General features: G+C 55.3%; 48 protein-coding genes (1 of these 48 running past the window's edge). 13 read left to right on the top strand and 35 right to left on the bottom strand.

Annotation, left to right across the window (positions count from 1 at the left end):
* A protein-coding gene (locus KW828_RS17425) for an EAL domain-containing protein (RefSeq protein ID WP_218337569.1) crosses the window boundary here: on the bottom strand, window positions 1-1341 show its 5' portion. Its footprint begins 222 nt before the window's first position; 1341 of the gene's 1563 nt are visible here — the first part of the coding sequence; it begins with the start codon at window positions 1339-1341; its stop codon lies beyond the left edge, outside the window.
* A 561-nt stretch (window positions 1342-1902) separates the two neighbouring features.
* Between KW828_RS17425 and KW828_RS17420 the strand changes: the two genes are divergently transcribed.
* Complete coding sequence (locus KW828_RS17420) at window positions 1903-2184, top strand: YjcB family protein (RefSeq protein ID WP_088220463.1); 282 nt, start codon at window positions 1903-1905, stop codon at window positions 2182-2184.
* 63 nt (window positions 2185-2247) lie between these two features.
* Here KW828_RS17420 and ssb1 read toward each other — a convergent pair whose 3' ends face one another.
* On the bottom strand, window positions 2248-2772 hold the full coding sequence (gene ssb1 / locus KW828_RS17415; RefSeq protein WP_218337568.1) for a single-stranded DNA-binding protein SSB1: 525 nt from the start codon (window positions 2770-2772) through the stop codon (window positions 2248-2250).
* 275 nt (window positions 2773-3047) lie between these two features.
* On the opposite strand from ssb1, the gene uvrA reads away from it, so the two are divergent.
* On the top strand, window positions 3048-5873 hold the full coding sequence (gene uvrA, locus KW828_RS17410) for an excinuclease ABC subunit UvrA (RefSeq protein ID WP_218337567.1): 2826 nt from the start codon (window positions 3048-3050) through the stop codon (window positions 5871-5873).
* On the opposite strand, the gene KW828_RS17405 is transcribed toward uvrA, so the two are convergent.
* From KW828_RS17405 to dnaB, 7 genes are all read right to left on the bottom strand, one after another.
* Window positions 5874-6227: an MmcQ/YjbR family DNA-binding protein gene (locus KW828_RS17405; protein WP_088220460.1), complete on the bottom strand. Its 354-nt coding sequence runs from the start codon at window positions 6225-6227 to the stop codon at window positions 5874-5876.
* A gap of 145 nt (window positions 6228-6372) precedes the next feature.
* Window positions 6373-7086, bottom strand: a complete 714-nt coding sequence (gene aphA / locus KW828_RS17400; protein WP_218337566.1) for an acid phosphatase AphA — start codon at window positions 7084-7086, stop codon at window positions 6373-6375.
* Between the two features lie 195 nt (window positions 7087-7281).
* The gene (gene tyrB, locus KW828_RS17395) at window positions 7282-8475 is read right to left on the bottom strand and encodes an aromatic amino acid transaminase (RefSeq protein WP_218337565.1); all 1194 of its coding nucleotides are present in this window, start codon (window positions 8473-8475) and stop codon (window positions 7282-7284) included.
* 82 nt (window positions 8476-8557) lie between these two features.
* Entirely contained in the window at window positions 8558-9580 is a 1023-nt protein-coding gene (locus tag KW828_RS17390; protein ID WP_218337564.1) for an AAA family ATPase, read from the bottom strand.
* Window positions 9577-10134, bottom strand: a complete 558-nt coding sequence (pnuC, locus tag KW828_RS17385; protein ID WP_218337563.1) for a nicotinamide riboside transporter PnuC — start codon at window positions 10132-10134, stop codon at window positions 9577-9579. Before pnuC ends, KW828_RS17390 begins: the two co-directional genes overlap by 4 nt.
* A 19-nt stretch (window positions 10135-10153) precedes the next feature.
* Window positions 10154-11233, bottom strand: coding sequence for an alanine racemase (gene alr, locus KW828_RS17380; protein WP_218337562.1), 1080 nt, complete (start codon window positions 11231-11233; stop codon window positions 10154-10156).
* Window positions 11234-11292: 59 nt separating this feature from the next.
* Window positions 11293-12699 (bottom strand): replicative DNA helicase, encoded by a 1407-nt coding sequence (gene dnaB, locus KW828_RS17375; protein ID WP_218337561.1) that lies wholly within the window; start codon window positions 12697-12699, stop codon window positions 11293-11295.
* A 260-nt stretch (window positions 12700-12959) separates the two neighbouring features.
* On the opposite strand from dnaB, the gene KW828_RS17370 reads away from it, so the two are divergent.
* Both KW828_RS17370 and KW828_RS17365 read left to right on the top strand, forming a co-directional pair.
* Entirely contained in the window at window positions 12960-13493 is a 534-nt protein-coding gene (locus KW828_RS17370) for a hypothetical protein (RefSeq protein ID WP_218337560.1), read from the top strand.
* Between the two features lie 83 nt (window positions 13494-13576).
* Window positions 13577-14560 (top strand): quinone oxidoreductase, encoded by a 984-nt coding sequence (locus tag KW828_RS17365; RefSeq protein ID WP_218337559.1) that lies wholly within the window; start codon window positions 13577-13579, stop codon window positions 14558-14560.
* Between the two features lie 174 nt (window positions 14561-14734).
* Here the strand turns inward: KW828_RS17365 and pspG are convergent, their stop codons facing one another.
* The 3 genes from pspG to KW828_RS17350 form a co-directional block, all read right to left on the bottom strand.
* A complete protein-coding gene (pspG, locus tag KW828_RS17360; protein WP_218337558.1) occupies window positions 14735-14977 on the bottom strand; it encodes an envelope stress response protein PspG in 243 nt (80 codons plus the stop codon).
* Window positions 14978-15119: 142 nt separating this feature from the next.
* Window positions 15120-16118, bottom strand: coding sequence for a tRNA dihydrouridine(20/20a) synthase DusA (gene dusA, locus KW828_RS17355; RefSeq protein ID WP_129361584.1), 999 nt, complete (start codon window positions 16116-16118; stop codon window positions 15120-15122).
* A gap of 107 nt (window positions 16119-16225) precedes the next feature.
* Window positions 16226-17518, bottom strand: coding sequence for a conjugal transfer protein TraF (locus KW828_RS17350; RefSeq protein ID WP_256350247.1), 1293 nt, complete (start codon window positions 17516-17518; stop codon window positions 16226-16228).
* Between the two features lie 334 nt (window positions 17519-17852).
* On the opposite strand from KW828_RS17350, the gene zur reads away from it, so the two are divergent.
* The gene (gene zur / locus KW828_RS17345; protein ID WP_088220449.1) at window positions 17853-18368 is read left to right on the top strand and encodes a zinc uptake transcriptional repressor Zur; all 516 of its coding nucleotides are present in this window, start codon (window positions 17853-17855) and stop codon (window positions 18366-18368) included.
* A gap of 98 nt (window positions 18369-18466) precedes the next feature.
* Here zur and KW828_RS17340 read toward each other — a convergent pair whose 3' ends face one another.
* The 4 genes from KW828_RS17340 to KW828_RS17325 form a co-directional block, all read right to left on the bottom strand.
* Window positions 18467-18676: a CsbD family protein gene (locus KW828_RS17340; RefSeq protein ID WP_072570189.1), complete on the bottom strand. Its 210-nt coding sequence runs from the start codon at window positions 18674-18676 to the stop codon at window positions 18467-18469.
* Between the two features lie 157 nt (window positions 18677-18833).
* Entirely contained in the window at window positions 18834-20153 is a 1320-nt protein-coding gene (gene dinF / locus KW828_RS17335) for an MATE family efflux transporter DinF (RefSeq protein WP_218337556.1), read from the bottom strand.
* A gap of 70 nt (window positions 20154-20223) precedes the next feature.
* On the bottom strand, window positions 20224-20832 hold the full coding sequence (gene lexA, locus KW828_RS17330; protein WP_088220447.1) for a transcriptional repressor LexA: 609 nt from the start codon (window positions 20830-20832) through the stop codon (window positions 20224-20226).
* A 108-nt stretch (window positions 20833-20940) separates the two neighbouring features.
* A complete protein-coding gene (locus KW828_RS17325) occupies window positions 20941-21309 on the bottom strand; it encodes a diacylglycerol kinase (RefSeq protein ID WP_088220446.1) in 369 nt (122 codons plus the stop codon).
* Between the two features lie 130 nt (window positions 21310-21439).
* Here KW828_RS17325 and plsB point away from each other — a divergent pair, with 130 nt between their 5' ends.
* Entirely contained in the window at window positions 21440-23869 is a 2430-nt protein-coding gene (gene plsB, locus KW828_RS17320) for a glycerol-3-phosphate 1-O-acyltransferase PlsB (protein ID WP_218337555.1), read from the top strand.
* A 92-nt stretch (window positions 23870-23961) separates the two neighbouring features.
* On the opposite strand, the gene ubiA is transcribed toward plsB, so the two are convergent.
* From ubiA to malK, 5 genes are all read right to left on the bottom strand, one after another.
* Window positions 23962-24831, bottom strand: a complete 870-nt coding sequence (gene ubiA / locus KW828_RS17315) for a 4-hydroxybenzoate octaprenyltransferase (protein WP_218337554.1) — start codon at window positions 24829-24831, stop codon at window positions 23962-23964.
* A gap of 12 nt (window positions 24832-24843) precedes the next feature.
* Window positions 24844-25341 carry a chorismate lyase gene (gene ubiC, locus KW828_RS17310; protein WP_218337553.1) on the bottom strand — a complete coding sequence of 166 codons (498 nt, stop codon included), beginning with the start codon at window positions 25339-25341 and terminating at the stop codon, window positions 24844-24846.
* A gap of 168 nt (window positions 25342-25509) precedes the next feature.
* Entirely contained in the window at window positions 25510-26463 is a 954-nt protein-coding gene (gene malM / locus KW828_RS17305; protein ID WP_218337552.1) for a maltose operon protein MalM, read from the bottom strand.
* Between the two features lie 114 nt (window positions 26464-26577).
* A complete protein-coding gene (locus KW828_RS17300) occupies window positions 26578-27912 on the bottom strand; it encodes a maltoporin (protein WP_218337551.1) in 1335 nt (444 codons plus the stop codon).
* A 24-nt stretch (window positions 27913-27936) separates the two neighbouring features.
* Window positions 27937-29046, bottom strand: coding sequence for a maltose/maltodextrin ABC transporter ATP-binding protein MalK (malK, locus tag KW828_RS17295; protein WP_218337550.1), 1110 nt, complete (start codon window positions 29044-29046; stop codon window positions 27937-27939).
* A gap of 375 nt (window positions 29047-29421) precedes the next feature.
* On the opposite strand from malK, the gene malE reads away from it, so the two are divergent.
* The 3 genes from malE (at window position 29422) to malG (ending at window position 33213) form a co-directional block, all read left to right on the top strand.
* The gene (malE, locus tag KW828_RS17290; RefSeq protein ID WP_218337549.1) at window positions 29422-30612 is read left to right on the top strand and encodes a maltose/maltodextrin ABC transporter substrate-binding protein MalE; all 1191 of its coding nucleotides are present in this window, start codon (window positions 29422-29424) and stop codon (window positions 30610-30612) included.
* Window positions 30613-30763: 151 nt separating this feature from the next.
* Window positions 30764-32308: a maltose ABC transporter permease MalF gene (gene malF / locus KW828_RS17285; protein WP_218337548.1), complete on the top strand. Its 1545-nt coding sequence runs from the start codon at window positions 30764-30766 to the stop codon at window positions 32306-32308.
* A 14-nt stretch (window positions 32309-32322) separates the two neighbouring features.
* Window positions 32323-33213 carry a maltose ABC transporter permease MalG gene (gene malG / locus KW828_RS17280; RefSeq protein ID WP_088220437.1) on the top strand — a complete coding sequence of 297 codons (891 nt, stop codon included), beginning with the start codon at window positions 32323-32325 and terminating at the stop codon, window positions 33211-33213.
* 86 nt (window positions 33214-33299) lie between these two features.
* Here the strand turns inward: malG and psiE are convergent, their stop codons facing one another.
* The 6 genes from psiE to pgi form a co-directional block, all read right to left on the bottom strand.
* The gene (gene psiE / locus KW828_RS17275) at window positions 33300-33710 is read right to left on the bottom strand and encodes a phosphate-starvation-inducible protein PsiE (protein WP_072570175.1); all 411 of its coding nucleotides are present in this window, start codon (window positions 33708-33710) and stop codon (window positions 33300-33302) included.
* Between the two features lie 277 nt (window positions 33711-33987).
* Entirely contained in the window at window positions 33988-36087 is a 2100-nt protein-coding gene (locus tag KW828_RS17270) for a YjbH domain-containing protein (RefSeq protein WP_218337547.1), read from the bottom strand.
* Complete coding sequence (locus KW828_RS17265; protein ID WP_218337546.1) at window positions 36087-36821, bottom strand: capsule biosynthesis GfcC D2 domain-containing protein; 735 nt, start codon at window positions 36819-36821, stop codon at window positions 36087-36089. The genes KW828_RS17270 and KW828_RS17265 overlap by 1 nt, the downstream gene beginning before the upstream one ends.
* On the bottom strand, window positions 36818-37459 hold the full coding sequence (locus KW828_RS17260) for a YjbF family lipoprotein (RefSeq protein ID WP_218337545.1): 642 nt from the start codon (window positions 37457-37459) through the stop codon (window positions 36818-36820). Before KW828_RS17260 ends, KW828_RS17265 begins: the two co-directional genes overlap by 4 nt.
* 61 nt (window positions 37460-37520) lie before the next feature.
* Window positions 37521-37763 (bottom strand): exopolysaccharide production protein YjbE, encoded by a 243-nt coding sequence (gene yjbE / locus KW828_RS17255; protein ID WP_072570168.1) that lies wholly within the window; start codon window positions 37761-37763, stop codon window positions 37521-37523.
* Window positions 37764-38150: 387 nt separating this feature from the next.
* The gene (gene pgi, locus KW828_RS17250) at window positions 38151-39800 is read right to left on the bottom strand and encodes a glucose-6-phosphate isomerase (RefSeq protein WP_218337544.1); all 1650 of its coding nucleotides are present in this window, start codon (window positions 39798-39800) and stop codon (window positions 38151-38153) included.
* 294 nt (window positions 39801-40094) lie between these two features.
* Here pgi and lysC point away from each other — a divergent pair, with 294 nt between their 5' ends.
* Together lysC and KW828_RS17240 are read left to right on the top strand one after the other, a co-directional pair.
* Entirely contained in the window at window positions 40095-41456 is a 1362-nt protein-coding gene (gene lysC / locus KW828_RS17245) for a lysine-sensitive aspartokinase 3 (protein WP_218337543.1), read from the top strand.
* Window positions 41457-41585: 129 nt separating this feature from the next.
* The gene (locus KW828_RS17240; RefSeq protein WP_129361573.1) at window positions 41586-41858 is read left to right on the top strand and encodes a DUF3811 domain-containing protein; all 273 of its coding nucleotides are present in this window, start codon (window positions 41586-41588) and stop codon (window positions 41856-41858) included.
* 3 nt (window positions 41859-41861) lie between these two features.
* On the opposite strand, the gene rluF is transcribed toward KW828_RS17240, so the two are convergent.
* The 4 genes from rluF to metH form a co-directional block, all read right to left on the bottom strand.
* Window positions 41862-42731 (bottom strand): 23S rRNA pseudouridine(2604) synthase RluF, encoded by an 870-nt coding sequence (gene rluF, locus KW828_RS17235; RefSeq protein WP_218337542.1) that lies wholly within the window; start codon window positions 42729-42731, stop codon window positions 41862-41864.
* Window positions 42732-42844: 113 nt separating this feature from the next.
* Window positions 42845-44476: a Na/Pi cotransporter family protein gene (locus tag KW828_RS17230; RefSeq protein WP_218337541.1), complete on the bottom strand. Its 1632-nt coding sequence runs from the start codon at window positions 44474-44476 to the stop codon at window positions 42845-42847.
* A gap of 617 nt (window positions 44477-45093) precedes the next feature.
* Window positions 45094-45339, bottom strand: a complete 246-nt coding sequence (locus KW828_RS17225; protein ID WP_218337540.1) for a hypothetical protein — start codon at window positions 45337-45339, stop codon at window positions 45094-45096.
* Window positions 45340-45593: 254 nt separating this feature from the next.
* Window positions 45594-49277: a methionine synthase gene (gene metH / locus KW828_RS17220; protein ID WP_218337539.1), complete on the bottom strand. Its 3684-nt coding sequence runs from the start codon at window positions 49275-49277 to the stop codon at window positions 45594-45596.
* Between the two features lie 194 nt (window positions 49278-49471).
* On the opposite strand from metH, the gene iclR reads away from it, so the two are divergent.
* Window positions 49472-50299, top strand: coding sequence for a glyoxylate bypass operon transcriptional repressor IclR (gene iclR, locus KW828_RS17215; RefSeq protein WP_218337538.1), 828 nt, complete (start codon window positions 49472-49474; stop codon window positions 50297-50299).
* 52 nt (window positions 50300-50351) lie between these two features.
* Here iclR and aceK read toward each other — a convergent pair whose 3' ends face one another.
* The 4 genes from aceK to metA all read right to left on the bottom strand — a co-directional run bounded on the left by aceK (window position 50352) and on the right by metA (window position 56304).
* Window positions 50352-52085 carry a bifunctional isocitrate dehydrogenase kinase/phosphatase gene (aceK, locus tag KW828_RS17210; protein WP_218337537.1) on the bottom strand — a complete coding sequence of 578 codons (1734 nt, stop codon included), beginning with the start codon at window positions 52083-52085 and terminating at the stop codon, window positions 50352-50354.
* A gap of 111 nt (window positions 52086-52196) precedes the next feature.
* Window positions 52197-53501: an isocitrate lyase gene (gene aceA, locus KW828_RS17205; RefSeq protein ID WP_218337536.1), complete on the bottom strand. Its 1305-nt coding sequence runs from the start codon at window positions 53499-53501 to the stop codon at window positions 52197-52199.
* Window positions 53502-53531: 30 nt separating this feature from the next.
* A complete protein-coding gene (gene aceB, locus KW828_RS17200) occupies window positions 53532-55133 on the bottom strand; it encodes a malate synthase A (protein ID WP_218337535.1) in 1602 nt (533 codons plus the stop codon).
* Between the two features lie 241 nt (window positions 55134-55374).
* Window positions 55375-56304, bottom strand: coding sequence for a homoserine O-succinyltransferase (metA, locus tag KW828_RS17195; protein ID WP_218337534.1), 930 nt, complete (start codon window positions 56302-56304; stop codon window positions 55375-55377).
* Between the two features lie 205 nt (window positions 56305-56509).
* On the opposite strand from metA, the gene KW828_RS17190 reads away from it, so the two are divergent.
* Entirely contained in the window at window positions 56510-57364 is an 855-nt protein-coding gene (locus KW828_RS17190; RefSeq protein WP_218337533.1) for a hypothetical protein, read from the top strand.
* The last annotated feature ends 307 nt before the right edge of the window (window positions 57365-57671 follow it).

Below are 57671 nucleotides of genomic sequence, written 5' to 3'. Positions count from 1 at the left end.
GGATTTATCGATTTTCAGAATATCGACATTAAGGGAATAGAGGTTGTGCAGATTGGAATAGCCCGTACCGAAATCATCAATTGCCACTTCATAACCCGCATGGCGGAAAGCCTGAATAACCGGCGTGGTTTTTGGCACGTCAATAAAGCCACGCTCGGTCACTTCAATCTTAATTTGCTCGGCACGCACCGCGTAATGCGCGGCTTTATCAGAAATCAACGCAATCAGGCGTGATGAATGGAAATCCGACGCAGAGAGGTTAATCGAAATATACAGGTGCGGATGAGCAGCGAGGAAATGTCCCAGATCGGTAAAGACTTCTTCTACGACATAATCGGTCACCCGCTCAATCAAGCCTTCTTTTTCAGCCAGCGGGATAAACTCCACGGGGCTCATTACCGGGCCATTGCAGCCCGGCCAGCGCAGCAGCGCTTCGGCGCCTACACACTTCCCGGTTTTAATATCGATAATCGGCTGATAGTGAAGTCGGAGCTGCCGTTTTAGCAGCGCCCGGTGGAGTAAACGCCGCGGGGAGTTAAATTCATGCCGGGTTCGTGACCAGCCCAGTAAAAGGAGAATGCTGCCGATCAGCGCTAAGGGGATTAGCAGCATGGCCTGTTGATACAGGAAACCGTAATAACGAACACTGGATGTCGAAACGATCATCGACACAGGGCGTATATCGGAATGGACGATGGTATAAAAGCGGTTGTCACTGCGGAAATTTAATTGATTATTTTGTAATTGCTTAGCCAGTATGTTGACATCGGCATTCGGGCTGGCAGAAAAGAAGGTTTTGCTGACGTTGTCATACACCGCAAAGGCTAATGCATGATCGTCTGATGCCACCTCACTATAAAAGAGTGGATTCACCACTACCGCATAATTACCGCGGCGCATATACACCATTTTATAGCCTGAATAAAAAGGCGTATCGCGATAATAATAAATAGCGACATCAGGGTTACGTTTATAATCAGCAGCGGGGATGATATAAGGCTGGGGCAGCGTAATACTCGAGGAGCATAAAAAATGATCGCCCTGCGTGTAGATTAAATCCGCCAGATAAAGCCGTCCGCGAATAATATTAAGCATATTTTGGCGATGATGTGGCGAGCAGATCTGCCCGCTAAATTTCTGGGCTTCATCATAAGCAATATCCGCCTGGCGGATCACCAGTTCCGTTTTATCCAGTGCAAGTTGCGCAAATGCCTGAAGTTCCGCCCCTGTTTCTTTAACTGCGCGAATGTGTGCAAACCATAGCGCCAGCATCACAGGCAGTATAACTGCCATGATGATCCCGACGATCCTCAGCACCTTGCGAAGTGCGCTATGATTCATTTCCGCCTAATATCCCTGCAAAGTGTGTGCCTGTAATAATGACAGGATGCTTTGATAAACAGGTGATTACGTTGCATGAATCATAAGACATTAGCAACTGACTTTTTTCATTAGAATCCTAATATCTGCTTATGACGATAATATTCGTCCGTAAGGCAAACTAAAAGTGTTCACCCTCTTTATATTAAGGAAAATAAATATCCGGCAGGTAGACAACGTTTAAGATAACTCAACAGAGGATCGTTGATTAAGGCAAATTACAGGGTGATAAAGATGGTTAACCACGGATGTTTATTTTTTAAACGGCAAAAATGAACACCGTGCAAAGAATAAGCATAATAAAAAAATAGTGTTGTTATCCTTTTGTTTCTGACATGCAGTTTTTTTCCTGACAGACAAATACTGCGTAAAGGCATTTGTCATCCTGCCGGAGCCTGCGTACCCGGTATGGATAGCGCGAAATTGACACAGATCACTGGCGAATAAAACAGCAAATGTGATATAGTTCACAAAAATTGTGAAACTGAAATCACGTTTCATTGGTTATCTGAGGATAGATTGATGGCTACCATTACCACAGGCGTGGTATTGCTACGCTGGCAGTTATTGAGCGCGGTGCTGATGTTTCTTGCCAGCACGTTGAACATTCGCTTTCGCAAATCTGACTATATTGGCCTTGCGGTGATCAGCAGCGGGTTGGGTGTGATCGCCGCCTGCTGGTTTGCCACTGGGTTGCTTGGCATTACGCTGGTTGATGTGGCAACCATCTGGAACAATATTAAAGAGGTGATGATTGAAGCATCCAGTCATACACCGCCAGAATGGCCGGTCGTGATCACCTGATCGCATCGCACCAAAAACAAAAGCCCCGTCAATGCGGGGCTTTTTGCGTACTGCTCAACGGGATCAGAACGGGATGTCGTCGTCAAAATCCATCGGCGGTTCGTTAGACTGCGCCGGTGCTGAAGACGGCTGCTGCGGGCGAGACTGCGCGCCGCCGCTGAACTGGTTGCCGCCCTGCGGCTGCTGAGGCTGACCCCAACCGCCCTGTTGACCGCCGCCCTGCTGGCCGCCACCCTGACGTCCACCGAGCATCTGCATCACGCCGCCAATCTGCGGAACGTTGATTTCAGTGGTGTAGCGCTCCTGGCCACTCTGATCGGTCCACTTACGGGTACGCAGGGAACCTTCAATGTACACCTGAGAACCTTTACGCAGGTATTCACCGGCAATTTCTGCCAGTTTGCCGAACAGCACAACGCGGTGCCATTCAGTCTGCTCTTTGGTCTCACCGGTGGTTTTATCACGCCAGGATTCGGAGGTCGCCAGCGTAATGTTGGCGACTGCGCCACCACTCGGCATGTAGCGTACTTCCGGGTCCTGGCCCAGATTACCGACGAGAATCACCTTGTTTACGCCTCTGCTGGCCATGGTCGTGTCTCCTGAATACGTTTCTTAATAGTGTAAACGCGCGATTGTAGCATTACAAACCGCGCGATTGATACCTTGCGAGGCGGATTCCAGTAAACCGTACCGTCGCGACATTGTTGCAGTACCACCTTGAAGGCGCATCATAACACTGTATATCCATTCAGGTTAAATTGTGTCATAATTAATCGTTTCAGTTCAGACCGCCTGGCGTGTTCTATGCTTACAAAATTGGATGCATAACGCTGTGGCAGCCGAATCTCTACCGGGAAAGGTGAATGGATAAGATAGAAGTACGGGGCGCGCGTACCCATAATCTCAAGAACATCAACATCGTCATCCCACGCGACAAGCTCATTGTCGTGACCGGGCTTTCGGGTTCAGGCAAATCCTCGCTGGCGTTCGACACCCTGTATGCCGAAGGGCAGCGTCGTTACGTCGAATCGCTTTCCGCCTATGCGCGGCAGTTCCTGTCGCTCATGGAAAAGCCAGATGTCGATCATATTGAAGGGCTGTCGCCGGCTATCTCTATTGAGCAGAAGTCGACCTCGCACAACCCCCGTTCCACGGTCGGGACCATTACCGAAATTCACGACTATCTGCGTCTGCTGTTTGCCCGCGTGGGCGAAGCGCGCTGCCCGGATCATAACGTTCCGCTGGCCGCGCAAACCGTCAGTCAGATGGTCGATAACGTGCTCTCGCAGCCGGAAGGCAAGCGGCTGATGCTGCTGGCGCCGATTGTTAAAGATCGTAAAGGCGAACACACCAAAACGCTGGAAAACCTGGCAAGCCAGGGCTACATCCGCGCGCGTATTGACGGCGAAGTCTGCGATCTCTCCGATCCGCCTGCGCTTGAACTGCAAAAGAAACACACCATCGAAGTGGTTATCGACCGCTTTAAAGTGCGTGAAGACCTGACGCAGCGCCTGGCGGAATCCTTTGAAACCGCGCTGGATCTCTCCGGCGGGACGGCGATTGTCGCCGATATGGACGACGCCAAGGCGGGCGAACTGTTGTTCTCCGCGAACTTCGCCTGCCCGATTTGCGGCTACAGCATGAATGAGCTGGAACCGCGTATGTTCTCGTTCAACAACCCGGCGGGGGCATGTCCAACCTGTGACGGGCTGGGCGTACAGCAATATTTCGATCCGGATCGTGTGATCCAGAATCCGGAGTTGTCGCTGGCGGGCGGCGCGATCCGCGGTTGGGATCGCCGTAACTTCTATTATTTCCAGATGCTGCGATCGCTTGCCGAACACTACAAATTCGACGTGGAAGCCCCGTGGGCCAGCCTGAGCGCCAACGTACACAAAGTGGTGCTGTTTGGTTCCGGCAAAGAGAACATCGAATTCAAGTACATGAACGATCGCGGCGATACTTCCGTACGTCGCCATCCGTTCGAAGGCGTGCTGCACAATATGGAGCGCCGTTATAAAGAGACGGAATCCAGCGCGGTACGTGAAGAGCTGGCGAAGTTCATCAGCAATCGCTCGTGCACCACCTGTGACGGAACGCGTCTGCGTCGTGAAGCGCGCCATGTATTTGTGGAAGACACGCCGCTGCCGACCATCTCCGACATGAGCATCGGCCATGCGATGGACTTTTTCACCAATCTTAAACTTTCCGGCCAGCGTGCAAAAATCGCTGAAAAAGTGCTGAAAGAGATTGGCGATCGTCTGAAATTCCTCGTGAACGTCGGGCTGAATTACCTGACGCTGTCCCGTTCGGCAGAAACCCTGTCCGGCGGCGAAGCGCAGCGTATCCGTCTGGCGAGCCAGATCGGTGCGGGCCTGGTCGGCGTCATGTACGTGCTGGATGAACCGTCCATCGGTCTGCATCAGCGCGATAACGAACGCCTGCTCGGGACGCTGATCCATCTGCGTAATCTCGGCAACACGGTGATTGTGGTTGAGCATGATGAAGATGCGATCCGCGCCGCAGACCACGTTATTGACATCGGTCCTGGCGCGGGTGTTCATGGCGGTCAGGTTGTGGCAGAAGGTACGCTGAAAGACATTATGGCGGTGCCGGAATCACTCACCGGCCAGTTCATGAGCGGTAAACGTAAGATTGAGATCCCGAAAGCGCGTGTGCCTGCGGATCCGGAAAAAGTGCTTAAGCTGACCGGTGCGCGCGGCAATAACCTGAAGGATGTCACCCTGACGCTGCCGGTGGGGCTGTTTACCTGTATTACCGGCGTGTCCGGTTCAGGTAAATCGACACTGATCAACGATACCCTGTTCCCGATCGCCCAGCGCCAGCTGAACGGCGCAACCATCGCCGAGCCCGCGCCTTACCGCGAGGTTCAGGGTCTGGAGCACTTCGATAAAGTTATCGACATTGACCAGAGCCCGATTGGTCGTACGCCGCGCTCTAACCCGGCGACCTACACCGGCGTGTTTACGCCCGTGCGCGAGCTTTTTGCCGGTGTGCCGGAGTCCCGTTCACGCGGTTATACGCCGGGGCGTTTCAGCTTTAACGTGCGCGGCGGACGCTGCGAAGCCTGTCAGGGCGATGGCGTGATCAAAGTCGAAATGCACTTTTTGCCGGACATTTATGTGCCGTGCGACCAGTGCAAAGGCAAACGCTATAACCGTGAAACGCTGGAGATTAAGTACAAAGGCAAAACCATCCACGAAGTGCTGGATATGACTATCGAAGAAGCCCGTGAGTTCTTTGATGCCGTACCGTCACTGGCGCGTAAGCTGCAAACGTTGATGGATGTTGGTCTGACGTACATTCGTCTCGGCCAGTCTGCCACCACGCTGTCCGGTGGTGAGGCCCAGCGCGTTAAGCTGGCGCGTGAGCTGTCAAAACGCGGCACCGGCCAGACGCTGTATATCCTTGATGAGCCGACGACCGGCCTGCATTTTGCGGATATTCAGCAACTGCTGGAAGTGCTGCACCAGTTACGCGATCAGGGTAATACCATCGTGGTGATTGAGCATAATCTGGACGTGATCAAAACCGCTGACTGGATCGTCGATCTGGGGCCGGAAGGCGGCAGCGGCGGCGGGGAAATCCTCGTCTCTGGCACGCCGGAAACCGTAGCCGAGTGCGAAGCCTCGCACACGGCGCGCTTCCTCAAACCGATGCTGACGTAATCAGACGGAAAGTTGCTGCCTGACCGCGTCGGGCAGCGCACTGACCACCAGCTGATACGAGGCATCGACCAGATAGTAAATCTGCGAATCCGGCAGCGATCCATCCAGAAATACCGTGCTCCAGTGCGCTTTATTCAGACGCGCGCTGGGGCGCACATCACTATGTTCATTACGCAGTAATTCCGCCAGCTCCGGGCTGGTTTTCAGCGTTACCGCCGGGCGGTGATCCGTTTCGTGCACCATCGCAAACAGCACATCCGCCACTTTAATCTGCGTGGCTTTCCAGTCGCTGTGCTCGCTCTGCTCCGCTCCCGCCTTGCCCATGCAATAGGGCAGTAGTTCCGCATTGGTCATTTTGGTTCCTCTGATTGGTGGCACCTCAAGTGCTGCTCCTTGTCGAAAATAAATCTTTCTAAGTGTGCAGCATGAGTGCGTTTTCAGCCAGGTTTCAGCGGCGGGAGATGAAAAAAACGGCAATTCTGCCATTGCCGTTAAGGGTTCAATATTCGGAATTGGCGATCACTTCTTCGCCGTACATGCCCGCCTGTGGCAGCGGTTTGTATGACGAGTTAGAGGCACGCAGCACGCGAATGCCACGGGCACCGACTTCGCGCGCCGCGCGAATATCGTTATCGGAATCGCCGTAGAACACCTTGATCTGCTTACTCTGCAACCACTGCGTTTTGGTATTTTGCCCGGCCTTGTCGCCGGCAAAAATCACCGGGTTCATGCTGCTGGCAGGGATCAGGAAGTCATCCTGCAGGGTTTTCGAAACGGTTTCCGTTTTGGTTTCGCTGCGTCCGGTAACAAAGAAGATGCTGTCGCCGCGCTTCACGTGCATGGTGATCAGCGCGCGGGCCACCTCTTTCGGGATGCTGAACTCATCCCAGCCGTTGTTCATCTTTTCCCAGAATGCCGGATTCTTCAGATAGTCTTCGCTGTCCGGCGACCAGGTTTTCTTACCACGCCAGAAGCCAGGGCTGGAAAACAGCACGGTATCGTCAATGTCAAAACCCACGGCCATCGGCGGTCGTCCCAGCAGGCTGTTTTCAATTTGCGCCACAGAAACCCAGTGCACCGGAGCCTGTTCTGCCAGCTGTGCCATATTTGTGCCGGGATTGAGCGGCGATGGCGAGGAGGCGTGGGCTTTCACGGCGCCGTTAAGGGTGAAAAGCAAACTGAAGGCACTGAGGATAAGTGTGATTTTGCGCATAGTTTTCCCTGCAATTGGCGGCCCGCAATCATTGCAACCTGCGCGGGCGGTCAAAAAAATTTACCCGACCTTAACGTTCCGTACCGGTGAAAGGAAGAATATTCTTAAAAAAGAGGCGGGAAACAGAAGGAGGATCGCATTATCGTCGCTCTCCCGACGGTTACGCGCCGGGAGAGAGAGTCAGTAAGCGAGTACTTACATTACAGCGGCAAAAGCCTGTGCCACGCGCTGAACATTACCGGCATTCAGCCCGGCCACGCACATGCGTCCGCTGGCGATCAGGTATACGCCGAACTCATCACGCAGGCGATCGACCTGGGCGCTGCTCAGCCCGGTATAGCTGAACATGCCGCGCTGCTTAAGCAGATAATCAAAGTTTTGCCCCGGTACCGCGTCTTTCAGGACGTTGACCAGTTCCTGACGCATTGCCAGGATGCGCAGGCGCATCGCTTCTACTTCTGCCAGCCAGCTGGCTTTCAGGGCATCGTCGCCGAGGACGGTCGCCACCAGCTGCGCGCCAAAGCTCGGCGGGCTGGAGTAGTTGCGGCGCACGGTGGCTTTCAGCTGGCCCAGCACACGACTCGCGGCGTCGGCATCTTCACAAACCACCGACAGCCCACCGACGCGCTCACCGTACAGTGAGAAAATTTTCGAGAAGGAGTTGCTGACCAGCGCTGGCAGCCCTGCGCTGGCAATGGCGCGGATAGCGTAGGCGTCGTCTTCCATGCCCGCGCCAAAGCCCTGATAGGCGATGTCGAGGAACGGGATCAGGTTACGCGCTTTCAGCACCTCAACGACCGCATCCCACTGGGCATGCGTCAGATCTGCGCCGGTCGGGTTGTGGCAGCACGGATGCAGCAGCACAATGCTTTGCGCCGGCAGCGTGTTGAGCTTTTCAAGTAATGCGTCGGCGCGCACGCTGTTAGTATCCGCATCAAACCACGGATAGGTATCGACGTTAAAACCCGCGCCTTCAAAAATGGCGACGTGGTTTTCCCAGGTGGGATCGCTGACCCAGACGCCGGAATTCGGGAAGTAGCGCTTGAGGAAGTCGGCACCGATTTTTAACGCCCCGGAGCCGCCCAGCGTCTGAATAGTGGCAACGCGTTGCGCGGTTAATACCGGGTGATCGGCACCAAACAGCAGCGGTGCGATGGTATGACGGTAGCCGTTTAAGCCTTCCATCGGCAGATAAAGCGAGGCACCCTGCGGCTGGGCATTCAGGCGCGCCCGCGCTTCAGTGATCGCCTGTAACTGGGGAATAGCACCGTCTTCGTTGTAATACAGCCCGATGCTGAGGTTAACTTTGTCGCTACGGGGATCTTCTTTGAAACGTTCCATCAGCGAAAGGATGGGGTCGCCAGCATAGGCGTCAACTTTCTGAAACACGCGGTGGTTCTCCAGGTTTACGGTGCGGATAACCACAATAAACCGGAAGCGCAGGAAGATCGAGAGAGATGTGAACACCTCGTTAAATGGTGAGGTCCGCAGACGCGGCAAGCGCCTCTTTCACCTGCTGAATACGTTCGTCTACCGTTCCGCGGACGCGGATAAACGGCAGGCCCCGGCGGGTGAGTTCATCTTCATACCAGGCCTGCTGACGCAGACGGAATGTCTCATCCTGGCGGGTGCCATCCTGCACAAAGGGGAAATCAGCTTCGCACAGGACAATCAGCGAGTAAGGTCGTTCTGCCAGGCGGAACAACGCCTCAGGCGCGCGTCCAAACAGGTACAAAGTATAAAACAGCGTCGTCAGCGGCGAGGTATCGCACACCAGATAACGATGCGCGGCGGTACTGTCTTCGCGCCGCACCTGCTCAAGGGCAATGTGCAGCAAATCGTCGTACTCCAGGTTGCCCTGTTTTTCCTCCCAGCGCTCGCGGCCATATTCGGCGACAAAACCCGTCCCCAGCGCCTTAGCCAGCGCAACGGTCAGGGTACTTTTTCCCGTTGATTCACCACCCAGCAGACAGATACGCTGTACAAAGTCACGGTAAACCGGGGGCGCCAGCAGCGCACGGTGACGATGAACATCGGCGCGGATCAAGGTGCCGGACGGCGCATCAGCGCCCGACTGCCGGTATGAGCGCACATGCGCCACTGGTTGCTGGAAACGTTCGCTAAGTACGGCGGCAAACCCGTCACCGTAAGCTTCCGCAGTGAAAACCGCTTGCGGATGACACTGAAAAACCTGCTCGCACACCGAGGCAACAAAATGCCGGTGCAGATCCGCGTCATCATCGTTATGCGGCATAGGGGGTAAGCCCAGCGTACAGGCCGTCTCCGCCGTGAGCACGACAGAATGGCAACCGGGAAATCGCTGTTGTAGCCAGCGTAATCGCTTTTGCGGTTCGCATCCCGGTAATTCCGGCACGGAATAGCTGAGGATCAGCAGGGTTTCACACTGTTCGTCGGCCCCACGGATCAAGGTTTCATGCCCGCAGTGAAGCGGCGCAAACTTTCCTACGATGAGTCCCGTCGCAAAGCGTTTCACTGATTGGCCAACTCCCTGCGCCACTTCCACAGGCCGTGCCAGGCATTACACCAGAAAATAAGATACAGGCCCGCTGTTAAGGTCAGATCGCGGTAGGCATAAAGCGGAACCGCAATGGTATTCACCACCAGCCAGACGTACCAGTTTTCAAGGCGACGCCCCATCAGCATAAACTGCGCCAGTACGCTAAACGTGAGGATCAGCGAGTCCAGCCACGGAGACCAGGCGTTGGTGAAGGTGTGCAGTAACAGGCCATATCCGCCAGCGATTAGTACCGCGCCACCCAGTAGCATCAGTAAATGTGTGGCAGACGTTTTCCTGATAGGTAAGACATCGCCGCGCAGACCTTTCTGCCAGTGCCACCAGCCCGTGATGCTGGTAGCGACAAAAAAGACCTGTAGGGTTACGTCAGCATAGAGTTGTACCGACCAGAATACCCAGCCGTAAAGCAGACTACCGATGATGCCAGTCCACCACGTATGTACGTTATTACGTGCAGCCAGCCAGACGGAAAGTGCATAAGTGAAACAGGCAAGTCCTTCACAAAGCGACATATTTTCTCCATAAAAATTATTAGTCCATGTACTTCATCGCCACCCGCGAAGTCAGCCGTGTAATAAGTTCGTAAGCGCTCACTTTAGTGAATTCTGCGATACGTTCGACGGGCAGGCCGTCTCCCCACAGGATGACGCTATCACCCGCGTTGTCCTGTGCGCCCGGGCCGAGATCGACGCAAATCATGTCCATCGCCACGCGCCCGACTACCGGCACTTCCCGCCCGTTGACCAGCACCGGCGTACCGGACGGCGCGCCGCGCGGATAGCCATCGCCATACCCCATCGCCACCACGCCCAGGCGCGTATCGCGCTCACTCACCCAGGTGCCGCCATAGCCTACCGGCTCGCCTGCTTTATGCTCGCGCACGGCAATCAGATTTGACGTCAGGGACATCACCGGCAGAAAGCCGAAATCCGGCCCCCAGGGTTTGTGATCCAGCGGAGAAACGCCGTAAAGAATGATGCCGGGGCGTACCCAGTCAAAATGCGCCTGCGGCCAGAGCAGAATTCCGCCGGAAGCGGCAATGGATCGCTGACCGGGTTTGCCTTCGCAGAAGGTGTTGAAAATATCGAGCTGCTGCTCGGTGGCACCGCATTCCGGTTCATCGGCGCGGGCAAAATGGCTGACGATGTTCACCGGCTGACGGACGTTTTTGCAGGCGCAGAGGCGCTGATAAAACGCGTTCGCGTCTTCTGGTCGCACGCCGAGGCGGTGCATGCCGGTGTCGAGCTTCATCCACACGGTGACCGGCTCGCTAAGCTGCGCGTTTTCCAGCGCCGTCAGCTGTTCGTTGTTGTGAACGGCGGTATGCAACTGCTCGGCGGCAATCGTCGGCAGGTCGTCGGCGGCGAAAAAACCTTCCAGCAGCAAAATCGGTTGGGTGATGCCCCCCGCGCGCAGGCGCAGGGCTTCTTCAAGACGGGCGACGCCAAAGGCATCGGCATCGGGGAGCGCTCGCGCGGTCTCAAGAAGACCGTGTCCGTAGGCGTTCGCTTTCACGACTGCCACCAGGCGACTGGCGGGAGCCAGTTCGCGCAGGCGTTGCAGGTTGTGACGCAGAGCGCGGCGGTTAATGACTACAGTTGCCGCTTGCATTGATATTCCTTCATTAATGAGTACTGATTCTGGGGTTGTTACGCATCCAGCCAGATTTGCTATTCGTCGTCGTATTGCGGGCCCGCGTAGTTATCAAAGCGCGACCACTGACCGTTAAAGGTCAGACGTACCGTACCGATCGGGCCGTTACGCTGTTTACCGAGGATGATTTCCGCGATGCCTTTCAGATCGCTGTTTTCGTGATAAACCTCGTCACGGTAGATAAACATGATCAGGTCGGCATCCTGCTCGATAGAGCCAGATTCACGCAGGTCGGAGTTTACCGGGCGTTTATCGGCGCGCTGCTCCAGCGAGCGGTTAAGCTGCGAGAGCGCCACCACCGGCACCTGCAACTCTTTTGCCAGCGCTTTTAGCGAGCGGGAGATCTCGGCGATCTCCAGCGTACGGTTTTCGGAGAGCGACGGCACGCGCATTAATTGCAGGTAGTCGATCATGATCAGGCTCAGCCCGCCGTGTTCGCGGAAAATACGGCGCGCACGGGAGCGGACTTCCGTCGGCGTCAGGCCGGAGGAGTCGTCGATATACATGTTGCGCTTTTCAAGCAGAATGCCCATGGTGCCGGAGATACGCGCCCAGTCTTCGTCATCGAGCTGGCCGGTACGAATGCGGGTCTGGTCAACGCGGGAGAGCGACGCCAGCATACGCATCATGATCTGTTCGGCGGGCATTTCCAGACTGAAAATTAACACCGGTTTATCCTGCAACATCGCCGCATTTTCGCAGAGGTTCATCGCAAAGGTGGTTTTACCCATCGATGGACGCGCGGCGATGATGATCAAATCCGAACGCTGTAAGCCAGCGGTCTTTTTATTCAGGTCCTGATAACCGGTGTCCACGCCCGTCACGCCATCGTGGGGCTGCTGGAACAGCTGTTCAATACGTGCGACCGTGGTTTCGAGGATCTGATCGATACTCTTGGGACCTTCGTCTTTATTGGCGCGATTTTCGGCGATCTGGAATACGCGGGACTCGGCCAGGTCAAGCAGATCTTCACTGCTGCGCCCCTGCGGATCGAAACCGGCAGTGGCGATCTCATTCGCCACCGAAATCATTTCACGTACGACCGCACGTTCTCGCACGATGTCAGCATACGCGCTGATGTTCGCCGCACTTGGCGTATTTTTTGACAGCTCGGCCAGATAAGCAAAGCCGCCGACGCTGTCGAGTTGCCCCTGTTGTTCCAGCGATTCCGCGAGCGTGATCAGGTCGATGGGTTTACTCATCTCCTGCAGGCGGTGCATCTCAGTGAAGATGTGGCGGTGCGGGCGGGTGTAGAAATCTTCCGCCACCACCCGCTCGGCCACATCGTCCCAGCGCTCGTTATCCAGCATTAAACCGCCCAACACCGACTGTTCCGCTTCAATCGAGTGCGGGGGGACTTTCATCCCTTCGACCTTGAAGTCGCGAGGTTCAGACTGTTTGTTGAAGGGTTTATTTCCTGCCATAGCGCGTGGAGTTACCAAAAAGAGAAAGAGATGTGAAGTATAACGACAAACCCCCCGCCGCTAAAGCATCTTGACGTGCATACAGGCAGATAATCGGACAGCCTCTGTCGTGAGTAGCGACCAGATGTTTTAGTGGGAAATCGTACTGTTTAATTAAAAGATACGTTCTGTTTTAAAAGTGAAATTCCCTTTAATATGAATAGGTTTCACGACTCTCTGACTCAATTATATAAACTTAATTATAAAAGAAGGACTCAAGGATGAATTTTATTACCTTAGGAAATATATTGCGCTTGTTTGCATTACTGGTTGCCATTGCATTTTGGATGACATTTTTTTCAGACAGGGAGCCGACGCCCGCTTTTGAACAGACATGGTTTAACGGTGATGTGCGCATGACCGTGCCGCAAGACTTTGAACCGGCAGAGGATCAAACTGTCCTTCAGCAGGGCGTCATGGAATCGCACACGTTTCATAGTGAGCATAATAAAGAGATCCTTATCGCTGTGGTTATACCGCATCCCGGTGACGTGCAGTTTGAAGGGTTACAAAAAGACATTGCCGGCTACGTCTTTAAGCTCGCCGGTATCAATAACATTAAAACGCTGAATAAAAACCGTAACCACAAAATAGGCACGCTAAACTGTAGCTATGAAGAATATTATTTTGAGAGCGCCGAAAATTATTTCACTATCGCTATTTGCCCGGCGGGTAAATATATGCTGATTGCGAGCAGTAAGCGTAAAAATAAAGCAGAGCATTCATTAACCAGCCTGCTCAGCAGCGCGAAGTAACAGGCTGTCTACCGATCTTTTCTACACATCCTCCTGCTTGCTGTTAGGATTAAAGGATCCCAACAGTTCAGGCAGGAGGAAGCATGGCAACAAGAATTGAATTTCACAAGCATGGTGGCCCTGAGGTACTGAAAGCGGTGGAATTTACGCCCATCGATCCGGCGGAAAACGAAGTTCAGGTTGAGAACAAAGCCATCGGTATCAACTATATCGATACTTATATTCGCAGCGGGCTTTATCCGCCGCCCTCTCTGCCGAGTGGGCTGGGTACGGAAGCCGCAGGCGTGGTCAGCAAAGTGGGTAAAGGCGTTACCCACATTAAAGTCGGTGACCGCGTGGTGTATGCGCAATCTGCACTTGGGGCTTACAGTTCTGTGCATAATGTGCCTGCCGACAAAGCCGCGATCCTGCCCAATGCTATCTCCTTCGAACAGGCCGCAGCCTCCTTTCTGAAAGGTCTGACGGTGTTCTACCTGCTGCGTAAAACCTACGAAATTAAACCTGACGAACCCTTTTTATTCCATGCCGCCGCGGGCGGCGTAGGCCTGATTGCCTGTCAGTGGTCAAAAGCGCTGGGCGGTAAGCTGATTGGCACCGTGGGCAGCGCGCAAAAAGCGCAGCGGGCATTGCAGGCGGGAGCCTGGAAGGTGATCAACTATCGGGAAGAGAGCATTGTTGAGCGGGTAAAAGAGATCACCGGCGGCAAGAAAGTGCGCGTGGTGTATGACTCGGTGGGGAAAGATACCTGGGAGTCGTCGCTGGACTGCCTGCAACGTCACGGGCTGATGGTGAGCTTTGGTAACGCGTCCGGGCCGGTGACCGGCGTGAATCTGGGCATTCTGAATCAGAAAGGCTCGCTGTTTGCCACCCGCCCTTCCCTGCAAGGCTACATCACTAACCGCGAAGAGCTGGAAGAAGCCAGTAATGAGCTGTTTTCGCTGATTGCCAGCGGCGTGATCAAAGTAGACGTGGCAGAGGATCAGAAGTTTGCACTGGCAGATGCGCAACGGGCGCATGAGGCGCTGGAGAGTCGTACCACCCAGGGCTCAAGCTTACTGATCCCCTGAAAGAATTAGGGCCTCCATCAGGAGGCCCATTCTTTTTTTAGTTCGGCTGTTTGTAGGGGACAGCGCGATGAATTCGATAACCGCGCAATAGTGCCAGAAGTGATAACTAATTCCTATGCGGTTTCCGCGAACTCTCTCTGAAAAGTACAAGGTTGTGATCGACCGCGCATTACCTTAGTAACGCCAGCGCTTATTGCGCTGATACTGCGGCACTTTTGGCGTTTTGACCGCCCTGATCACCCACACAATCGCCACCGCCAGCAGCAGCCAGGGCAGCAGTTTAATCATCAGCGCAAACAGCCCACCGACGAACATTAACGCCGTGGCGACCACCAGCGCGGCGATAATGCCGAGCAGCGAAATACCCGTCACCATCAGCATGACAAAAAATCCAATCACAAACAGTAGTTCCAGCATGGCTCTCTCCCGAAAGACGTTTCTTTCATTCTTATCAGGGGTATTACAAGAATCATGCCAATATTAAGTTACTGATATAAAACAAAAACGCCCCGCTTATCAAAGCGAGGCGTGGTGAATCTGACCATTTTTTGGCGAAGTTTTAACGCTTATCCGCGACCAGCGCCAGCGCCTGTTCCACAACACGAATATCTGCGCCGGCTTTATGTGCATTTTCACTCAGGTGGCGACGCCACTGACGCGCACCGGGCACGCCCTGGAACAGTCCGAGCATATGACGGGTGATATGGCCAAGATACGCGCCCTTGCTCAGTTCACGTTCAATGTACGGATACATGGCGCGCACCACATCGACCGGATCGGCATCCGCGCGATCGCGGCCAAAGATCTCACGGTCAACGGCAGTCAGGATGCCCGGATTCTGATACGCCTCGCGGCCCACCATCACGCCATCCATATGTTCCAGATGTGCTTTCGCCTCTGCCAGCGATTTGATGCCGCCGTTAATCGACATCGTCAGCTGCGGAAAATCACGCTTGAGCTGATAGACGCGCGGGTAATCCAGCGGCGGGATCTCACGGTTCTCTTTCGGGCTTAAGCCCGACAGCCAGGCTTTACGGGCGTGGATAATAAAGGTGTCGCACTCGCCTTTGCCGGAGACGGTGCTGATGAAATCGCACAAGAATTCATAGCTGTCCTGGTCGTCAATGCCGATACGGGTTTTTACCGTCACCGGGATCGACACCACATCGCGCATTGCTTTTACGCAGTCGGCTACCAGTTGAGCGTTGCCCATCAGACAGGCACCGAACATGCCATTTTGTACGCGGTCGGACGGACAGCCGACGTTAAGGTTGATTTCATCGTAGCCGCGCGCTTCCGCCAGCTTCGCGCACTGCGCCAGCTGCTGCGGATCGCTGCCGCCGAGTTGCAGCGCGACCGGATGTTCTTCCTCGCTGTAGGCCAGATAATCACCCTTGCCGTGAATAATGGCACCGGTGGTGACCATTTCGGTATAGAGCAGCATATCGCGGGACAGCAGACGCAAAAAGTAGCGGCAATGCCTGTCCGTCCAGTCGAGCATCGGCGCGATGGAGAAGCGGGAGGAAGCGAATTCAGTGGACGGGTTTACGGGTGCCATAGCGTACATTTTTGCATCAACATGAAAAAGGGGCGCTACTATAACACACTCATTTCGGGGGTACACACACGCAGACCGGAGGCGTTGCGCCCCCGGTCCGGTTTAACTTAGAAGGTCATGCTCAGCTGTGCGCCCGCACCCCAGGTTTCGTTTTCGCCGACGATACCGGTCAGGTCAAGACGCGCACGTTCGAACGCCGTGAAGCCCACACCTCCGGTGAAGACGTTGCTGTCGTTGTCTTTCACGTCTGCACGGTAACCGGCACGCACCGCCATCCAGCTCAGCGGACGAACTTCAGCACCTACGCCGACGTACTGGGAGTTTTCTTCGCTCTTAAAGCCTTTGGTTTCGGTCAGATCGCCATCCGCGGTTACCGTCACCAGATCGTTATGCCATGCCACGCCAGCGGTCACGACCGGGCTGATCTGGTAGGTGTCTTTGTAGTTTCTCACCTCGCCGGTACGACCATTGCGCACGTTAATGTCTTTGGTATCGATGTCCCGGGAGATCAGGTTCTGCCCGCTTACGCCCAGGGTCCAGTTTTCACCGAAGTCTGCCGCGACACCGGCATCGACGTTGAAACCATTGTCATCAGTACGGTAGCGGCTGCTTTTGAAATCATCGCTGTCGTAATCGTAGATCGAGGTGGTGTAGTTATAGACCCAGGTTTTCTGGAATTTCGGCGTTACGCCGACAGAAACCGGGACGTCGCCCACCTGGAACTGACGGGCAACGGCGATACCGTAATCCGACACAATCGCCGCGCGCCCGGACGCGGTAGAGTTCAGATTCTCTTTGATTTCGTCAGCGCCATTCGGCGAGAGCGCGGCATTCAGCGCTTCACCGACCGCTATGCCCGTGTTGTTCTGAATACGGCGCAGGTAAGTAATATCCTGCTGGTCGATGTTTGAACTGACGCGGGCATGTGCAAAGGCTTTGGTCACAAATGCCACCGACAGCACGTCGTTAGGAATACTGACGGCAATGCCAGCGGCAGCGTTTGCCCGCGCGGTTTTACCATCAAGAAACTCCAGTTCATCGGCCAGATCTTTCGCCGCGCTCTGGAATTGTCCAATGGTACCCCGCGGATTCGTAATAATGTCCACCGGGGTGAGGTTATCAACGATGTCGCTATAGCGGTCGACTTTGTCATTAATATCGTCAATCTCGTCCTGAAGATTGTCTTTATCCGTAATTTGCGCACCCACAGCAGGCAAGATCACGGTAATGTTGTCATCTGGCTTTGCTTTGCCCAGCAAGGCCGGGTTAATGAGTGCGCCGCTGCCATAATTTCCGGCAGCGACACCCGTACCACCCATCGCGTCGCCACGCGCTTCTGCCCAGGTATTGGCCGCTGACGCCTGATTTGCCACAAACAAGGAGACAGCGAGAGTAACCATTGAATATTTGAATGTTTTTTTCACAGTTTGCTCTTCTTTGAATAATTGAACATCTCTACCCCGACAGTTATCGCCCGAACGGGGATGAACTATTGCTGTGAACAACGATGTTAAATACGCCTAATTCAAATTTAAGTAGAATCTGATGAACTTATTATTTTTGGTCCCGTTCCGTTGACGGGCCTATTAACTTATAGAAGACGAAATTAATTTCGTGAAGGTTTTGACGCAGAAGAAGGTAAAACAGCCTCGGGATGAAAGCGCGGGGATCTCGGCGTTTAAGGCAGAACATGGTAAAGTGTACGTTTCCGCACCCGGCCACCAGAGGATGCCAATGGATAAGACCACTTCGCAGGAGATGTTAGCGCAGGCTGAAAAGCTCTGTGTGCAACGCAATGTGCGCCTGACTCCACAGCGCCTTGAAGTATTGCGGCTTTTGAGCCTGCAGGAAGGGGCGATCAGCGCGTATGATTTGCTGGATTTATTGCGCGTTTCAGAGCCGCAGGCGAAACCGCCGACGGTCTATCGTGCGCTGGATTTCCTGCTGGAGCAGGGATTTGTGCATAAGGTGGAGTCCACCAACAGCTATGTGTTATGCCATCTCTTTGATAACCCGTCCCATACCTCGGCCATGTTTATCTGCGATCGTTGCGGGGCAGTGAAAGAAGAGGCTGCGGAAGGCGTAGAGGATATTATGCATGGTCTGGCGGCACGGATGGGTTTTGCGCTGCGCCATAATGTCATTGAAGCGCACGGCCTGTGTGCGGCCTGTTCAGAAGTAGAAGCCTGCCGTCATCAGGGTGCCTGTCAGCACGATCACAGCATTCAGGTGAAGAAAAAACCGCGTTAGGATCTGGACTATCTGGAAGGGTGCTTTCTGTGAGGATGGTACATCCTTGTACCGTTCGGGCAGGGTAGCTGTAATGCTAACGCCTCAGAAGTTCCTGATTACCAGCGGTAATCGTGACGGGTTTCCCAGTCACCCACTTCTTTCTCAGCCTGGTCTTTCTGGTAGCCGTAACGCTCCTGAATTTTACCAACCAGCTGGTCGCGTTTACCTTCGATGACAGTCATATCATCGTCAGTTAATTTACCCCACTGTTCTTTCGCTTTACCTTTAAACTGTTTCCAGTTACCGCCGACTTCGTCTTTATTCATAATGATTTCCTCATCGTTCGGTTTGAATACGAAAAATATTCATCATCCATCAATGCGTTCATATCTGCTGAACGTGATAATTATTGTAGTTAAGGATGTGCTGAAGCGGAGATTATTCGGAATATTTAACCATCGGCACGCTAAAATGCCTGTGTAATCAGGAAAACCAGGTGCCGTTACGCCAGTGCTGACGCCAGATCCACGCCAGCGTAATACCGCGCAGCGCAAGAAACACGGCTAACGACAGCCACAGGCCATGATTGCTGAGCACCGGCACGCTAAACAGCGTCAGAGCAAATCCGGCGGCGGCGACAGCCATACTGTTACGCATTTCTGTGCCGCGCGTGGCCCCGATGAACATGCCATCGAGCAGATAACACCACACCCCGATCACCGGCAGGATCACCTGCCAGCCAAGATAATGCCCGGCAAGCCGTTGCAGATCCGGCAGTGACGTCAGCAGCGAAATAATTTGCTCGCCCGCCAGCGCGTAGACCAGCGCAAAGGCAAGCGCCACTATCCCCGACTGCCGACAGGCGGCCTGCCAGACGCTGAGCAACTGGCTGCCATCGCGTGCGCCGTAAGCCTGCCCGGAATGCGCTTCAACCGCATAGGCAAAGCCATCCAGGGCATAAGCGGTAAAGGTCAGCAGCGTCATCAGCACGGCGTTCACCGCCACGATATCGCCCCCCAGACGTGCGCCCATCACGGTGATAGAACCAAAGCACAGCTGGAGCAGCAGCGAGCGCAGCATGATGTCGCGGTTAAGCGCCAGCAGCCGCCGTATATTGCCGCGCCAGGCGGTTTTCAGCATCGCCAGGCTGATCCCCCGTCGGCGCAGGCCACGCTGCACCATCAGCAGGCCAACCACAAAGGTGGCGTATTCCGCAATCACGGTCGCCAGCGCAGCCCCCTGCACGTTCATGTGCAGCCCCATCACCAGCCATAAATCGAGAACTATGTTAAGCACGTTGCCCACGACCAGCAGCACCACCGGCGCGCGGGCATACTGAATGCCCAGCAGCCAGCCGAGCAGCACCAGATTCGCCAGCGATGCCGGGGCGCTCAGCCAGCGGATCTCCAGAAAACGCCGTGCCTGTTCCAGCACCGCGTCGTTGCCGCCTACGATCTGCAGGGTGAGATTAATTAGCGGGGTTTGACACAGGACGATGGCGAAACCGGCGATCAGCGCCAGCAGTAAAGGCTGCACTAATGCCCGCGCAAGGGCCTGGGGATCTTTTGCGCCAAAGGCCTGGGCGGTAAAACCGGTGGTACTCATGCGCAGAAAAAGCAGCAGCATAAACAGGAAGCTGGTTGCCATCGCGCCAACCGCCACGCCGCCCAGATACACCGGGCTGTCCAGATGACCAATAACGGCGGTATCGACCAGACCCAGCAGCGGAACGGTGATATTGGAAATAATCATCGGCAGCGCAAGACGCCACAACGCTTTGTCAGAAGTCGTCAGAAAGGCCACGTTGAATTACCGGAAGGAGAACGAACGCACGGCGGCAATGATGAGGTTGCCGCCGCGTGGAAAGAAGAGTTTAGAGCCACTCACCGTTACGGATCACGCCGACGGCCAGCCCTTCGATGGTGAAGCTCTGCTCGCGCAGATCAACCACGATAGGGGAAAACTCGCTGTTTTCCGGCAGCAGTTGCACGGTGTTACCCTGACGTTTGAGACGTTTAACGGTCACTTCATCGTCAATACGCGCCACCACGACCTGGCCGTTGCGGGCTTCCTGGGTTTTGTGCACCGCCAGCAGATCGCCATCCATAATGCCGATATCTTTCATCGACATACCGCTAACCCGCAGCAGGAAGTCTGCATTCGGTTTAAACAGATTGGGATCGACCTGATAATGGCCTTCAATGTGTTGCTGCGCCAGCAGCGGTTCACCTGCCGCGACACGCCCGACCAGCGGCAGTCCATCGACTTCCTCAAGCAGTAAACGAATACCGCGAGACGCGCCTGAAACGATCTCCAGCACACCTTTACGCGCCAGCGCCTTAAGGTGTTCCTCAGCCGCGTTCGGAGAACGGAACCCCAAACGTTGCGCGATCTCCGCACGCGTCGGCGGCATGCCTGTCTGGCTGATGTGATCCCGGATGAGATCGAACACCTCTTGCTGCCTGGCTGTTAACGCTTTCATACCGCCCCCTGGTTGCATATACAGTTATGCTGTGAGTATATACAGTCAAAGTCAATTTTGGAACCAAATTATGAGCAAATAACAGGGGTTTGTTGATTTATGCGAGCCTTATCGATAATGCGACCACAACAGCATGCCCCAGGTGGCGAGCGCCAGCAGGATCGACATCAGCACCGCCGCCGAGCCCATATCCTTTGCGCGGCCGGAAAGTTCGTGCATTTCCGTGCCGATACGGTCCACCACCGCTTCAATCGCGCTGTTCAGAATTTCCACTATCATTACCAGCGCAACGGAGCCAATCAGCAGCACGCGTGTGATAGCGTCCACGTCCAGCCAGCAGGCAATGGCAATCGCGAGGATCACCGCCACCGCTTCCTGGCGAAAGGCCGCTTCGTTGATCCAGGCGGCGCGAACCCCTTTCCAGGAGTACCCTGCTGCTTTTATGATGCGAGTGAACCCAGTGGTATTATTGGCCATCAAAAAGAACCTTTTTATGTAATTAGCGTCAATGTCTATGCAAGCAGACCTTGGTACAACAGAATTTACGCGCGCTTTCTGATATTCTTGCGGCGCGACAGGATTATTAACCAGAGGCTTCACATCGTATATGTCCGGCTGGCCACGAATTTACTACAAATTACTTAATTTACCATTAGGCGCGTTGGTAAAAAGCAAGTCCATTCCGGCAGAACCTGCTCAGGAACTGGGACTTGATACCTCGCGTCCAATTATGTACGTCTTACCGTACAACTCGAAAGCAGATTTGCTGACCCTGCGCGCGCAGTGCCTGGCAAACGATCTGCCCGATCCGCTGGAACCGCTCGAAATCGACGGCACTCTGCTGCCGCGTTACATCTTTATTCACAGCGGCCCGCGCGTGTTTACCTGGTACACGCCGAAAGAAGAGTCCATCAAACTGTTCCACGACTATCTCGACCTGCACCGCAGCCATCCCGATCTGGACGTGCAGATGGTGCCGGTGTCGGTGATGTTTGGCCGCTCGCCGGGTCGTGAAAAGGGCGAGGTGAACCCGCCCCTGCGGATGCTGAACGGCGTACAGAAGTTTGTTGCTATTTCCTGGCTGGGACGCGACAGCTTTGTGCGCTTCTCGCCGCCGGTTTCGCTGCGCCGCATGGCCACCGAGCACGGCACTGACAAAATTATTGCCCAGAAACTGGCCCGCGTCGCGCGTATGCATTTCGCCCGCCAGCGACTGGCCGCGGTCGGTCCGCGCCTGCCTGCGCGTCAGGATCTGTTCAACAAACTGCTGGCGTCGAAAGCCATTGCCCGCGCCGTGGAAGACGAAGCGCGCAGCAAAAAAATCTCCCACGAAAAGGCACAGCAAAATGCCGTCGCCCTGATGGAAGAGATTGCGGCGAACTTCTCCTATGAAATGATCCGCGTTTCCGATCGTATTCTGAGCTTCACCTGGAACCGCCTGTATCAGGGGATCAATGTCCATAACGCCGAGCGCGTGCGTCAGCTGGCCCACGACGGTCACGAGATCGTCTATGTGCCCTGCCACCGCAGCCACATGGATTACCTGCTGCTCTCTTACGTCCTGTATCACCAGGGGCTGGTGCCGCCGCATATCGCCGCCGGGATCAACCTGAACTTCTGGCCCGCCGGGCCGATTTTCCGCCGTCTGGGCGCGTTCTTTATCCGTCGTACTTTTAAGGGTAACAAGCTCTATTCGACGGTGTTCCGTGAGTATCTCGGCGAGCTGTTCAGCCGGGGTTATTCGGTGGAGTACTTCGTGGAAGGCGGCCGTTCCCGTACCGGGCGTCTGCTCGATCCGAAAACCGGCACCTTGTCGATGACCCTCCAGGCGATGTTACGTGGCGGCACCCGCCCTATCACGTTAGTACCGATTTACATCGGCTACGAGCATGTGATGGAAGTGGGAACCTACGCCAAAGAGCTGCGCGGCGCGACTAAAGAGAAAGAGAACCTGATGCAGATGGTGCGTGGCTTAAGCAAGCTGCGTAACCTGGGCCAGGGCTACGTGAACTTCGGCGAACCGATGCCGCTGAACGCGTATCTTAATCAGCATGTGCCGGAGTGGCGCGAAGCGATCGATCCGATAGAAGCGGTACGCCCGGCCTGGCTGACGCCGACGGTGAACACCATCGCCGCTGAGCTGATGGTGCGTATTAACAATGCCGGTGCGGCGAACGCCATGAACCTCTGTTCTACGGCGCTGCTGGCGTCACGTCAGCGCTCACTGACCCGCGAGCAACTGACCGAGCAGCTAGATTGTTACCTGGATCTGCTACGCAACGCACCGTATGCGGAAGACGCCACCGTGCCGACCACCACGGCGTCGGGGCTTATCGATCACGCGCTGCAAATGAACAAGTTTGAAGTCGAGAAAGATACCATCGGCGACATCATCATTCTGCCGCGCGAGCAAGCGGTGCTGATGACCTACTACCGCAACAACATTGCGCATATGCTGGTTCTGCCTTCCCTGATGGCCGCCATCATTACGCAGCATCGCCACATCTCCCGCGAGGAGATGCTGCATCATGTTGAAGCGCTGTACCCGATGCTGAAAGCCGAGCTGTTCCTGCGCTGGGAAAAAGAGGCGTTAGGGGATGTGCTGGATACCCTGATTACTGAACTGCTGCGTCAGGGGCTGATCGTGATCAAAGACGATCGTCTGCACATCAATCCGTCACGCTCCCGCACGCTGCAACTGCTGGCGGCCGGCGCCCGTGAAACGCTGCAACGCTACGCCATTACCTTCTGGCTGCTGAGCGCAAATCCGTCCATCAACCGCAGTACGCTGGAAAAAGAGAGCCGCACGCTGGCACAGCGCCTGTCGGTACTGCATGGGATTAACGCGCCGGAGTTCTTCGATAAGGCGGTGTTCAGTACGCTGGTGCTGACGCTGCGTGATGAAGGCTATATCAGCGATACGGGTGATGCGGATCCGTCGAAAACCTTGCAGGTGTATCAGCTGCTCGCCGATCTGGTGACGTCAGATGTGCGCTTAACGATTGAAAGCGCGACCAGTCAGACGGACGCGGTATAACGTAATGCCCGGCGGCGCTCGCTTGCCGGGCCTACAAATACGCATAGAATCACAGGCCAGGTAAGGCGTCACCGCCTCCCGGCCTTTTTTATTTACAGCAGATAACTCATCGCCAGCCCTAAAAACAGCACCAGACCCACGTAGTTATTGTTCATAAACGCTTTAAAGCAAGCATCGCGATCGCGGTTTACCACCAGCCACTGCTGATAAACAAACAGCGCACCGGCAGCGGCTATCGACGCATAATAAGCCCAGCCCAGCCCGTTCAACCAGCCTACCGCGCTCATCAGCGCCAGCACGATGACCTGCAATATACCCACGATCAGTTTGTCGTGACGCCCGAACAGAATGGCCGTCGATTTGACGCCAATTTTCAGGTCGTCATCCCGGTCAACCATCGCATACAGCGTGTCGTACGCCACTGCCCACAGCACATTCGCGACAAACATCAGCCAGCAGCTCAGCGGTAAGGACTCACTCACCGCCGCAAACGCCATCGGTATGGACCAGCCAAAGGCCGCCCCTAATACCACCTGCGGTAAATGGGTGTAGCGCTTCATAAACGGATACACCCAGGCCAGCGCCAGCGCCGCCACGGAGAGCGCTATCGTCATCAGGTTCAGGGTCAGCACCAACACAAAAGCCAGCAGCACCAGCACCACAAACAGCGTACGCGCTTCTTTTTCCGTTACCGCGCCGCTGGGCATCGGACGGTTCGCCGTGCGCTTAACGTGTCCGTCAATTTTACGGTCGGCATAATCATTGACCACGCAGCCCGCCGCGCGCATCAACCAGACGCCCGCCACAAATACCGCCAGGATCCACAGCGGCGGCACGCCCGGCGTGGCGACCCATAGTGCCCACAGCGTGGGCCATAACAGCAGCAGCGCGCCGATGGGTTTATCGGTGCGCATTAAGCGGTGAAAGGCCAGCAGCTTATCCTGAGTGAGACTCCACTCCATTTTCTCTTCCTCTTAGTACAACGGCGATGCCGGCAAAAACAGTTCCGTCAGCAGTAACGGCTTCCCGCCAAGACGCAGGCGGGAACGGCGTCCCCACAGCGTATCCTCACGACCAATTTCGATAAAGTCACGGGTAAGCGTAGACGACGTAAACAGATACCGACCGAGCGGCGTGTTGCCCAGCTTTTGCAGCGCCAGCTCCGGGCCGCTGAGCGTGGATTCAGGCACCACTGTACGCCCGGCAAGCCAGGGTTCGCCATCAGCGCAGAGTAAAATTTCCCGCAGCCAGTAGCGTGGTTCGGCAGGCAGCAGCGGCAACTCCTCCGGGATTTCATCCGGCGCGACAAAGGCTTCGCGGATCAGCGTCACGCTCACCTGTTTGCCTTGCTGCTCGAAACGTTTGGTCATGGAATCTTCCAGCAACAGCCAGTCGAGCAGTTGCGGATCCAGCGCGGGGATTGCGTCAAAGTAGCGCAGCGCACGCAGTTGCGTTAGCGCAGGGTGTGACATGCCTTACTCTCCGGTACAAAACGTAAAAGTATTGTATCGCAGAACAGGCGGTGACGGGGGATGTCCTTTGCAAAAGCGTAACAGCTACGCAACAGCGCGCGCAGGGCACAAAAAAAGGTGCGCCCGTAAAGGCGCACCAAACAGCAAAATCAGCATTGCGGGGAGAAATTACCCCTTGCCTTTTACACTGCTGATAAAGGTTGAACGGGCTGATTTTGATCCCAGGCTTTCGGCTTCATTGAGCAATTTGAGGGCTTTGTCGATCTCGCCTTTGGCAACGGCCTGTTTGATCCCCTGGTTAAAGTAGTTTTCGGTTTCGTTCAGCACCGGCTCTTTTTTCACGGCCGGCGCAGGGGCCGGAGCTGGCGCAGCGGCCGGTGCTGCCGGTGCGCTATAGGCGGTCGCCGGAGCTGCGGTGTTACCCACCGTCACCGGATCCGGACCGGAGGAGCCAAACAGCGGGCCGACCAGTACGCTGGAGCCACTGTTGGTTTTGACTTTCAGCGTCAGCTTGCCATCAGTCACGTGGCGCGCCAGTGGATCGGGAATATCCGGTATCGCGTTGCCCGCGCCTTTGGCATAGGCCTTCGCCGGGTTGACCAGTTTGGTGGTTTTCTGCAAATCCTGATCGCGGGTAAAGGCCAGCACATAAAGTTTTTGCTGACCCAGCGCAGGCGTCAGGCGGATCACGCCTTCCAGGCGATCAGCGCTCATCACGCCCGGTTCCTGATAGGTGAAATAATCACTCGGGAAGAACGCGGATGGCGTCATGTTCTGGTCAAGGATCAGCACGTTTGGCGCAAAGACCTGCGTTTGCTTATCCACTTCACTAATCAGCGTCAGGGTAATTTCACCGATATTGGCCGGTACGCTCCAGGCGATCACCGGGCCGCTGATCCCTGGCACGTTAATGGTTTGCCCACCGGTCGCCACCGTAGTGGTCTGGGCTTTGGACTGGTTGACCGGCGTCCAGGTCAGTTTCTGTAGCTCCGCCGCCGGAATAGCCGGGGCGCTGCTGGTGTTTTGCGGTACGAAGTTTACGTCCGCCAGCGCGGAAAGCGGGCAGGCCGCCAGCAGGCTGGCGCTCAGACAGAATGCAACGAGACTTTTTTTCATTTTCATTGTTTTCACCTCTGATTTCACAGGTGCCACGGTTGCCAGGCAATAGCGCGCGTCACCCAAAGGGTTGAGGGGCTTGCGCCCCTCTTTTGATCATTACGTCAGGTTATCGGGTGATTACCACCAGATTTCCATCTGAGCACCGAAGGTCACTTCGTCGTTGTCGCCACGGCTGAAGGTACGTGCGGAGGTGTCGTTGTACGCTACGCCATTAGTGAAACCGGCAGCGGTATCAGCAGACGTGCTGGCGTAACCCCATTTCTCATCCCACTTCGCATAGGTGGCGAAGACACGGATAGCCGGACGGGACCAGATGCTGTCGCCCGCCTGCCACTGTTGAGCAAGGGTAATTTTGTACTGGTTGTTGGTGTCGTCGGTACGCTGTGATTTCACGTTGTCGTAACCCACTTCCAGCAGGGTGCTCATGATCGGCGTCCATTTGTACATCGGGCGCACGCCCACGGTCCACCAGCGGGTGCCGTTGCTGTCGTCGCGATCGATGTCCTGGTACATACCGATGTACATCAGATCCCAGTCTTCGGCCAGGGTGATTGCACCGTGGTCCAGAATACGGATCATGCTGCCGTCGTTATTGATGCTGCCGCCTTCGGAACGCCCTTTACCATGGGAAGTCATGGAGTCAGTGGCGTACTGAACTACGAACTTGTTAAAGCCTTTCAGCATGCTCTGGGTGTGTTCAGCAGTGAACATCCAGCCATCTTTTGATGCGCCTGGGGCCAGATAGTAGTCGTCCTTCAGGTTGGTGTGACCGTAGTCAACGCCCAGCTCCAGCACGCCGTCGGTGTTGGTTTGCAGACCCGCTAAACGCACGTCGAACACGTCGTTCGGCACTTCGTTGTTATAGGTTCTGACACCGTTCTCGTATTCAGCCGCAGCGGAGGAACCGCCAGATTCTGTATTGCGGGTGGCAGCGAAAGAGAGTTTACCGATACCAACGTCGATGTTTTCCAGACCCGCACCCGGACCGGAAATATCCCAGTAGTAGAAGTCGGTCATGTGCACGTCATGACGCTGATAGAAGCGCTTACCGGCCCAGATATTCGCACCTGGCAGCGCGTCGATCAGGTCTTTACCTACGACGTTAAATTCACGGATCGCCGGAGTGTTATCGTTTTCCCAGTCATTAACCTGTTGAGACTGGTAGGCAATGTTGGAGTCGAAATAGAAGCTCTTACTGCCTTCTTTCCACACTTCCTGGCCTAATTTGATTTCAGCGTAAGTATCACATTCGTTACCCAGACGGTATTTAGACTGTGCACCCGTTGCGGTGAAGCATTGTTGCGGGCCGCCGCTACCGGTCCAGCCGATACCAGAACGGGCATAACCTTTGAAGTCGACCGCGCCCGCATGAGCAGACAGAATGCCTGCTGTAACGGCGATAGCCAGTGGAAGTTTGCGCAGAGTAATCATCGTTCTATCTCCTGAGATCATTGCTTTTCTTTATATTTGGAATGCTTAAACGCCTGGCTCTTTGTGCAACCGACGACAAGCGGTGCCATCTTCACGGAATAGATGGCAACGCTCCGGCGGCAAGCCGATAGCGAATGTGGCACCCTCTTCTACCAACACCACGTCAGCCTGGCGGTAGACCAGGTTTTGACGGATGGCGGGGATCTGAATATGAATTTGCGTTTCGTGGCCCAGCTGTTCGACGACCTGAACGGTGCCTTCCAGCGTGACATCGGCAATATCGCTTGGCAGCAGGTGTTCCGGACGAATACCAAGGGACATATTGGTACCGACCTGCACATCGCTGCTTTCCACCGGCAGCCAGACCTGCTGGCGGTTCGGCAGTTCAACCTGCACCTGATCGATGGCCGTCGCGGTTACTTTCACCGGCAGGAAGTTCATCTTCGGTGAACCGATAAAGCCCGCCACAAATCGGTCTGCCGGATAGTGGTAAAGTTCGAGCGGCTTGCCGATCTGCGCCACGCGCCCGGCGTCCAGCACCACGATTTTGTCGGCCAGCGTCATCGCTTCGACCTGATCGTGGGTCACGTAAATCATCGTGCGTCCCAGCCGCTTGTGCAGGCGGGAGATCTCAATACGCATCTGCACGCGCAGCGCGGCATCGAGGTTCGACAGCGGTTCATCCAGCAGGAAGACGCGCGGCTCGGCCACTAGCGTACGGCCAATGGCGACACGCTGACGCTGACCACCGGAAAGCGCTTTCGGTTTACGATCCAGCAGGTGCCCCAGTTGCAGCACTTCGGCGACCTGCGTAACCCGCTGGTTAATGACCTCTTTTTTGGCACCCGCGAGCTTAAGACCAAAGGACATGTTTTCCGCCACCGACAGGTGCGGATAAAGGGCGTATGACTGGAACACCATGCCGACGCCACGTTCGGCGGGCGGAATGTCATTCATGCGGGTATCGCCAATCAGCAAATCCCCGCTGGTGATGGTTTCCAGCCCGGCAATCATGCGCAGCAGAGTCGATTTACCGCAGCCCGATGGACCGACAAACACCACAAACTCGCCTTCATTAATGTCGAGATTGATGTCTTTCGAAACGACTACGTCGCCCCAGGCCTTCGTTACCTTGCGCAAGTGCACGCTCGCCATGCCCTTCTCCCTTTGTTACTACGCTGAAACTTTCAAGATGCGGCGACTATGCGGGAATGAATACGCGGGGGGATCCTCCACCCTTCTCTTTTTTATGGGGGAGGAGACGGGAGGATGAGGCGACCGGCTCTGCCCCCACAAGTTCCGTGCATCGGCGAAATTCGTGATGTCGATTACAAAAATCACGACACTTTTGTGTGCGCTGCACCGCAGAACTGCGTTTTATGCAAGGCAGATCACACAAAGCGGGGGTGGGGCGTAGGGCGAAGGAGGATGAGAAGCGCTTGCCAAACCAGGAGACTAAGACCCGTTTAGCCACCTCTGTGTCACTGTGTTCGATGTCGTCAGGGCACATCACCAAAAAGGACGGGATTTATGAAAATCAAAACTGGCGCAGGCATTCTGGCATTATCCGCCATCGCGACGATGATGCTGACCGCACCGGCTCTCGCCAAAATTGAAGAAGGTAAGCTGGTTATCTGGATCAATGGCGATAAAGGCTATAACGGCCTCGCCGAAGTGGGTAAGAAGTTCGAGAAAGACACCGGCATTAAAGTCACCGTTGAGCACCCGGATAAGCTGGAAGAGAAGTACCCGCAGGTTGCCGCAACCGGTGATGGCCCGGACATTATTTTCTGGGCGCACGATCGCTTTGGTGGCTACGCGCAGTCTGGCCTGCTGGCGGAAGTCTCGCCGGATAAAGCCTTCCAGGACAAACTCTTCCCGTTCACCTGGGATGCGGTGCGTTACAACGGCAAGATCATCGCCTACCCGATTTCCGTTGAAGCCCTCTCACTGATTTATAACAAAGATCTCGTCCCTAACCCGCCGAAAACCTGGGAAGAGATCCCGGCGCTCGATAAAACACTGAAGGCGAAAGGTAAGAGCGCGCTGATGTTCAACCTGCAAGAGCCGTACTTCACCTGGCCTATTATCGCCGCCGACGGCGGGTATGCGTTCAAGTATGAAAACGGCAAATACGACGTGAAAGATGTCGGCGTTGACAGTGCGGGCGCGAAAGCGGGTCTGACCTTCCTGGTGGATCTGATCAAAAACAAACACATGAATGCGGATACCGATTACTCCATCGCTGAAGCGGCCTTTAACAAAGGCGACACAGCGATGACCATTAACGGACCGTGGGCATGGGCAAACATCGACAAGAGCAAAGTGAACTACGGCGTGACCATGCTGCCGACCTTCAAAGGCAAAGCCTCTAAGCCGTTCGTTGGCGTACTGAGCGCCGGTATTAACGCCGCCAGCCCGAACAAAGAACTGGCGAAAGAGTTCCTGGAAAACTACCTGCTGACCGACGATGGTCTGGCAGAAGTGAACAAAGATAAGCCGTTAGGCGCGGTAGCCCTGAAATCTTATCAGGACAAGTTAGCGAAAGATCCGCGCATTGCCGCCACCATGGCGAACGCGCAGACCGGTGAAATCATGCCGAACGTGCCGCAGATGGCTGCCTTCTGGTATGCCGTACGTACTGCGGTTATCAACGCAGCCAGTGGTCGTCAGACCGTTGACGCCGCGCTGAAAGACGCGCAGGGCCGTGTCACTAAGTAAGTCTGAAATCCCCTCACCCCGGCCCTCTCCCCAAGGAGAGGGAGAAAGGTGGTTCACCCACTCCCCCACAGGGAGCGCGCGATCGGTACCCTCTCCCTTCGGGAGAGGGTTAGGGTGAGGGTTGTTTAACAGTGGTAGAGGATGAATCCCCATGGATGTCGTTAGAAAGAGTCATTGGTGGCAAAGCGAGACCGTAAAATGGGCAACCATCGCCCTGCTCGGCCTGCTGGTGGCCTATCTTGTGGTTTTAATGTACGCCCAGGGAGAGTACCTGTTTGCCATCATGACGCTGATTTTAAGCTCTGCTGGCCTGTATATTTTCGCGAATCGTAAAACCTATGCCTGGCGCTATGTCTATCCTGGCGTGGCGGGTATGGGGCTGTTCGTGTTGTTCCCGCTGGTCTGCACCATCGCTATCGCCTTCACCAACTACAGCAGCACCAACCAGCTCACCCAGGAGCGCGCGCAACAGGTGCTGATGGATCGCATTTACCAGGCCGGAAAGACCTTTAACTTTGGGCTTTATCCGGCGGGTAATCGCTGGCAACTGGCGCTGACCGACGGCGAAAGCGGCAAAAATTATGTCTCCGACGCCTTTACGTTTGGCGGCGAACAGACGTTAAAACTGAAAGAAGTCCCGGCGCTGCCGGAAGGTGAGCGCGGGAATCTGCGCGTGATCACCCAGAACCGTCAGGCGCTGACGCAGCTGACCGCCGTGCTGCCCGATGACAGCAAAGTCATCATGAGCTCATTGCGGCAGTTCTCCGGCACCCGCCCGCTGTATACCCGCGGCGATGACGGCGCGCTGACTAACAACCAGAGCGGCGTGGTTTACCGCCCGAACAATGACATCGGCTATTTCCAGGCGGTGAACGCAGACGGCAACTGGGGCGATGAAAAACTCAGCCCCGGCTACACCGTGACCATCGGCTGGAAAAACTTTATGCGCGTCTTCACCGACGAAGGCATTCAGAAACCTTTCTTCGCCATTTTCGTCTGGACGGTGATTTTCTCGCTGTTGACGGTGGTGCTGACCGTGGCCGTCGGCATGGTGCTGGCCTGCGTTGTACAGTGGGAATCGCTTAAAGGTAAGGCGCTGTATCGCGTGCTGCTGATCCTGCCCTACGCCGTGCCGTCGTTTATCTCGATCCTGATCTTTAAAGGCCTGTTCAACCAGAGTTTTGGTGAGATCAACATGATGCTGAGCGGTCTGTTTGGCATCCGTCCGGCCTGGTTCAGCGATCCGACCACCGCACGGGCGATGATCGTCATCGTCAACACCTGGCTTGGCTATCCGTACATGATGATCCTCTGCATGGGGCTGTTGAAGGCGATCCCGGACGATCTCTACGAAGCCTCGGCGATGGACGGCGCAAGCCCGATGCAGAACTTCTTTAAGATCACCTTCCCGCTGCTGATCAAGCCGCTAACCCCGCTGATGATCGCCAGCTTTGCGTTTAACTTTAACAACTTCGTGCTGATCCAGCTGTTAACCAATGGCGGTCCGGACCGACTCGGTACCACTACGCCTGCGGGCTATACCGATCTGCTGGTCAGCTATACCTACCGCATCGCCTTTGAAGGCGGCGGTGGACAGGACTTTGGCCTGGCGGCGGCTATTGCCACGCTGATTTTCCTGCTGGTGGGGGCGCTTGCCATCATCAACCTGAAAGCCACCCGCATGAAATTTGACTAAGGAGGGCACTGTAAATGGCTATGGTACAACCCAAATCACAAAAGCTGCGCCTTCTGATCACGCACCTCGGGCTGCTGATTTTTATCGCTGCGATCATGTTCCCGCTGTTGATGGTGATTGCGATTTCGCTGCGTCCGGGCAACTTCGCCACCGGCAGCCTGATCCCGGATCAGGTGTCGTGGGAGCACTGGAAGCTGGCGCTCGGCTTCAGTATTGAGCACGCCGATGGCAGCGTAACCCCGCCGCCGTTCCCGGTGCTGTTATGGCTGTGGAACTCAATTAAAATCGCCGGGATCACCGCGATTGGGATTGTGGCGCTCTCCACCACCTGCGCCTACGCCTTTGCCCGTATGCGTTTTCCGGGTAAAGCGACACTGCTGAAAAGTATGCTGATTTTCCAGATGTTCCCGGCGGTGCTGTCGCTGGTGGCGTTGTATGCCCTCTTCGACCGTCTCGGGCAGTACATTCCGTTTATCGGGCTGAATACCCACGGCGGGGTGATCTTCGCCTATCTGGGCGGCATCGCGCTGCATGTGTGGACGATCAAAGGCTATTTCGAAACTATTGATGGTTCGCTGGAAGAAGCGGCGTCGCTGGATGGCGCGACTCCATGGCAGGCGTTCCGTCTGGTGCTGTTACCGCTTTCCGTGCCGATTCTGGCGGTGGTGTTTATTCTGTCGTTTATCGCCGCTATTACCGAAGTTCCGGTCGCCTCGCTGTTGCTGCGTGATGTCAACAGCTACACGCTGGCGGTCGGTATGCAGCAGTATCTCAACCCGCAAAACTATCTGTGGGGCGACTTTGCCGCTGCGGCTGTACTTTCTGCAATCCCCATCACCGTGGTGTTCCTGCTGGCACAGCGCTGGCTGGTGAATGGCCTGACGGCGGGCGGGGTGAAAGGCTAATTTTCATCGTGATATGCCACTGTTATCCTCAACTTGTATCAACCCTAACTTGTGATTGTCATTCGGCGGCCTGCGGGCCGCCTTTTTTATTCACGTTTCAGGCGTTTCGAGTTACATAACCATAGCGTCAACACCAGCAGCAGGATCGCCGCAGAATAGATCAGGACATCCATCGGTGATTTATGATCGACGATGATCAGCCGCACGATGGCGGTGATGCCGATATAGATAAAGTAGCGCAGCGGGAAGTGATAACCGGACTGAAAGTATTTGACGATCAGCGCGATAAATTCGAAATAGAGAAAATAAACGACCAGCCCTTCCACCAGCTCGTACTTGCTGGTTCGCTCTGGCGCAAACAGCACATCCGCCAGATGCAGCGTCTCTTTACCCAGAAATACCACCAGGATCAGACCAAGGCTGAGCAGACCTAAACTGAGGACAGTCTGCAAGATGGTGGAGATGAACTCTACGCGGGGACGACTTAGCGATGTCATACAGCACCTCATTATGACTGTGACGAGCCTACTGTATAACGCAGAAGTGTGATCTGGATCTACTTTTTTTACTCAACATTAACGCCCGGCGGCGCTGCGCTTGCCGGGCCTACGTTTCGGGGTCCTCCCTGCGCGTGCGGGACGGGAGTGGTTCCAGGCCGGGCAAGCGCAGCGCTACCCGGCACAGAGTCAGTTCCAGGCCGGGCAAGACGTAGTCGACACCCGGCACAGAGTCAGTCGTAGGCCGGGCAAGACGCAGTCGCCGCCCGGCACACGCTTAGCGGAAGTTAATCGAGCGGTCGCTGGTCATGTCATACAACTGGAATTTACGGCCCAGCATCTGGCCACCGTCACGCGTCAGCGGTGTCCAGCCGATGCCAGCGCGGCTGCGGGTCGGGCCGGTGGAGAACAGATCCAGCGGAATCGACACATACACGCCTTTGGTGAAATCGCCTTCGCCGTATTCATCAGGCGATACGTTAGTGATGGTGGCGTAAGTGCCCACAACCACGCCGCTGTCGAAGTGTTTCGACACTTCCAGCGTACCGCCTTTATCTCCCGCCAGATATTGACCCACGCTGGCTTTGATCAGTACGTCCTGCGCGAACGACGGCGTCCAGTAGGCGGTAAGATGCCCGGTTTTCACACTGTAATCGGTGAACTTCATCATCTCTTTCGGGCTGCGCCAGTCACGCTGTTTCACGTAGTTGGCATCAATGCCGAATGCCCAGTTGCTGTCGACCGGACGCCACAACACTTCAGCCCCTGCCCCGCCGTACATGGTTTCCAGATAGCCGCCGTACACCTGGCCGTAGAAGCCGTTGCCGAGGTACTGGAAGTAGTTGGCCTGCATGTTGTTAACGTAGTAGTCGTTTTCAACATATTCACGCACATAGGTACGCACGCGCGGTAGCTGCGAATCCTTCGGCGGATTGGTGTAATTGAATTTGTCGTAGTTGTTGGCGAGGTTGCCGAACAGACTGCCGGTGGTCAGCAGATGGTCGGTGAGCCACAAATCGGCGGTCGCCATCACGCCCAACTGGTACATGTAGAAGCTTTCCGGGCCGCCCACGGACTGGTTCAGCACCGGATCGATATGGAAATCGAAGCGGGATTTTTCGATATACCAGCCCTGCTCGGTGGACTCTGGCACCACCGGCTCAACACGTTTTTGCACCAGTTCGGTTTCATGTCCCAGCGGCTCGCCCTGAAGATGGCGTTGCAGGCTGGCGACGTCAGTTTCAGTCGTCACCTGCGGCATATTAAGACGATTTTCGGTGACGCGGATGGTGCGAATGCCGTCCGGCAAATCATTCATGACAATGCGGTTGGCGCGTTCGATCCCTTCCTGCGAATCACGGTATTTCACCTGTTCGCCGGTGACGTACAGGGTATCGTCTTTCACCTGGATCTGCGGATCCGCAAGCCCGGCGTTATATTTCAGCAATGTCAGCTGATTCGCCACCACCGAGTGTTGCAGGATGGCATCCTGCGGCTGCGGCTGGTATTGCGGACGGGCGTTGTCGTTATAACTCGGACGCAGATCGTTAAAGTTATTGCGCAGCGTGAAGCCAAACATCACCGTGTTGCCACGCTCATAGCTCAGGTTGACGTCGGCCCAGTCGGTAACGCGATAAATCGCCCCGACGTTGAAGTTGCTGCGTTGCGGCAGCTTGCCAGCGAAGTCCTGCATGTAGTTGTTGCCTTCGTATTCCAGCTTCAGGCGCAGCGGTTGCCACGGCGTCTGGTACTCTACGCCGCCGAACAGCGAGGCCGGGCCGTGGAACATCTGGCTGGCGTCAACTGAGCCTGCCTGGTTGTAGCTGTTGTCGCGCACGCAGTATTTGTTGCTGTAGCTGCACAGCGGGTTTTTGATATTGCCCGCGGTGCCGAGATAGCCCCAGCCGAGGCCGAGCGAGAAATCAAACGGCCCCCAAGCTTTGTTTGCCACGATGTATTCGGCGTCAAACAGGCCGGTCCCGCCAATATCGCGCGCGCCTACCGCCACCTGCGGCAGCCAGTAGCTCTCTTCCCACAGGCGCAGTTTTAAGTCGAAGGCTTTATCTTTGTAAGTCTGATCGCCGGAAAACGCATCCACACTACTGTATTGACGTGTACGCACGTCGGTATAGCGCAGGGTGGTTTCCAGCCACGGGAAAAGCTGCACCGAGCCGGAATAATAGCGGTATTGATCGTTATCGCGATAGTTGAGGCTGATCTCGCCTTCCCGCGCCATCCGTGCTGTTGGCGTCTGTAACAGGCCGACGCCGCCAAAATCTGACTGCGACGGCCCGATGGGGGCCGGATAGCTTTCTGCGTGGCACGCTGCGCTCACCCCCAGCGCCAGCAGACTATAGAGACAGGTTCTTTTCTTCATTAATCCGGGATCCGATGCGTCAGGGAGTAAAGAATATCGGCGTTAAGCTCGTCGTACTGGCTGCTCCAGAATGTGTCGGCAAAGCCGACCAGGATCACGCTGCCCGGCATCGGCTCGATATGCCGCCGGTTCCAGTACGCCACCGGTACATTCTCGGTACGCCCGTCAGGATAAATCACCCATGCGTAGCTGCGTTCTGCGCCACTGAGCAGGCTCATGTCGTCGAGATAACCTGCCACATCGCGCCCAGGACTGAAGGGCTTTTTCCCTGGACTGCTGATAAGCCCCATCACCGTGACCGTACCAGGTTGCGGCCCTACCCACAGGGTGTACTCGCCTTCCAGCGGGCGGTTGGCCGTGGGTTCGACACGCACCCGATCCGGATCGAGCGGCACCAGCTGGCGTCCGGTCACTTTCACTGCCTGCAACTGACGGCGCAGGCTGTTGATGGCGGCGGCATCGTCGCCCCCTTCTTCACTCGCCAGCGCGCCAAGACGCGCCAGCAGCGCCTGATGACGCTGTTCGGCAATCACCGTGGCTTTGCCTTCGCTGATGACCGCGCCCCGCCACCAGCTGTTTGCCAGCCGGGGCTGCCCGACTAAATCAATCAGAAAAGGGGCATCGGTTAATGTTTTTGGCTGTGTGCTGTCCGGGGAATACACCTTGATGGTGCCCGCTGCAAAGGCAAGCGGCGACATCAGGGTAAAAATCATCGATGTGATAAGTGCCTTCATTTTTCTTTTGCAGCCTTAATCAACATAGTGTTGATGGGGAAGTAATCAGCGCCCAGATACTGGGTGGACTGCCTGATTTGCCCTTCACTGTCTATCCAGAAACGGTTCGTCCATGTTTTTTGATCGGTAGACACCTTTTCTTCCAGCACGCGGACGGTCGTGACATCGCTGCCAAGCGTGATGGTGTCGGTGCCCGCCCAGCGGAACGTCGAAAGCGCGGTGGCATAGCGCACCTGACCATGTTCCGTCCAGCCCATCATGCGCGTCCAGCTCGCGCCATCCACAATCTGATTCGGCTTAGCCAGCGGATCGGCGGCAATATTGCTCACCTCAATCAGGTTGTCGTTGCCGAGCAGCGTTTTAACGATGCGCCCGTGCTGGGTGACAATAGTGGACTGATCCTGCGTCGCCCATTTCAGCTGGCCGTTTTCTGCGAACGCCAGCACCACAAAGAGCTGCGGTCCGCCGTTAAGCTGCATGTACTGGCTCGCGTAGGGCATGTCCGCAATGTCTTCATCCGTGAGATGGACGCCAGGGGTGCCAAACAGGCTATTCCACAGCGCGCTTCCCAGTCCTTTCGTCGTGCCTGAGCACGCCTGAAGCAACAGACAAAGCAGAACAATTCCGGCTCGCTTCACAACACTTCTCCAGGGTCAAAATAACCACACCGAAGTGTGGTTATGGTTAATGTACCCCTGATTACTGGGTACTGGTGGTCGTTGTGGTAGTGGTTCCGGTGTTGGAACCATCACCACCGCCGGTCGCTGCGAGCGCGACACCCACCGCAGAACTCACGGTGCTGACGCTTGTCGCAGACGAACTGCCCGCCGAAACCGACGTTGCAGCCGACCCTGCTGCTTCACCGACTTGCACCGGTGCCGCAAACGCAGACGTCGCCGCCAGCGCTGAAATGGCAAAAATGCCATACAGGACTTTACGCATATCAATTTCCCTTCATTGAATGAATGGATTTTTACCTGAGAGGGACTCAGGCGCGATCGAGTATACACAACTAAGGCAGGTGAATTGCGCAGCAGGGAAATAGCGGCAAGGTTTTAAGATAATTGGACAAAGCACGGCGGTCAAAATGCTACTTTTAATTATAAAGCATTTAAAATCAACAAGATAAAATAGACATGATTATGCTTTATGCTGCGTATTATCCTAAAATAACCCACAGGTAATAACGGGGAATTCGGGATTTTCAGATTAAACTCAATGCAGGAATTTGCAGCAAGGCACAGACAACGGGAATTGTCCGATAAGAAAAGCCGATATTAATATCGGCTTTCAGTATAAATAGATATTTTAAAAAGCCCGCCAGGGCTATCAGGCACGCCAGGATTTATAGCGGTTGATCAGCCCATTGGTTGAGCTGTCGTGGGTGCTGATTTCTTTTTCATCGCCCAGCTCCGGCAGGATGCGGTTCGCCAGCTGCTTACCTAGCTCTACGCCCCACTGGTCAAAGGTGAAGATGTTGAGGATCGCGCCCTGGGTGAAGATTTTGTGCTCATAAAGTGCAATCAGCGCGCCCAGGCTGAAAGGCGTGATTTCGCGCAGCAGGATGGAGTTAGTCGGACGGTTGCCTTCGAACACTTTAAACGGCACCACGTGTTCCAGCGTCTTCGGATCTTTACCCTGGTCGGCATATTCCTGCTCAACTACCTCACGGGATTTACCAAACGCCAGCGCTTCGGTCTGGGCGAAGAAGTTAGACAGCAGCTTCGGATGGTGATCGGAAAGCGGGTTATGGGTGATCGCCGGCGCGATGAAATCGCACGGCACCATTTTGGTTCCCTGGTGGATCAGCTGGTAGAACGCGTGCTGACCGTTGGTACCCGGCTCACCCCAGATGATCGGGCCAGTCTGGTAGTCCACCGGGTTGCCGTTACGGTCAACGTATTTGCCGTTGGATTCCATGTTGCCCTGCTGGAAGTAGGCGGCAAAACGGTGCATGTACTGGTCATACGGCAGGATCGCTTCGGTTTCAGCGCCGAAGAAGTTGTTGTACCAGATGCCGATCAGCGCCAGCAGAACCGGCAGGTTTTGCTCCGGTGCGGTGGTGGAGAAATGCTTATCCATGGCGTGCGCGCCGGACAGCAGTTCCACAAAGTTGTCAAAGCCAACGGACAGGATAATCGACAGACCAATCGCCGACCACAGGGAGTAACGGCCTCCCACCCAGTCCCAGAATTCGAACATATTGGCGGTATCAATACCAAACTCGCCCACCGCTTTCGCATTGGTGGACAGCGCGGCGAAGTGTTTCGCAACGTGCTGCTGATCGCCGGCGGTTTTCAGGAACCATTCACGCGCGCTCAGGGCGTTGGTCATGGTTTCCTGCGTAGTGAAGGTTTTGGACGCCACGAGGAACAGCGTGGTTTCCGGGTTCACTTTCTTCAGCACTTCTGCGATGTGCGTACCATCAACGTTAGAAACAAAGTGCATGTTGAGGTGGTTTTTATATGGACGCAGCGCTTCGGTGACCATGAACGGGCCGAGGTCGGAACCACCGATACCGATGTTCACCACGTCGGTGATTGGCTTACCGGTATAGCCTTTCCAGCTACCGGAAATGATCGCTTCCGAGAAGGCTTTCATTTTTTCCAGCACCGCGTTGACTTCCGGCATCACGTCTTTGCCGTCAACGATAATCGGCGTGTTGCTACGGTTACGCAGCGCGACGTGCAGCACCGCGCGATCTTCCGTGCGGTTGATCTTCTCACCGGCGAACATGGATTTGATGGCGCCAGCCAGATCGGTCTCTTTCGCCAGATCCTGTAACAGGGAGAGGGTTTCGTCAGTGATGCGGTTTTTGGAGAAATCCACCAGCATTTGATCGTTAAAGGTGGCTGAGAACTTCGCGAAACGATCGCCGTCCTGGGCAAAGAGTTCAGCGATGGTGACATCTTTCATCGCGTCGTAGTGTTTTTGCAGTGCCTGCCAGGCAGAAGTTTGCTTCGGGTTGATGTTTTTCATGGCAATACTCTTCTGATTTGAGAATGTTAACTGCGGTCGATTGTAGCGCCTGCACACAAAAATTGTGATGGTTTTTATGTAATGGGGATCGTCGCGTTAAGAGGAAGGCCCGCGCAAAGTATAGCCGTTATAAGTTAATTTCCTGGGAGGTCGGAGAACATGAATAATCCGCATAATCCCGGCGTTGACACTGGCGGCCCCGCCTTTTATTTATAAATGATATATATGCGCCTGCACCGGTTTCTGATTTTCCTTGTGCCATGGTCGCTTTTCTCTCCCTGACACGAGGTCGTTATGACACAAGCTGTATCCCCGCTCATCGTCGCCAAATTTGGCGGCACCAGCGTTGCTGATTTTGATGCCATGAACCGCAGCGCCGATGTGGTGCTCTCTGACGGCGGCGTGCGCCTGGTGGTGCTGTCGGCCTCGGCGGGCGTCACTAACCTGCTGGTGGCGCTGGCGGAGGGGCTTGAGGCCACCGAGCGCTTCGTGAAGCTGGACGCCATTCGCAAAATCCAGTTCGACATTCTGGAACGGATGCGCAATCCGAATATCATCCGCGAGGAAATCGACCGTCTGCTGGAAAACATCACCACGCTGGCGGAAGCCGCGTCGCTGGCGACCTCTACGGCGTTGACCGATGAGCTGGTCAGCCATGGCGAGCTGATGTCGACCCTGCTGTTTGTGGAGATCCTGCGCGAGCGCGACGTCGATGCCCGCTGGTTTGACGTGCGTAAAATCATGCGCACCAATGACCGCTTTGGTCGTGCCGAGCCGGACGTTACCGCGCTGGCGGAGCTGGCGAAACAACAGCTTTCGCCGCGCCTCGAAGAGGGCCTGGTGATCACCCAGGGCTTTATTGGCAGCGAAGCAAAAGGCCGCACCACCACGCTTGGGCGCGGCGGCAGCGATTACACGGCGGCGTTGCTGGCAGAAGCCCTGCACGCCACCCGCGTTGACATCTGGACTGACGTGCCGGGGATTTACACCACCGATCCGCGCGTGGTGCCGTCGGCAAAACGCATCGATGAAATCGCCTTTGAAGAAGCCGCCGAAATGGCGACGTTCGGCGCGAAAGTGCTGCATCCGGCGACACTCCTGCCTGCCGTGCGCAGCGATATTCCGGTGTTTGTCGGCTCAAGCAAAGATCCCCAGGCGGGCGGCACGCTGGTATGCAACGAAACGCAGGATCCGCCGCTGTTCCGTGCACTGGCGCTGCGTCGCAAGCAGACGCTGGTCACTCTGCACAGCCTGAACATGCTGCACTCGCGCGGTTTTCTGGCGGAGGTGTTCGGCATCCTCGCCCGTCACAATATTTCCGTGGACCTGATCACCACCTCAGAAGTCAGTGTGGCGCTGACGCTGGATACCACCGGCTCCACCTCCACTGGCGATACGCTGCTGACGCAATCGCTGCTGATGGAGCTGTCGGCGCTGTGCCGGGTGGAAGTGGAAGAAAATCTAGCGCTGGTGGCGCTCATCGGCAACGATCTGTCGAAAGCCTGCGGCGTGGGCAAAGAGGTGTTTGGCGTGCTGGAGCCGTTCAATATCCGCATGATTTGCTATGGCGCATCGAGCCATAACCTGTGCTTCCTGGTGCCAGGCAGCGAGGCGGAACAGGTGGTGCAGAAGCTGCATCACAATTTGTTTGAGTAGGATTGCTGCTGTCGTTTATCACGCTTTTATGCCGGGTTTTTACCCGGCATTTTTTTGTACGACGAAGGTTACTGCATGGATCGCGTTCATCACGTACACTCGTGACACGTTTCCCAGGAGATCGCCACCATGGCCATTGCAAGACTGACACAACAAGACATGACGGAAAGTGAACAGCGCGAGCTGAAAACACTGCTCGATCGTGCACGCATATCACATGGGCGTCTGCTCACCAATTCTGAAACCAATCACGTGAAAAAAGAGTACATCGATAAACTGATGGCGGAGCGTGAAGCGGCAGCGAAAAAGGTCCGTCAGGCGAAGAAGCAAAAAGCCTATAAACCGGACGCGGAGGCGACCTATTCCTGGTCTGCGAACACCTCCACGCGCGGTAAGCGCTAGAATTTAGCGCCCTTTTTTCTTACGGCCCGGCTGCACGAAGCGTTTCCCGGCAGGTTTCGCCCGGCTTTTGTCGTCGGGTTTCGCCGCTTTTGCCGCGGGCGCTTTCGCGGCCTGCGCTTTCGGTTTGGCCTTTGCTTTTGGCTTCGCTTCCGAACTGGAATTTTCAATCAGCTTAAACAGGCCAATCAGTTCATCGTCCGTCAGATCGCGCCACTCCCCCTGCGGTAAACCGCTCAGGCTGACGTTCATGATCCGCGTGCGTTCCAGCTTCGTTACCTCATAACCAAAATGTTCGCACATGCGGCGGATCTGGCGGTTCAGCCCCTGCACCAGCGTAATGCGGAACGTAAAGGGCGCTTCTTTTTTGACTTTGCACTTCTTCGTCACCGTACCGAGGATCGGCACACCCGCCCCCATGCCACGAATAAACTCATCGGTAACCAGTTTGTTGACCGTCACCAGATACTCTTTTTCGTGATCGTTACCGGCGCGCAGGATTTTGTTCACCAGATCGCCATGGTTGGTGAGGAAAATCAGCCCCTGCGAGTCTTTGTCCAGACGGCCAATCGGGAACACGCGCTTGCTGTGGTTCACGAAATCCACAATGTTGTCTTTTTCGCTGTCTTCGGTGGTGCTGACAATCCCTACCGGCTTATTCAGCGCGATAAAGACTAAATCTTCCGCTTCGCGCGGCTCAATCAACTGACCGTTAACTTTTACCACATCACCGGGAGAGACCTGGTCGCCAATAGCGGCGCGTTTGCCGTTAATAAAGACGTTTCCCTGTTCGATGTAACGATCAGCCTCGCGACGCGAGCAGATCCCGCTTTCGCTAATGTATTTGTTTAATCGGGTTGATGAGTCTGGCAGCATAAATTCTCCTGTAAAAGCGGAATATACCTTACCTGCCGCGTCGGAAAAAATGGCTTTGTGAGGTGCACCAACAGATTTGTGCGGTAGCGCGGCACCGGCATGCCGCGCCGTGATTAATACTCGTCGCGTTCGTCGTCTTCGTCCGGTTGTTCCATCACGCTGTAGGCCACCGAGCAGAACAGCGAGTTCAGACGTTTCATGTCGCCGAGCAGCCCCAAGTGCAGGGAGCTGGTTTCGATACTTTGCACGTTTTGCTGATGCAGCCGGTCAACGTGAGCATGAGAGTAGCGCCGGTTGAGGATGCGAAAGCGATGTTTACGGCGGCGCAGGCGGCGGGCGCTGGATACGTCGCCGGAAAAGAAGACCGACATCCCCAGTTGCAGGTTGCTGAGCAACTGCTCCAGCAGCGCGTCCAGCTCATTTAAGCCCTCCAGCGAAAATGCCCGACGCACAGAGAGAGATTTATCAGCGATTTCGCTGCCCATGCGCTCGACAATATCTGACGCCTGTTCGAGGTTAAGGGACATCTCGATGATCTCCGCCCAGCGGCGGGACTCCTCTTCCGCCAGCTCCTCCTTCGGCATACGCGCGAGATAAAGCTTGATGGCGGTATAAAGCACGTTGATGTCATCCGCCGTTTTACGCAGCTCTTTTTCCTGGCGCGGCTCGCCGTGCATCACCTTTTTGAAGTCCACCAGCATCTGTTCCATGGCGTCACCCATGCGCAGCGTTTCGCGCGCGGCATTGGACAGCGCCAGCGCGGGGGTATCCAGCGCCGAGGTATCCAGATGCTTCGGTTTTAAGCGTGCATCCAGCTCCGGCTCATCACGAATGATCCGCTTACAGAAACTCGCCATCGGGCCGACGAAGGGCACCATTATCAGGCAGCGGATCAGGTTGTAGAAGACGTGGAAATAGATCACCAGCTCAGACTCCGGCAGCGGCAGCCGATCCATGGCACCAGCCAGCGGATACACGAACGGCAGGATCGCCAGACTGCCCACCAGTTTAAACAGCAGGCTGCCCATCGCTACCCGGCGGGCAGCGGCATTGGCAGCACTGTTATTGAGCATGGCGAGCAGGCCTGAGCCGAGGTTCGCGCCGATCACCAGACAGAGCGCGACCGGGAAGGCGATCACCCCCGCCGCCGTCAGCGTGGCGGTGAGCAGCACTGCGGCGAGGCTGGAATAGGTAATGACCGCGAACATCGCGCCAATCAGCGCATCCAGCATCAGATCGCCCGTCAGCGAGGCGAAAATGACTTTAACCCCGTTGGCCTGGGTAATGGGGGTCACCGCCTGCACGATCAGCTCCAGCGCCAGCAGGATCAGCCCAAGGCCGATACCCACGCGCCCAACCTGACCGGCGCGCGTCTGTTTGCGGCCAAGGAAGAAAATCACGCCGATAAAAATCAGCAGCGGCGACAGCCAGGAGAGATCGAACGTCAGCACACGTGCCATCAGCGCCGTACCGACATCCGCGCCAAGCACGATCACCAGCGCCGGGGCCAGCGCTACGAGATCCTGAGCGACGAAGGACGTCACCAGCAGGGTAGTGGCGTTACTGCTCTGTACCAGCGCGGTAACGCCTATCCCCGCGCAGAAGGCGAGCGGTTTCTTTTCCACGCTGCGACTGAGCACGGTACGCAGGCGCGCGCCAAACACGCGCATGACGCCGGTGCGCACAATATGAGTACCCCAGACCAGCAGGGCGACAGCGGATAACAGGTGTAACAGCGTTAACACGGGTTTTTAGTCTCCTTATCGTTATACGTTTTACAGGATATGCATCCCTACCCTCTTTCAGTATAAGGGTTTACTTCCGCTAAAGAGACAAGGCACCTGCGGGGTGCCTCGTTTGTTGTAAGGAAAGATGACAGATTTGTGACTTACTGGCCAGTTTGTCCATATCTTTGAGGTGGTTACTCGGGCACGTTGGACACGTTTAACGTCTTTTACACCACCAAAAAGTGCCGACTTTGCAGATCTCTGAAAAGATAAAAAGAGAGGCCCCGAGATGCGAAGGGTAGCCATGAATAAAATGCAAGATAAAAGGAATAAACGCCAAAGAACACGTTAGGGAAAATGCTCTTAAAATCTCCTGACAGCAAAGAAACCAAACACTTAAATTATTCTTTTTCAACAACGCATACGCCGAATAAAAAAGAGACAATTGCATAATGAGGTGTAAGGTGAACATAATCAGGATAAAAAATCCGGTCCAACCGCTGACCTCCAGCGATATAAAGACGTTGTAAAAATTCCGCACATCAGAATATAAAGGAATATTTCCCTTATAAAAGGAGAAAAAGCAATACATCACTATTGCCAGAACATCCATGCATCCCCAAAAGATGAATACTTTATTTTTTAAATTCATAATCTTCATCACTTATCCCTGGTATCCATTGCCATGATTTTCCATCTTGTGTCCATGCATCATCACTCTCAAGATAGCTTTGATGAGTTTCCCTTTTTTCACCATAACGCCTTATAACAGATCGTTTAAAAATTACCGAGCGATTCTCTTCGTTCAACTCCTGAGGTAATGGGGACCACACCTGAACTTTATCTCTTGTGGTATGCATGAAGTCCTTACCCTCGGACATAAAAAGACGCCCTTCATCCCCATTGAGGTAGCTCGATTGATCATCATCTTCCCTGCGTGCTGATGGCCTTTTTGATTTCTATGTAAACCATAAATGTATGGAGGTCTAAGTCCATAACACCTTCTTATATGAGAGCCATTAAAATAATCGCTCAATAATTATTAAATTTTGACTGTAGTCCCTTAATAAGAATAGCGAGATAGAAATTATGCAGGATAAATAAGGAGGGCAGATTATCTGCCCTCTTTCATGAATCAGTCAGCGTCGTAGCCCAGATGCGATGCCAGCCAGCGCTCCACCTCTGTGACCGTCATTCCTTTACGCAGGGCGTAGTCTTCCACCTGATCGCGCTGGATCTGCGCCACGGCGAAGTATTTGCTGTCAGGATGGCTGAAGTACCAGCCTGATACCGACGCGCCCGGCCACATGGCGTAGGATTCCGTCAGCTTCATACCGGTGTGCGTTTCCACGTCCAGCAGCTCCCAGATGGTGCCTTTTTCGGTGTGCTCCGGGCAGGCCGGGTAACCCGGTGCCGGGCGGATCCCCTGATAGTTCTCGCGGATCAGCTCCTCGTTGCTGAGGTTTTCATTCGGCGCATAGCCCCAGTAGACTTTGCGCACCCGCTCATGCAGGTATTCGGCAAAGGCTTCTGCCAGACGGTCGGCGACGGCTTTGACCATGATTTTGTTGTAATCATCGTGCTGCGCGTCGTAGGCCTCGGCCAGCGCGTCTTCTTCCAGGCCGCCGGTCACTGCGAAGGCACCGATATAATCCGCTTTGCCGCTGAGTTTCGGGGCGACGAAATCCGCGAGGCAGTAGTTGGCAAAGCCGATTTTCTCGGTCTGCTGGCGCAGGTGGTGTGCCACCGTCAGCACCTGCGTGCGGGACTCGTCACGGTAAATTTCCACGTCATCGCCCACCCGGTTCGCCGGGAACAGCCCGACCACGCCGCGCGGATTGAGCGATTTTTCAGCGCTCAGTTTATCCAGCAGGTCGTTGGCGTCTTTAAACAGGCGCTGCGCCTCTTCCCCCACCACCTCATCTTCGAGAATGCGCGGGTATTTTCCCGCCAGCGACCAGGTCATAAAGAACGGCGTCCAGTCGATGTAGTTCCGCAGTGTCTCTATGCTGGCGCTCACGTCCTGCACGCCCGGGCGATGCACCACTGGCGGGGTATAGCTCTCCCAGTCGAAAGCCAGATCGTTTTCCCGCGCCGCCTGTAACGTCACCGGCGGGGTACGCGGTTTTTTACGCGCATGCTGAATGCGCACGGTGTCGTACTCTTTGCGGGTCCGGGCGACGAAATCATCATGCTGCTCGTCGGACAGCAGCGCGGATACCACGCCCACGGTACGCGAGGCGTTTTGCACGTATACCGTCGGCCCGCTGTAGTTCTGCTCGATTTTCACCGCCGTGTGCGCTTTCGAGGTGGTTGCGCCACCTATCAATAGCGGAATGGTAAAGCCCTGGCGCTCCATCTCTTTCGCCACGTTGACCATTTCGTCCAGCGACGGCGTGATAAGGCCGGACAGGCCGATCAGATCGGCATTCACTTCACGCGCGGTTTTGAGGATCTTCTCGGCTGGCACCATCACGCCCAGATCGATGATTTCGTAGTTATTACACTGCAACACCACGCCGACGATGTTTTTGCCGATGTCATGCACATCGCCCTTCACGGTGGCGATGACCATTTTGCCGTTGGTTTTGCCTTTCTCTTTGCTGGCTTCGATGTACGGCTCCAGATATGCCACCGCCTGTTTCATCACGCGGGCAGATTTCACCACCTGCGGCAGAAACATTTTCCCTTCGCCAAACAGATCGCCGACCACGTTCATGCCGTCCATCAGCGGGCCTTCGATCACCTGGATGGGGCGCTCGGCTTGCTGGCGGGCTTCTTCCGTATCGGCTTCAATAAATTCGGTGATGCCTTTGACCAGCGAGTATTCGAGGCGTTTACGCACGTCCCAGCTGCGCCATTCGGCCTGCTGGGCACTGGCAACGTCGTCGGCTTTGCTGCCGCGGTATTTTTCCGCCAGATCGAGCAGCCGCTCGGTGCCGTCGTCGCGGCGGTTAAGCACCACGTCTTCCACCGCATCGCGCAGTTCAGCGGGCAGATCGTCATAAATCGCCAGTTGTCCGGCGTTAACGATTCCCATGTCCATGCCGTTGCGGATGGCGTAATAGAGGAACACGGCGTGAATGGCCTCACGTACCGGATCGTTACCCCGGAAAGAGAAGGAGACGTTCGACACGCCGCCGGAGATCATCGCGTGCGGCAGTTCGCGTTTGATGTCTTCGCAGGCACCGATAAAGTCCTGGGCGTAGTTGTTGTGCTCTTCGATACCGGTGGCGACGGCGAAGATATTCGGGTCGAAAATGATGTCTTCCGGCGGGAAACCGACCTCTTCGGTCAGGATTTTATAGGCCCGGCGGCAGATTTCGATTTTACGCTCGCGGGTGTCGGCCTGGCCGACTTCATCGAACGCCATCACCACCATGGCCGCGCCGTAGCGCCGCACCAGTTTCGCGTGGTGTTTAAACGCCTCAACGCCCTCTTTCATGGAAATCGAGTTGACGATGCCTTTGCCCTGAATGCATTTCAGGCCTTTTTCGATCACCTCCCATTTGGAGGAGTCGATCATGATCGGCACGCGGGCGATGTCCGGCTCACCGGCGATCAGATTGAGGAAACGCACCATCGCCGCTTCGGCGTCCAGCATTCCCTCATCCATATTGATGTCGATGATTTGCGCGCCGCTCTCCACCTGTTGCAGAGCAACTTCCAGCGCTTCGTTATATTTTTCTTCTTTGATCAGCCGCTTGAATTTGGCGGAGCCGGTGACGTTGGTACGTTCACCAACGTTCACAAACAGGCTGTCTGCGCCGATGTTCAGCGGCTCCAGCCCGGCCAGACGACAGGCTACTGGCAGCTCCGGCAGCGCGCGCGGCGCTAATCCCGCCACAGCGCGATCCATGGCGGCAATGTGTTCCGGCGTGGTGCCGCAGCAGCCGCCGACGATGTTCAGAAAGCCCGCTTCGGCCCATTCACGGATCTGCGAGGCCATGGTGTCGGCATCCAGATCGTATTCGCCGAAGGCGTTGGGCAGCCCGGCGTTCGGGTGCGCGGTGACGTAGCACTCTGCGATGCGTGACAGCTCCTGCACGTACTGGCGCAGTTCGTCCGGGCCAAGCGCACAGTTGAGACCAAAGGTGAGCGCATCGGCGTGGCGCAGGGAGTTATAGAAGGCTTCGGTGGTCTGCCCGGACAGCGTGCGCCCGGAGGCATCGGTGATGGTGCCAGAAATCATGATCGGCAGTTCAATGCCCAGCGCGTCGAATTCGGCTTTCACCGCGAAAATCGCTGCTTTGGCATTCAGGGTATCGAACACGGTTTCGATGAGGATCAGATCGCTGCCCCCTTCCACCAGCGCGCGGGTCGATTCCCGGTAGGCTTCCACCAGCTGATCAAAGGTGACATTACGGAATGCCGGATCGTTGACGTTAGGGGAAATGGACGCGGTGCGGTTGGTCGGGCCAAGAACGCCCGCCACATAGCGGGGTCTGTCCGGCGTGCGGGCAGTCCAGTCGTCAGCACAGGCGCGGGCCAGTTTCGCCGCCTCAAAGTTGATCTCCGCCGACAGGGATTCCATCTGGTAATCCGCCATGGCGATCGTCGTGGAGTTAAAGGTGTTGGTTTCAATGATGTCCGCGCCCGCCTCGAAATAGGCGTTGTGGATCGCGGCGATCACCTCGGGCTTACTCAGCACCAGCAGGTCATTGTTACCTTTCAGATCGCAGGGCCAGTCGGCGAAACGTTCGCCGCGGAAATCCTGCTCACTCAGACGGTAGCTCTGGATCATGGTGCCCATGCCCCCATCCAGAACCAGAATGCGTTTTTTTAACTGCTGATGCAGTTGTTCAACTTTGCTGCTCACGAGTGCTCCCGACGACGCTCAACCAGGCCAGAAAGGCCAGCAGTCCATACTGTCATAATCCCTTGTGACGGAAAAGGGAGCAGCGCTGAACATGAGACATGTTCATATGGACTCATCCGATCAGTAAGAGGATGGTTGCATTATAATCAAATAAAACGAAAATGATTTCCACGATACAGAAAACGGAGTCTGCCATGGTTGCCACAGTTCCCGCCAAACGCGGAAGAAAACCCGCCCCTGCCGCTGCTCAACAAGCCACCGGTCAGGTGCAGTCGCTGACGCGCGGCCTGAAGTTGCTGGAGTGGATCGCTGAATCTCACGGCAGCGTGGCGCTGACAGAGCTGGCGCAGCAGGCTGGCCTGCCGAATTCCACTACTCACCGCTTGCTGACCACCATGCAGCAGCTGGGCTTTGTCCGTCAGGTGGGCGATCTGGGACACTGGTCGGTGGGCGCACATGCGTTCGTCGTCGGCAGCAGTTTTTTGCAAAGCCGTAATTTGCTGGCGATTGTGCATCCTGTCCTGCGCAAACTGATGGAAGACTCCGGCGAGACGGTGAACCTGGCGGTGCTCGACCAGAGCGATCATCAGGCGATTATTATCGATCAGGTGCAGTGTACGCAGTTAATGCGCATGTCAGCGCCGATTGGCGGCAAGTTGCCGATGCATGCTTCCGGCGCGGGGAAAGCTTTTCTGGCGCAGCTTTCTGAGGAGCAGGTCACCGGGCTGCTACACCGTCAGGGGCTGCATGCTTACACTCACGCCACGCTGGTGTCGCCGCTGCACCTGAAAGAGGATCTGGCCCAGACGCGCAAGCGCGGCTATTCGCTGGATGATGAAGAGCACGCGCTGGGTCTGCGCTGTGTGGCGGCCTGCATTTACGATGAACATCGCGAGCCGTTTGCGGCGATTTCCATTTCCGGGCCGATTTCGCGCATTACCGATGACCGCGTGACGGAGCTGGGCGCGCTGGTGATCAAAGCGGCGAAAGAAGTGACGCTGGCGTACGGTGGAACAAAGTAACAGGATTGCGCCGGGTGGCGCTTCGCTTACACCGGCCTACAAATACTGCGCCTTACCCGGTCTGTGAAAATCTCACACTGAAACGCTGGCGACGGCGATAGGCATACACGTCTTCCACATAGCCCTCCCTGATACGTTTTTGCAGGCCGCGCCAGTATTCGGCGCGAAAGAGATCGGCGTGCATCTCTTCAAACAGTACCCGACAACGCGGATCGGCGCATAACCAGTGGCGGAACTCTTCCGGGAAAACATCGCCCGGCGACACGCTGTACCATGGCTCGGCGCTCATCTCATCTTCCGGATAACGCGCGGGTGGAATGTCGCGGAAATTCACCTCCGTCATATAGCAAATTTCATCGTAGTCATAGAACACCACCCGGCCGTGACGGGTCACACCAAAGTTTTTAAACAGCATGTCGCCGGGGAAAATATTGGCGGCGGCCAGCTGGCGGATGGCGTTACCGTACTCTTCGATGGCGTCGTGCAGCGCCTGGCCATCAACCTGCTCCAGCCACAGGTTCAGCGGCACCATGCGCCGTTCGATATAGAGATGGCTGATGGCGATGTTATCGCCCAGGTCGGTGATTTTGCCCGGCGCTTCCTGCATCAGCAGCGCCATCAGCGCCGGATCGATTCGCCGCTTCTCCAGCACAAAATTTTCAAACTCCTGGGTGTCGGCCATGCGCCCGACGCGATCGTGCTCCTTTACCAGCTGGTAGCAGGCGCGCACGTGGGCAGCATCCATCTCTTTCTGCGGCGCAAAGCGATCTTTAATGACCTTAAACACCCGGTCGAATCCTGGCAGGGTAAACACCAGCATCACCATGCCGCGAATGCCGGGCGCTTCAACAAATTGCTCATCGCTGTCGGCAATATAGTGCAGATATTCCCGGTAGCTTTCGGTTTTACCGTGCTTCTGGCAGCCGATGGCCATATACAGCTCGGCGGTAGTTTTGCCGGGCAGGATCTCCCGCAGCCATTCCACCAGCGCGCCGGGAAAGGGAGCGTAAACCATAAAGTACGAGCGGGCAAAGCCAAAGACGATACTGGCTTCGGCGCTGGTGGTCAGGCAGGTATCGACGAACAGCCGGTGGTCATCGGAGCGGTGGATCGGCAGTAAAAACGGCACGGTGGCGTCAGGCAGGATCAGCTTTCCCACCAGCCACGCGGCTTTGTTGCGATAGAAAAGCTCGTTAGCCACCTGCAAACGCGCCTGCCCTAATCGATCTTCACCAAGATTTTCCAGCAGATGCGCCACGATATAGCCCACATCACGCGCCTGGTTTTGCCACGGCAGGCGCAGGGGTAAATCCTCCAGCACGTTATGGAGGAGCGCGTGCCAGCCATGGTGTGGCGTAAAATCTTTTGCCAGTGGGCGCGGCGTGACGTGCAGGCGCTGCGCAGGCTGCGAGCTGAACACGAACAAGCGTTCGGGTGTCAGCTGGCGGTGACTGAACAGACGGCAGTAGACGGAGTTAAAGAAGCTTTCCGCGATTTCAAAGCGCGGGTAATCGGGCAGTAACGCGGTGTATTGCGCTTTAACACGCAGCAGAAATCCGGCGGTGAGGGTCTGGTTATCCGTAATACAGCGCAACTGCTCGACCACCAGGCCAACGTGGTGATCGTAGAGATGGATACGGTTTTTCATCGCCTGCTGCACGGCGTGCCAGTCCGCCTGCTCAAAACGCTGCTGTGCGCCGGAGGTCACTTCCAGGAAGCGCCCATATTGCGCGTCAAAGCCCTGGAGAATGGTTTGGGCGATTAACAGTTCCAGGTCACGGGACATCTTTTGCCCTCGTTCTAAATAGGGGTTGCCGGATGGCGCTTCGCTTATCCGGCCTACATAACGACAGGATCCGTAGGCCCGGTACGCCTCGCGCCACCGGGCAACAGCACGTCAGAACTGCTGTTCTTCTGTGGAACCGGTCAGCGCGGTGACGGAAGATGCGCCGCCCTGAATAATGGTCGTCACCTTATCAAAGTAACCGGTGCCCACCTCCTGCTGGTGGGACACAAAGGTGTAACCCTCTTTCGCGGCGGCGAATTCTGGTTGCTGGACCTTTTCAACATAATGCTTCATGCCCTCACCCTGTGCGTAGGCGTGGGCCAGGTCGAACATGTTGAACCACATGCTGTGGATCCCGGCGAGGGTGATGAACTGGTATTTGTAGCCCATTTCCGCCAGTTGTTGCTGGAAGCTGGCGATGGTGGTGTCGTTGAGGTTTTTCTGCCAGTTGAAGGACGGCGAGCAGTTATAGGCCAGCAGCTTGCCGGGGAAGCGGGCATGAATGGCGTCGGCAAAACGCTTCGCCTGCTCCAGATCCGGTTTCGAGGTTTCGCACCACACCAGATCGGCATAAGGCGCATAGGCAAGGCCACGGCTGATCGCCTGCTCAATGCCCGCCCGGGTACGGTAGAAGCCTTCGCTGGTGCGTTCACCGGTAATAAATTCCCGGTCGTATTCATCGCAGTCGGAGGTGATGAGATCGGCCGCGTCAGCATCGGTACGGGCGATGAGCAGCGTCGGGACGCCCATCACGTCAGCCGCCAGACGCGCCGCTACCAGTTTCTGAATCGCCTCCTGCGTCGGCACCAGCACTTTGCCGCCCATATGCCCGCATTTTTTCACCGAGGCGAGTTGATCTTCAAAATGCACGGCGGCGGCACCGGCAGCAATCATCGATTTCATCAGTTCGAAAGCGTTAAGTACGCCGCCGAAACCGGCTTCGGCATCCCCCACGATCGGCAGGAAGTAATCCACATAGCGCGGATCCCCCGGCTCAATACCCGCCGCCCACTGGATCTGATCCGCGCGACGGAAGGTATTGTTGATCCGATCCACCACCGCCGGCACGGAGTTCGCCGGATAGAGTGACTGATCCGGATACATGCTGGAGGCGAGGTTGGCATCGGCAGCCACCTGCCAGCCGGAGAGATAAATCGCTTCGATACCGGCTTTCGCCTGTTGCAGGGCCTGACCACCGGTCAGCGCACCCAGGCTGTTGATATAGCCTTTTTTCGACTCGCCGTGCAGCAGGCGCCACATTCTGGCGGCCCCCAGTTGAGCCAACGTGCATTCGGGGTTAACCGAGCCGCGCAGCTTCACCACTTCATCGGCGCTGTACGGGCGACGGATGCCCTCCCAGCGCGGGTCAGTCCATTCTTGTTGTAGTTGTTCGATTTGTTGGGTACGGGTTTTCATCGCAGATGCTCCATTTTTATTATGGGGGGATCACGCCAGCAGGCGGTAACCCGGCAGGGTCAGGAAGTCGATCAGCTCATCGGACGTGGTGATTTGCTCCATCAGGCGCGCGGCATCGCTGAAGCGTCCACTGCTGAACCGGTGTTCACCCAGTTCCTCCTGGATCACCTGCATCTCTTCGGCCAGCATGCGGCGGAACAATGCTTTGGTTACCGGCGTGCCGTCATTGAGCGTTTTTTCGTGATGGATCCATTGCCAGATTGAGGTGCGCGATATTTCTGCCGTCGCGGCGTCTTCCATCAGGCCATAAATTGGCACGCAGCCGTTGCCGGATATCCAGGCTTCGATGTACTGCACCGCCACGCGAATGTTGGCGCGCATGCCCTCTTCGGTACGCTCACCGTCACAGGGGGCAAGCAGTTCAGCGGCGGTGACTGGCGGGTCTTCGGCGCGGGTCACCTGTAACTGGTTGGGGTTATCGCCGAGTGCGCGGTTAAAGATGTCCATCACCGTATCTGCCAGACCGGGATGCGCAATCCAGGTGCCGTCGTGCCCGTTTTTGGCTTCCAGCTCTTTGTCGGCTTTGACCTTGTTCAGCACCCACTCGTTGCGTTCGCGATCTTTACTTGGAATGAACGCGGCCATGCCACCCATAGCAAACGCACCGCGACGGTGACAGGTCTTGATCAGCAGCCGCGAGTAGGCATTGAGAAATGGCTTATCCATTGTTACCTGCTGGCGATCCGGCAGCACGCGATCGGGATAATTCTTCAGCGTTTTGATATAGCTGAAGATGTAATCCCAGCGGCCACAGTTGAGGCCGACAATATGGTCACGCAGCGCGTGCAGGATCTCGTCCATCTGGAAAACCGCGGGCAGCGTTTCAATCAGCAGCGTGGCTTTAATGGTGCCGCGCGGCAGGTTGAAGCGATCTTCGGTATAGCTGAACACCTCGCTCCACCATGCGGCTTCCTGCCAGGCCTGGGTTTTCGGCAGATAGAAATAGGGGCCGCTGCCTTTAGCGAGCAGGTTTTTATGGTTATGGAAGAAGTAGAGCGCGAAATCGAACAGGCTGCCGGGGATCGGCTCGCCGCGCCAGGTGACGTGTTTTTCCGGCAAATGCAGGCCGCGCACACGGCAAAACAGCACGGCCGGGTCAGGCTTAAGCTGATAGATTTTACCGCTTTCGTTGGTGTAGCTGATGGTGCCGTTAACCGCGTCGCGCAGGTTGATCTGGCCTTCGATCACTTTTTGCCAGTTCGGGGCCAGCGAATCCTCAAAGTCGGCCATGAAGACGTTCACATTGGCGTTGAGGGCGTTAATCACCATTTTGCGTTCAACCGGCCCGGTGATCTCGACGCGTCTGTTGCGTAGATCTGCCGGGATGCCGCGAATTGTCCAGTCACCTTCACGAATGGAAGCTGTTTCCGAAATAAAATCAGGCAGTGTGCCGTGATCAATTTTCTGCTGCTGTTGCAGGCGTGCGGCCAGTAAGGCGTTACGTTTGGGTGTAAAGCGCGTCACCAGTTCACTAAGAAATTCCACCGCATCGGGCGTCAGGATCTGTGTTTCCTGCTCGCCATAGGGCTGGCTGAAGGACAGTTCTTCGGTAGTGGTTGCCTGTTGTGTCATGCCATGGCTCCTCGTTGTTGATCCAGAAGGATCCTCATCGTTGATGAAATTCAGACTGTGCAGTTTTCGTTCAGCACGTTTAAGATTACTCAACGAAAATACAAAATCAAAAACAATTTCCATTTTTTAATTATTAATGAATTAACCAATTGATAACAAAAGGATTAAAATTTGATCGGGATGTGAAGTGTTTTTCAGAAATAAAAAAAGCACCCGCAGGTGCTTTTAGAGGCTGAAACGCTTAATCCAGCGTCGGGTTCATATGGCGCAGATCGAACGGTGTGATCTGGTAGACGTAGTAGTTAAGCCAGTTGGTGAACAGCAAATTGCCGTGGCTGCGCCAGCTGGCGCGCGGCACGTTCTGCGGATCGTTGCCCGGAAAGTAGTTGTACGGCACATCAGGATTAAGCCCGGCTTCCACGTCGCGGAAATACTCACCGGCCAGCGTGTCAGCGTCATATTCCGGGTGGCCGGTGACAAACGCGATACGCTTGTCTTTGCTGCCGAATAGATAGGCGTCGCCGGTACCGGTCTCGGCGAGGATCTCCAGATCGGTGTAATCCCGGATCAGCGCTGCCGGGAAATCGGCAAAGCGGGAGTGCGGCGCCAGGAAGACATCGTCAAAACCACGGGTCAGCAGCGCATGGGGTTGGGTAAGATGGTGTTCATAGACACCGGAAAGTTTGTCTTTGCGGGTCTGTTTCGGAATGCCATAGAGAATATTGAGGGCGGCCTGTACCGCCCAACAGACAAACAGCGTTGAGGTGACATGATCTTTGGCCCACTCCAGTACCTGTTTGATCTGCGGCCAGTAGGCGACATCGTTAAATTCAACCAGGCCCAGCGGCGCGCCGGTGACGATCAGGCCATCGAAGTTATCGTGACAGATCTCATCGAAGTTGCAGTAAAAGTTGTTCAGATGCTCGGTGGGCGTATTGCGTGACTCGCGGGCATCAATGCGCAGCAGCTGAATATCGACCTGCAAGGGGGAGTTGGAGAGCAGGCGCAGAAACTGGTTTTCCGTTTCGATTTTCTTCGGCATCAAATTGAGGATCAGCACCTTCAGCGGGCGGATCTCCTGACCTGTTGCACGGGATGTCGTCATGACGAAGACGTTTTCATCACGTAAGAAATTGACGGCTGGTAGCTCGTCCTGTACCCGAATCGGCATAACCTTATATCCTCACTGCATACGTTTAAACGTGTAGACATCCAGACAGCTGACGTTACCCTCTTTTTTGCTGACTGTCGAGTAACAGGTATTCTGCTTGAGACAAATTCATTTTCGAGAGACTGGTTTAAAAAGTCATTTATATGACGGCAGTGATGACAGTGCTACGTTAGCCTCCTTTTTGCACTGTAACGTCAGGTAAATCATGCCCATTTTAACTAACTTTAGCCGTCAATCCTGCAAAATTGATAATACTACTGGTGAAAGTCCTGTTACGCCCCCTTCTCTTTGCGAAAAGGCATCATCACCCTTGCAACGATGCCAGGGGGTGAAGAATACTCCCGTTGATATTGAGGGTTTTATAAAGCAGGAAGTAAATATAAAAACAATGTGTCAAATAACGCAACAACTGAAGAAAATTGGCACGGGTGGCTATGGCTCCGCTTATCGGCATGGCGATTACGTGATCAAAGTTCCTAATGATGAAATATCTTTCGATACAGACCTGTGGAGTTCCCCTTTGCGTACAGCTCGTTATCTGAATGAATTCAACGGCGAAAATCATGCTCGCGCAGCATTAACGCTGGATAAAAAAGAAGTCCTCGTTTCAACTTTCATCAACGGGGAAGATGTGGATGATCAGGAATACGTTGAGCAACTTCTCAATGAGAAAGGTTTTATGATATATGATCCGGAGCAGCCGGGTAATATGAAAAAAGACAGCGAGGGTAAATACTGGTTAATTGATGCTGATCTGGTTGTTCATAATCCAGAAAGTCGTCGTCTCTCAGCGGCAACGTTTTATCTTGAATCAGCAATGTTGATTAGCAGTAAAAATGATATTCAGGAAATAACGCGAGAAATTAACCAGTTAAAAATGACACTTCCTGTAGGCAAAGAAAATGAAACACTAAAAGAATTAAAAGAAGAGAAAAAAAGCGCTGAAGACTTATCTGCGCGACTCGCCGCCACTCAGCGCAGCCGATCAAAAACTATTACAGAAAACTATAACTACTCACTTTTGTCAGCACAAAATAGTGAGCAGAACTCTGCTGCGTAAAAATCCCTTAATAGAAGGGGCATTGATAACGCCCCTGAGGGGCGCACTGAGTTCAGACTCTGAGCGCCTTCATTTCACATTTCTTTTAACTAATGATTACTCCACAATTCCACAATTTTTTCTTTCTCAGGTAAGGAATGTGGTTAGTCGCGTGGACAACAGCGTTCAGGAATATCTCAAAGCACAACGCAAAAAGGCCATCCGTGAGGATGGCCTTTCGCGTGTTTGATGCCTGGCAGTTCCCTACTCTCGCATGGGGAGACCCCACACTACCATCGGCGCTACGGCGTTTCACTTCTGAGTTCGG

It is taken from the genome of Enterobacter sp. ENT03 (assembly GCF_019218745.1).
Classification (GTDB): Bacteria; Pseudomonadota; Gammaproteobacteria; order Enterobacterales; family Enterobacteriaceae; genus Enterobacter_D.
This window is presented reverse-complemented; position numbering and strand designations above follow the sequence as displayed.

Bases quoted from the DNA above. Each gene is read 5' to 3' on its own strand.
- KW828_RS17420 (WP_088220463.1), top strand. From the start codon at position 1,903: ATGGCTACCATTACCACAGGCGTGGTATTGCTACGCTGGCAGTTATTG.
- ssb1 (WP_218337568.1), bottom strand. From the start codon at position 2,772: ATGGCCAGCAGAGGCGTAAACAAGGTGATTCTCGTCGGTAATCTGGGC.
- uvrA (WP_218337567.1), top strand. From the start codon at position 3,048: ATGGATAAGATAGAAGTACGGGGCGCGCGTACCCATAATCTCAAGAAC.
- KW828_RS17405 (WP_088220460.1), bottom strand. From the start codon at position 6,227: ATGACCAATGCGGAACTACTGCCCTATTGCATGGGCAAGGCGGGAGCG.
- aphA (WP_218337566.1), bottom strand. From the start codon at position 7,086: ATGCGCAAAATCACACTTATCCTCAGTGCCTTCAGTTTGCTTTTCACC.
- pnuC (WP_218337563.1), bottom strand. From the start codon at position 10,134: ATGTCGCTTTGTGAAGGACTTGCCTGTTTCACTTATGCACTTTCCGTC.
- alr (WP_218337562.1), bottom strand. From the start codon at position 11,233: ATGCAAGCGGCAACTGTAGTCATTAACCGCCGCGCTCTGCGTCACAAC.
- dnaB (WP_218337561.1), bottom strand. From the start codon at position 12,699: ATGGCAGGAAATAAACCCTTCAACAAACAGTCTGAACCTCGCGACTTC.
- KW828_RS17370 (WP_218337560.1), top strand. From the start codon at position 12,960: ATGAATTTTATTACCTTAGGAAATATATTGCGCTTGTTTGCATTACTG.
- KW828_RS17365 (WP_218337559.1), top strand. From the start codon at position 13,577: ATGGCAACAAGAATTGAATTTCACAAGCATGGTGGCCCTGAGGTACTG.
- pspG (WP_218337558.1), bottom strand. From the start codon at position 14,977: ATGCTGGAACTACTGTTTGTGATTGGATTTTTTGTCATGCTGATGGTG.
- dusA (WP_129361584.1), bottom strand. From the start codon at position 16,118: ATGGCACCCGTAAACCCGTCCACTGAATTCGCTTCCTCCCGCTTCTCC.
- KW828_RS17350 (WP_256350247.1), bottom strand. From the start codon at position 17,518: ATGGTTACTCTCGCTGTCTCCTTGTTTGTGGCAAATCAGGCGTCAGCG.
- zur (WP_088220449.1), top strand. From the start codon at position 17,853: ATGGATAAGACCACTTCGCAGGAGATGTTAGCGCAGGCTGAAAAGCTC.
- KW828_RS17340 (WP_072570189.1), bottom strand. From the start codon at position 18,676: ATGAATAAAGACGAAGTCGGCGGTAACTGGAAACAGTTTAAAGGTAAA.
- lexA (WP_088220447.1), bottom strand. From the start codon at position 20,832: ATGAAAGCGTTAACAGCCAGGCAGCAAGAGGTGTTCGATCTCATCCGG.
- KW828_RS17325 (WP_088220446.1), bottom strand. From the start codon at position 21,309: ATGGCCAATAATACCACTGGGTTCACTCGCATCATAAAAGCAGCAGGG.
- plsB (WP_218337555.1), top strand. From the start codon at position 21,440: ATGTCCGGCTGGCCACGAATTTACTACAAATTACTTAATTTACCATTA.
- ubiA (WP_218337554.1), bottom strand. From the start codon at position 24,831: ATGGAGTGGAGTCTCACTCAGGATAAGCTGCTGGCCTTTCACCGCTTA.
- ubiC (WP_218337553.1), bottom strand. From the start codon at position 25,341: ATGTCACACCCTGCGCTAACGCAACTGCGTGCGCTGCGCTACTTTGAC.
- malM (WP_218337552.1), bottom strand. From the start codon at position 26,463: ATGAAAATGAAAAAAAGTCTCGTTGCATTCTGTCTGAGCGCCAGCCTG.
- KW828_RS17300 (WP_218337551.1), bottom strand. From the start codon at position 27,912: ATGATCTCAGGAGATAGAACGATGATTACTCTGCGCAAACTTCCACTG.
- malK (WP_218337550.1), bottom strand. From the start codon at position 29,046: ATGGCGAGCGTGCACTTGCGCAAGGTAACGAAGGCCTGGGGCGACGTA.
- malE (WP_218337549.1), top strand. From the start codon at position 29,422: ATGAAAATCAAAACTGGCGCAGGCATTCTGGCATTATCCGCCATCGCG.
- malF (WP_218337548.1), top strand. From the start codon at position 30,764: ATGGATGTCGTTAGAAAGAGTCATTGGTGGCAAAGCGAGACCGTAAAA.
- malG (WP_088220437.1), top strand. From the start codon at position 32,323: ATGGCTATGGTACAACCCAAATCACAAAAGCTGCGCCTTCTGATCACG.
- psiE (WP_072570175.1), bottom strand. From the start codon at position 33,710: ATGACATCGCTAAGTCGTCCCCGCGTAGAGTTCATCTCCACCATCTTG.
- KW828_RS17270 (WP_218337547.1), bottom strand. From the start codon at position 36,087: ATGAAGAAAAGAACCTGTCTCTATAGTCTGCTGGCGCTGGGGGTGAGC.
- KW828_RS17265 (WP_218337546.1), bottom strand. From the start codon at position 36,821: ATGAAGGCACTTATCACATCGATGATTTTTACCCTGATGTCGCCGCTT.
- yjbE (WP_072570168.1), bottom strand. From the start codon at position 37,763: ATGCGTAAAGTCCTGTATGGCATTTTTGCCATTTCAGCGCTGGCGGCG.
- pgi (WP_218337544.1), bottom strand. From the start codon at position 39,800: ATGAAAAACATCAACCCGAAGCAAACTTCTGCCTGGCAGGCACTGCAA.
- lysC (WP_218337543.1), top strand. From the start codon at position 40,095: ATGACACAAGCTGTATCCCCGCTCATCGTCGCCAAATTTGGCGGCACC.
- KW828_RS17240 (WP_129361573.1), top strand. From the start codon at position 41,586: ATGGCCATTGCAAGACTGACACAACAAGACATGACGGAAAGTGAACAG.
- rluF (WP_218337542.1), bottom strand. From the start codon at position 42,731: ATGCTGCCAGACTCATCAACCCGATTAAACAAATACATTAGCGAAAGC.
- KW828_RS17225 (WP_218337540.1), bottom strand. From the start codon at position 45,339: ATGTCCGAGGGTAAGGACTTCATGCATACCACAAGAGATAAAGTTCAG.
- iclR (WP_218337538.1), top strand. From the start codon at position 49,472: ATGGTTGCCACAGTTCCCGCCAAACGCGGAAGAAAACCCGCCCCTGCC.
- aceK (WP_218337537.1), bottom strand. From the start codon at position 52,085: ATGTCCCGTGACCTGGAACTGTTAATCGCCCAAACCATTCTCCAGGGC.
- aceA (WP_218337536.1), bottom strand. From the start codon at position 53,501: ATGAAAACCCGTACCCAACAAATCGAACAACTACAACAAGAATGGACT.
- aceB (WP_218337535.1), bottom strand. From the start codon at position 55,133: ATGACACAACAGGCAACCACTACCGAAGAACTGTCCTTCAGCCAGCCC.
- metA (WP_218337534.1), bottom strand. From the start codon at position 56,304: ATGCCGATTCGGGTACAGGACGAGCTACCAGCCGTCAATTTCTTACGT.
- KW828_RS17190 (WP_218337533.1), top strand. From the start codon at position 56,510: ATGCCCATTTTAACTAACTTTAGCCGTCAATCCTGCAAAATTGATAAT.